Origin of the sequence: Streptomyces sp. NPDC048521, from assembly GCF_043199855.1 — a bacterium.
Taxonomy (GTDB): Bacteria; Actinomycetota; Actinomycetes; order Streptomycetales; family Streptomycetaceae; genus Streptomyces.
In genome coordinates, this window is sequence record NZ_JBICWR010000021.1 from 51,855 (window position 1) to 109,525 (window position 57,671).

Below are 57,671 nucleotides of genomic sequence, written 5' to 3' on the forward strand. Positions count from 1 at the left end.
GCCCCCCCCCCCCCCGGCCGCCGGGGGGGGGGGGGGGGCGGCCCGCCGCGCCCCCCCCCCCCCCCCCCCCCACCGCAGCAACCACTGCACCTTTGCGCGTGACGGGGAGATGTTCTTTGTGCTGGCAATCGGTCTGACCTCCTACGGCCCTCCCGAGGTACTGCACCCGGTGGAGGTGGACGAGCCGCACGCCGCGGCGGGCCAGGTCCGCATCCGGGTGCGTGAGCAGCAGCCGATCGGCCGCCTGGGCACCGCCGAGGAGATCGCCAACGCCGTGCTGTGGCTGTGCAGTCCCACCGCCACGTTCGTCTCGGCGTCGCCCTGCCCATGGACTCGGTTTCACGGCCCACTGACCGCCGGAGGCCTTCCAGGTTCTTGCGCTCGCACCCGCAGGTCGCATGGGAGGCACTGCCAGTACCTGGCATGACGGTGCCTTCCCCGCGCATCCGGGCGGCGGTTCCCTGGAGACGAGCGCCCACGGTGGGCGGCGCATCGGGCCCTGGCCGGTCCCGGCCCCGCCCGGCACCGCTGCTCTCCCACCTGTTCTTGGAGCTGCACCCCATGTCCCTGTCTGCTTCCCCCTCCCGCAGTGGCGGTCTCAGCGCGCCCGAGCGGCGCGGGCACCCGGCGGCGGCGCTGGCCACGGCCCTGCTCGGCTTCTTCGTGATCACGCTCGACGCGCTGGTCGTCAACGTCGCCCTGCCCGCTATCCGCAGCGACCTGGGCGGCGGCATCACGGGCCTGCAGTGGGTCCTGGACGGCTACACCCTGTTGTTCGCAGCGCTGCTGCTGTCGGCCGGCTCCCTGTCGGACCGCATCGGCGCCCGCCGTGCCTTCGGCCTGGGACTGGCCGTGTTCATCGCCGCCTCCACCGCCTGCGGCCTGGCACCCACCCTCCCGGTGCTGATCGCCGCCCGCCTCGTGCAAGGCGCCGGCGCCGCTGCCATGATGGCCTCCAGCCTGGCACTGATCCGCGAGGCGTACACCGACCCCGTCAAGCGCGCACGGGCGGTCGCCCTGTGGGCGGTGGGAGGCGCCGTCGCCTCGGCTGCCGGCCCCGTCGCCGGCGGCGCGGCCAGCCTGATCAGCTGGCGGATGATCTTCTTCATCAACCTGCCGATCGGCCTGGTCGCACTGCTGCTCCTCGCGCGCACCGACCGGTCCCCGCACCGGCCGGCCCCCTTCGACGTGACCGGGCAGGTCACCGCGGTCCTCGCCATGGGCGCACTGACGTTCGGCGCGATCGAGGCCGGCGAGCGAGGCTTCACTGCCCCCATCGTCTGGGGCGCGGCCCTGATCACCCTGGTGGCCGCCGCCGTGTTCGTGCGAGCGCAGGCCCGCGGCCAGGCCCCGATGGTTCCCCTGCCCCTGCTGCGCCACCGCACCGTGGTGATCTCCTGCGCGGCCGGGTTCGCGTTCATGGCCGGCTTCTACGGCATGGTGTTCCTCTTCAGCCTCTACCTGCAGCAGCACCGGGGCCTGTCCCCGCTGGCCACCGGAGCAGCATTCGTGCCGATGACGGTGCTGTCAGCGTTCATCAACCCGCTCTCCGCGCGGGCCGCCGAGCGCTTCGGCCCGCGCGTGCCGATCGGCTGCGGTCTACTGCTGATGGCGGCCGGACTGATCACGCTGGCTCTGGTGCCCGAGGCGACGCCGACCTGGGCGCTGGCGGCGCTGATGCTCCCGGTCGGCCTGGGCGGCCCGCTGGCCATGCCGCCCACCACCGCCCTGCTCGTCAACAGCGTGCCGGCGCAGCAGACCGGCACGGCCGGCGGCATGTTCAACACCTCCCGCCAGCTCGGCGGCGCCTTGGCCGTCGCAGTCTTCGGCGCGCTGCTGGCCGGCCAGAGCCACATGCCGACCGGCGTGCGCACCAGCCTGCTGCTGGCCGCCGCCATCGTCGGCGCCGCGGGCATCGCGGCCTGCCTCCTGCGCCCTGCCGCAGATCACCCGGTCGGCCCCGCCCCGGCTCCCGCCCCCCGGACCACCGGAGCGAAAGGACCCCTGCCGCATCCCGCCCAGCCCCGCACAGCGAAGGAGACCACCCCATGACCCCCTGGAACCCGCACGCACTGGAGCACCTCGCCGCCGCCGACGAACTGCACATCGCTCCCCGCCGCAGCGACGGCTCGCTGCGCAAGCCGACCACCATCTGGGTCGTCACCGACGGCGATCAGGTGTTCGTCCGCTCCTGGCGTGGCACCGACGGCGCCTGGTGGAAGACGGCCCGCACCACCGGCACCGGACACATCAGCGCCGGCGGAATGGATGCCGACGTCTCCTTCACCCCGGTCACCGACCCCGCCGCCAACGACAGCGTGGACGACGCCTACCGCGCCAAGTACGGCCGCTACACCGGTTACGTCGAACCCATGACCGCCGAACAGGCCCGCGCCACCACCCTGCGGCTGACCCCGCAGACCTGACCCCGCCCCCGCCACACGCCCCTTGGATGAACCGGAGACGCCTTTTCATGACCACCCTCGCTCTCATCGGCGCCGGACCCGGACTGGGCGCTGCCGTCGCACGCCGTTTCGGCCGCGAAGGCTTCGCCATCGCGCTCATCTCCCGCAGCCCCGAACACCTGGACGCACTGGCCGCTGACCTGCAGCAGGACAACATCACCGCGCAGGGCTTCGCCGCCGACGTACGCGACGCGAAAGCCCTGAGCGCGGCCCTGGACGCAGCCACCAGCACTCTCGGGCCCATCGAAGTCCTGCAGTACAGCCCCGTCCCGCACAAGGACTTCATGAAGCCTGTCCAGCACACGCGCCCCGAGGATCTGCAAGGCCCTCTGGCCTTCTCGCTGTTCGGGCCCATGACGGCCGTCGAGCAGGTCCTGCCGGACATGCGGCAGGCCGGCCGCGGAACCATCCTCTTCGTCAACGGCGGCAGCGCGGTGCGCCCGCACCCCGAACGGGCCGGCACCTCCATCGCGTTCGCCGCCGAGAGCGCCTACGCCCGCATGCTGCACGACAGTCTCGCCGCCGAAGGCGTGCACGTTGCCCAGCTGATCATCCCTGGCGCCATCGCTCCCGGCGACGAGCACACCGACCCCACCACCCTGGCCGACACCCTGTGGAGGATCCACCAGCAGCGCGGCGACTTCCGCCACTACGCCTCGCCGCTGGACACCTGATGCCCCGCGCCCCCTTCCGCCTGCACCATGCCGCCGTGCCGGCAGCCGCGGCGGCCACGATCCTCACCGCCGTCGGCTGCACCACCACCGGCCCTCAGACGGGTGCGCCCGCCACGACCGCGCAGAGCCAGCAGGCCGCCACCACAACACCACAAGAGAGCACCACCATGGACATCCAGCTCACCACCGACAATGGCACCTACCACGCCACCTTGAACGACAGCGCCGCCGCTCGTGACTTCGCCGCCCTGCTGCCACTGACGCTCACCCTCAACGACTACGCCGGCACGGAGAAGATCAGCGACCTGCCCAAGAAGCTGTCCACCGCAGGATCCCCCTCCGGGACCGCCGCCAAAGCCGGCGACCTCACCCTCTACGCTCCCTGGGGCAACCTGGCCATCTTCTACAAGGACTTCCCCCACTCCGAGGGCCTGGTCAAGCTCGGCGAGTTCACCGACAACATCGACGACTTCGCCCGACCCAACGGCAACTTCAAGGTCACCATCACCGCCGTCGGCTGAGCCGAGCAACCCTCCCACCGCCACCCCATTATTCGGAGGAGGCGCCTCGCAGGAAGAAGTGGTCCCATGGCACGCGTGTTCGTGATCGGCGCAACCGGAGGCGTCGGCAACCGCCTGATCAACCAGCTCATCGCCCGAGGCGACGACGTCCTCGCCCTGCACCGCTCACCCGAGCAGGCACGACGCCTGGCCACCGTCGGCGCGACCCCTGTGCAAGGCGACCTGACACAGCTAGACACCGCCGAACTCGCCGGACACCTGCGCGGCTGCGACACCGCCGTGTTCACCGCGGGCGCCCCGGACCAGGGGCCGGCCGCAGCCGACGCCGTCGACGGCCGCGGACTCGCCCTCGCCGTCGACGCCGCCCTCACCGCCGGTGTACCGCGCTTCGTGCACCTGTCCGCCTTCCCCGACGCCTGGCGCGACCAAAGCCTCGGGGCGGACTTCGAGCACTACATGAAGGTCAAACGCCGCCAGGACGTATACCTGACGGCAACCAGCCTCGACTGGGTGATCATCCGGCCCGGCACCCTCACCAACGCCACAGGCACCGGATCCGTGCGCCTGGGCGCGGCCATCGACTACGACGACGTGTCCCGCGACGACGTCGCCGCCACCCTCGCCGAGGCCGTGCACCAGCCCCGTCTGCACCGCACCATCCTCGAACTCACCCGCGGCACCACCCCCATCGCGCAGGCCGTCGCCGACGCCACGTGAACGCTCCCGCCCACCGGCCACAGCCCGGACCGGGCGCCCCCTCACAAAGAAGACTCCCCGTGCTCGGTCTTGAACTAGTGGTCCTGCTCGGAGCGACCCTGCTGGCCGCCCACCTCGGCGATCCGCCAGGTCCAAGCCGTGCGCACTCGCGTGTTCGATTATCTGTTCGATACCGTGGAGCGTGGGAGGTGAGGACAGTGAGCAACGGCATGACGCAGGCCGCGCAGTCGACGGTGATGCATGTGCGCTGCCCGGAACGGCTGCCGGAGGAGGCCTACCGGCATGTGCTGGAGCTCCTGGCGGATCTCTCCCTGGTGGTCCAGGCCCTGCCGCCGTCCGCGGCTCTGGTGGAACTCAAGGGCGCCCTGCGCTACCACGACGCCGACGCCCGCCACCTCGGTGAGATGCTGCGGGTCAGGTGCGTTTCGCGTCTCGGGATCGACGTCCGGGTCGGTATAGGCCCGACGATCACGATCGCTGCCACCGCCTCCGCCCAGATCGCCGACCCCGGAGGCGTCCTCGCCATCGCTCCCGAGCAGGTCACCGAATGGCTCGGGCCGCTGCCGGTGGAGGCCCTGCACGGCATCGGACCCCGCCAGGCCGCTGTCCTGCGCGACTACGGCATCCACTCGATCGGCCTGCTCGCCGCCGTCTCCCCGTCCACCGTGCAGCGCCTGCTCGGCAAGAAGGCCGGCCGGCTTGCCGCCGACCGTGCCCGCGGCATCGACCCCCGCCCCGTCGTCCCCCGGGCCCTGCCCGTCTCCGCCTCCGTACGACACCGCTTCTCCGACCACACCCTGGACGGCGCCGTCGTCCGGGCCGCACTGCTGGACCTCGTCGTCCGGCTCGGACTGCTGCTGCGCCGCCGCGGCCAGGCAGCCCAGGCCCTCACCCTCACCCTGCGTTTCGCGGGCGGCGCCAGCTGGGAGAAGACCCGCCGACTGCCCGAAGCCTCGGCGCACGACGAAGACCTGCGCACCCTCGCCTACCAGCTGATGGACGCCGCCGGCCTGCAGCGCGCCCGCCTGACCGGGATCATCCTCAAGGGCGAGGACCTCCTCGACGCCGACCAGGTCGCCCAGCAGATCAGCCTGGACCAGGCACGCGAGTCCCGACTGATCGCCGAAGGCGCGATGGACCGCATCCGCCGGAAGTTCGGCCCCGACGCGATCAACCCCGCCGCCGTCGCACCGTTCCACCGCGCTTCATGACCCCTCCGCGCTTCACCTCTCCCTACACGAACGCCATATATCAGACAAAATAGTCATACGCGCGTAATCACCATTCAAAGGCACGCGTGCTCGCTGCGTGCCAGGGGAGGCATGATGAGCCAGCAGCCGGTCCTACTCCCCTACGCCGACCCGTCCTTCCTGGCAGATCCGTTCCCGCTCTACCGACAGCTGCGCAAGGACGGTCCGGTCCGGCGCGTGGTCATGGCCGGCGGCCTGGACGCCTGGATGGTCACACGCTACGAGGACGGGCTCGCCGCCCTGTCCGACCCGAGGCTGAGCAGTGACGTCCGTGACGCCTCCGACCCGCGCCTCATGGCACAGCTGCCCGCTTTCGAGCGTGAATCGATGATGAGCAACATGCTGCGCTCCGACCCGCCCGACCACACCCGCCTGCGCCGTCTGGTCTCGAAGGCGTTCACCGCACGTCGGGTCGCCGAGCTGCGGCCCCGTGTTCAGGAGATCACCGACCGGTTGCTCGACGCGGTGGTGCCGGCCGGCCGGGCCGAACTCGTCGCGGACTTCGCGCTCCCCCTTCCCGTCACCGTCATCAGCGAGCTGCTGGGCGTACCGGTGGACGACCGGCACGACTTCCAGCGGTGGACCGACGCCATGCTCGTGCGCGGCGAGAGCATGCCGGACCCGGTCGTCGTCAACGAGGCGTGGCAGCGGATGCGCGCCTATGTGACGAAGCATCTCGAGGCCAAGCGCGCCCGGCCCGGTGACGATCTTCTCAGCGCGCTGATCAGCGCCCGCGACGAGGAGCAACGGCTGAACGAGGACGAGCTGATCGCCATGGCCTTCCTGCTGCTGGTGGCCGGGTACGTCACGACGGTCAACCTGATCGGCAGCGCTGTCGCCGCGCTCCTGACCCACCCCGACCAGCTGACCCTGCTCCGGGACCATCCAGAGTTGCTGCCGGACGCGATCGAGGAGTTCCTCCGCTACGACGGCCCGGTCAACCCCGGCATCGCCCGGTTCGCGCGCGAAGACGTCGAGATCGCGGGCGTGACCGTCCCCCGCGGGGCAACCGTGCTCATCGCGTCCGCGATCGCCGACCGCGATCCGGAACAGTTCCCCGACCCCGACAGACTGGACATCACCCGGCGCGACAACGGCCACCTGGCCTTCGGGCACGGCATCCACTACTGCCTGGGCGCGCCACTGGCCCGGCTGGAGGGCCAGATCGCCATCGGGACGGTGCTGCGCCGCCTGCCGGATCTCGCCCTGGCCGTGCCGCCGACCGAACTGAGCTGGCGACCCGGCGGTCTCCGGGGCCCGACGCGACTTCCTGTCACCTTCACCGCCTGAACATCCTTGAAACGCCCGATCACTCCGGTCGATTAGGGTTGCCCGATGTTCGAAGGAAACCTGGTGAGACTGCGCGCGCTGCGCTCCGAAGACGCTGAGCACCATGTCCGGTGGCGCAATGACCCGGAGGTGGTGCGCTGGGCCGCAGCAGGTGACCCGTGTTTCGGCCCGGTCACAGCGGAAGCGGTCGGGCTCGGCTTTGACACCATGCTGCGACTGAGCCCGAGGGAGTCGGCCGTGTTCACGGTCGAGGATCTGGCAGGCGGGAAAGTGATAGGCATGGCCGACTACCGGGACCTCGACCCCTACGCCGGAGTGGCCACGCTGGGAATCACCATCGGCGAGCGGGAGTTCTGGGGCCGCGGTCACGGCAGCGACGCGTTGCGGCTGCTCGTGAGCCACTTGTTCGGTGCGTACGGTCTGAGCCGGCTGGAGTTGGACACCTGGAGCGGCAACGAGCGCGCCGTGCGCGCCTTCACCAGGTTGGGCTTCCGCGAGGAAGGCCGCCGCCGGTCGGCTGTGCTGGTGGAGGGGGAGCGTTACGACCGCGTGCTCTTCGGAATGCTTCGCGAAGAGTGGGCGAACCCCGCGTGACGCCGTGAACGCCCCTTCCACGGGCTGAGGCCGGCAAGGACGAGGACGCCCAAGATCGCACGCCGGCGCTCGCGGAACGGGGCGGGCGCGTGGTGTCGTAGGAGACGCGTCCCGCAGGCAGGAAGAACAGAGCGATCAGCGCGCCGCCCCGCACCTCGGCACCCTCGTGGCGGGGCCGCCGCCGACGTCCGGTGGGTGCCGGCCACCGAAGACGGGCAACTCCCGGTCGCCGCCCGGCTCCGACCGGAACCCCGGACCTCCGCCATCAGTGACACTGCATCGCCGACCACGAGGAGGACGGAGGCGCGCGAGGAGGACGGGGGCGCGCATGCCACGGCGGGCTTCAGTGGTCCTAGGCGGTCAGTGCGCGCATGACTGGCTGGCCGCGCATGAACCGCGCTTCACTCGTCAGGCTCCCTTGGGATCGATCCTCCAGGGATCCGGGAGGCGCTCTACCGGCGGACCGCCGAGATCAGTCCGCCGGGCCGCTCCTCGCGCTGCGGCGGGGTGCTGATCGGGCGGCCGTAGGCGGCAGCGCGCTCGCGCAGGGTGTGGCTGTCGGCGTCCCAGCCGTGCCCGGCCAGCCAGCCCACCGGGTCGTCGGGCATCTCCGAGACCCACATGGACGCCGCCGATCCCGGCGCGGCGTCCGCGCCGAAGCGCTCGATCACGCCGCGCGAGCCCAATGTCAGCCCCATCCGACTGCCTGCCGCCGACTGCGTGCTGATCCGGGCCAGCAGCAGCTCCACCGCGTCCTCGGGCAGATAGATCAGTAGTCCTTCGGCGATCCACGCGGTCGGCACGGCCGGGTCGTGCCCCGCGGCGGCCAGCGCGCCCGGCCAGTCCTCACGCAGATCCACCGCGACGGTGATCCGCTCGCAGCGTGCGACGGCCCGCTCCTGACGCAGCACCGAAGCCTTGAAGTCCAGTGGTGCAGCGGTGTCGACCTCGAACAGCCGGGTGCCCTCGGGCCAGTCCATCCGGAAGGCCCGGCTGTCCATGCCGGCGCCGAGCAGCACGACCTGCCGGACCCCGGACGCGGAGGCCTGCTGCAACAGGTCGTCGAGGAACTTCGTCCTGATGACGATGGAGAACGACACGGCCAGCCGGCGGCGTTGCGCGGCCTCGTCATCGGGCAGCGGCGGCGAGGAGGGCCACAGGCCGCCGGCGGTGGCGAAGGCCTGTGCCAGTGGGTCGCGGAACAGCGCGTCCTCCCGCTCGGTCTCCAGCGCCCGCACCCTGGCCACCCCCACCGCCGTGGCCCACACTCCCGACGGCTGCACCCGCTCCCGCTCATCAGTCACCGCGCCAGCCTAGGTGATCGATTCCAGGGGGGCCTGGTGAGGGGAGCCAGGTTCATGCGCGGCCGGCCGGTCATGCGCGCACTGACCGCTCCATGTCAGTGATTTCTGAGATCACTGCCAGCTGTCGGTGCCGGGTGCAAGACTGCCCGGCATGATCGAACCGAACCCGAAAGCGGACCTCCTCCGATATCTGCAAGAGGCGCGTGATGCCCTGCTGTGGAAGCTCGACGGGCTCTCGGAGTACGACATCCGCCGTCCGCTGACGCCCACGGGTACGAACCTGTTGGGGCTGGTCAAGCATGTCGCCGGGGTGGAACTGTCGTACCTCGGCGACACGTTCGGACGGCCGTTCTTCGACGAGGAGCCGCCGTCCTGGTGGTATACCGAGGAGTCAGAACCCAACTCGGACATGTGGGCCACTGCGGACGAGTCACGGGAACAGATCGTTGGGCTGTACCGGCAGGCATGGGAGCACTCCGACAGCACGGTCGCGACGCTGGCGCTCGACGCGACAGGTCACGTCCCCTGGTGGCCGGAGGAACGACGCGAGGTGACACTGCACCACGTCCTGGTGCGCGTCATCTCCGACACTCAGCGGCACGCCGGCCACGCCGACATCGTGCGAGAGCTCATCGACGGATCCGTCGGATATGTGCAAGGCAAGGACAACCTGCCGCCGGGGGACCAGGCATGGTGGGAGGGCCACCGGAGCCGACTGGAGCGTGTGGCGCGGGAAGCCGACGGCTGATCTCACCCAGCGGCCGACCCCGCCGGCTCCGGGGTCGGCCATGCGACGCCGATCAGCCGGCCCGCGTTTGTTCGGCCATGACCCGAAGGCCTGGCGCGGACTCCGCGTGCCGAGCCCACACTCATGGAGTGATCTGGCTCACAGTCTGTCACAGCGCGCAGTCCCGCGGTGTCTTGAGGCGGAATCGCTTCGGACGGAGGAGACAGCGTGACCGAGGAGATCGAGGCGGTCGTGATCGGCAGCGGGTTCGCAGGTGTCAGTTCCCGTCAGCAGTCGGAGCTTGTCTCGACGTCAGCGGCCGGCCCTCCGCGCTGTGTCTGCGTGCAGGCCACGCACGGCGCGTAGGCCGTCGCGGGGTGGACAGCCTGACCAGGCATTCGAGGGAGAAGACCGAGAGATGACCGACCACACCACCGCCCAGACCGCGACCGACACCTTCGTCGCCCACCGCAATCTGCTGTTCACCGTCGCCTACGAGATGCTCGGCTCGGCGGCCGACGCCGAAGACGTCCTCCAGGAGACCTGGCTACGCTGGGTCAAGGCCGACCTGGGACAGGTGAGCGACCAGCGGGCGTACCTGGTGCGGATCACGACACGGCAGGCGCTCAACCGGCTGCGCACCATGAAGCGCCGCAGGGAGGCGTACGTCGGCCAGTGGCTGCCCGAGCCGCTGCTCACCACCCCGGACGTGGCCGAGGACATCGAACTCGCCGAGAGCATGTCGATGGCGATGATGCTCGTCCTGGAAAGCCTTTCCCCGACCGAGCGGGCGGTGTTCGTGCTGCGCGAGGTCTTCGAGGTCGACTACGACGAGATCGCCGAGGCCGTCGGCAAGACTCCGGCGGCCGTGCGGCAGATCGCGCACCGCGCCCGTGGGCACGTCGACGCCCGCCGGCCCCGCCGGACGGCCTCGGCGAGTGAGACCCGGGCGGCACTGGAGTCCTTCCAGCGCGCCCTCGACACCGGGAACCCCCAGGACCTCCTCGACGTACTCGCCCCCGATGTCGTTCTGCTCAGCGACGGCGGCGGCGTCAAACGCGCCGCGCTCAGCCCCGTCGTCGGCGCCGAGAAGATCGTCCGCTTCTGCCTCGGCGGCTCCGCCAAGGTCGAGGCCCCGATCACCTGCGAGCCCACCATGGTCAACGGCAGCCCCGCACTCGCCATTCACAGGGGCGGCGAGTTCGACAGCGTCATGGCCGTCCGTGTCGAGGACGCCCGGATCACCGGCCTGTACTTCGTACGCAACCCCGAGAAGCTGACCCGCGTCACCGCCGAGACCCCGCTCACCCTGCGCTGACGCCAACGGCTCGGAAGCACCCGCCTATCGCCGCACACCACACGAGGGACCACACCATGACCAGACAGACGACGGCCACCGCGCCGCGCGGCCTCACCTTCCTCAGGACCGCGATAGCCCTGCAGACCCTGACCCTCTTCTTCCAGGCGGTCACTGCGGGCATGCTGCTGACCTCGTCCCAGGGCCATCTGATGCACGAGGTCGGAGCGAGGGTGATGTACGCAGCCGCCATGCTGTACGTGCTCGCCGCGATCCTGGCCTGGCGCCCGGGCGGCGGCTCACCCCGCCCCGTCCTGTACGCCACCGGCTTCCTCCTGCTCGCCTCGGCACAGGTCGTGCTGGGCATCGCCCACGTGCCCTCGTTCCATGTCCCCCTGGGCGTGGTGATGTTCGCCCTCAGCACCCTGGCCCTGGCCCAGGCACTGTCCCCGCGCTCGCGGCTGCGCCCCGCCTGACGAACCCCGTGGGCCCGGGCGCGGCTGCGCATGGGGACTCGATCACTGCCGCACGGCGACCCCGGCGATGACCGGTCCGGAGTCACGGGCCCGCGATCTCACGCATGACGTGCTCACCCTGGCCGCTGCCGTATCCCACACCGTGGGCGTCGGCCGGGTCGGGGTCCCCCTGCCCGCACGGTATGAACCTGGCGAGGGCTCTCACTCGTTAGGCAGACGAGAGTCTCTTCTCACCTCTGCGGAAGGCACTGGGAGCGCGATCCGCCGGTGTCCTGACTGTCGCACTTGGGGCGCGTCCCTGACGGCCTGAGGAGCCACGACTCTCGGTCGATCCCTCTCCTGGGCAAATGCCGACAGGAGACGAAAGAGTAGGAAGTGTGGTCACATGCCGGACGAGAACCGCGTGATGGAATTCCTCGAGCGGGTGGTCGCTGACAACGCCGCCGCGTTCGCAGGGGTTTCGACGTCTCTGGGTATCCGCCTCGGACTGTACGAGGCGATGGCGGGTGCGGGGGCGCTCACCTCGGAGGAACTGGCCGAGAAGACGGGACTCGTCGAGCGGTACGTCCGCGAGTGGCTGGCGGCGCAGGTCGCCGGTGCCTACGTACTGCATGACTCCGAGACGAACACATATGTCCTGCCGGACGCTCATGCTGCTGTACTGGCGGATTCCTCTCTGCCGACGTACGTCGGTGGTGGCTTCACCATGCTGAAGGCTCTCTACGGTGCCGAAGAGGCGTTGGCGAGCGCGTACCGCAACGGCGGTGGCGTGAGCTGGCAGGAGTACGGGCCGGAACTGGCGGAGGGCGTTGCCGCCTTCTTCAAGCCCGGATACGAGGCAGTGCTGGTCCAGGAGTGGCTGCCCGCCATGGAGGGTGTCGAGGCGAAGCTTCGGCGCGGTGCCTCGGTAGCCGATGTGGGTTGCGGCTTCGGCCACTCGACCGTGCTCATGGCGAAGGCGTTCCCGGAATCCCGCTTCCATGGCTTCGACTTCCATCCGCCGTCCATCGAGGCGGCCCGGAAGCTGGCCGCGGAGGCCGGTCTCGGTGATCGCGTGACGTTCGAGGTCGCCGCCGCGCATGACTTCCCCGGCGCCGCATACGATCTCGTCACGTTCTTCGACTGCCTCCATGATCTGGGGGACCCCGCCGCAGCGCTCAAGCGCGTCGAAGAAACCCTCGCCGACGACGGAAGCTGTCTCGTCGTCGAGCCGAACGTGTCGGCCGAGCCCGGTGAGAACATCCATCCGATCGGCCGGTCTTTCGCCTCCACCTCGGCTGTTCTCTGTCTGCCGGCGGCGATGGCGCAGGACGGCCCGTACGCGCTGGGCAATCACCCGGGGCAGGACGCTCTCAAGGAGATCGCCGCCGAGGTGGGTCTGAACCACTGGAAGCTCGCCGTCGAGACCCTCACCAACCGCATCTACGACGTCAAGCGCCACTGAGGACTTCTGCTTCAGCCGGTTGAAGCACCGTTCCACCACGTTGCCTCACAGGCCGGCTGCCGGGCCGGCCGCTCGCGGAGGGGGGAGCGCCCGCCGCGGCGGCCGGCGGCAGGACCCCGCCGTTACAGTTCCGGGCCGGGGTCGACGTCCGGGTGGCTGAGACGGGCCAGACCACCGGACGGCACCGGGAGGACCGACGGCCCGGACGACAGCTTCGCGAGCGACCGGTGGGTTCGACGGCCACGCGCGTCCCAGATCTCCAGCCGAACGCTCATCGGGAACGCGTCATTGACCACCAGCGGCGCGCTGTCGTCCGCGTTGGCGATCAATACCTCACGCCACGGCCCCTTCGGCAGGGTCACCGCGTGCGGCGCGTAGCGGGCGACGACGTGACGGTCGCCGTCGTGGGCGGCGACCAGAGGGTAGAGCAGGTCGGGCCGCTCCGGGTGCAGTTCGCCGTGGAGCAGCGTCTGCCGGTACACGCGCCACACCCGCAGCCAGAACGCCAGCGCGTCCGACGGCGCGTCGTCGAGCCGTACGAGGTCCACGGACACCTGCGGGACACCGAACAGCGCGTTGATCAGGTGGTGTGCGACGCGCTCGGCGGAGTCGTCCGCGGCCCACATGATCGGGTCGCTGTGGATCGGCGTGCCGGGCCGGGCCATGCGCAGGTCGATGATGCCGACCCGGTTCTGGGTCGCGCTCAGCGGGCAGTCGCCCACCCGCAGCATGGTGGCGAACCGGCCGACGGCCGGGTGCACGTACGGCTCCCGGAACTCGATCAGCGGCTGGGGACCGGCCTCCCTGACGGCGTCCGTGATCTCCGCGAGCAACCGCACGGTCGCCGCCACGGGGGAGTGGGGTGACGGATCGTCCGGCACCGGCGTGGCGAACCGTTCGAGGAAGTCGAGCTTGACGCCGTCCGCGCCGGTCTTCACCACGAGGTCACGGATGCGCTCCACGAGGTAGCGACGTGTGGCGTCGTCCCGCGGGTCGAGGACCGCGGTGTCGAGGTCGGTCTCCTCGTACCGCGTGGCGAGACCGGCCGCACGAGCCCGTGCGCGGAACCCCAGGAAGGGGGTGCCCACCCACCACATGGTGCGCAGTCCCCGCGCGCGGAGATCGGCGACCATCCCGGCCGGATCGGGGAACTTCTCCGCGGCCGCCTCCCAGTCGCCGCACGAGCCGTAGCCGCGGGCCAGGGACATCGTCTGCCAGCCGTCGTCCACGATGACCACGCCGAAGCCGAGCGCGGCGGCGCGGTCGGCCTGGGCCAGCACTGCCGCGGCCGTGACGTCCTGGTGGGCGAAATACCAGGTGCACAGCACCGCGTCCTCCGCGCCGGGTGCCACCGCCGGCCGGCTCTCCCGTTGAAGCCGGCGCCCGGTGTCCGGTACGGCCTCGGCGAAAGGGCGGCCGGAGACGTCGAGCAGCAGCCGGATCTCCTCGCCGGGCCGCGCGTCCTCCACGGTCACCATGACCGCGAAATCCGCGCTTTCCTCGACCAGTCCGGCGCGCACGGAGGTGCGGTGGCTGCCCGCGTCGAGCGCGTAGACGAGACCGGTCCGGTCCTGGCGCACCAGCAGGGCGCCGAGGGGGATGCCGGCGAGCGCCGTGGTGTCGGCCGGGTCTCCCCAGGACGGCGGGATCGTGGCATGCGGCACGGTGCTGCCCGGACGCCACCAGGTGACCGCGTCCGCCGCCGGGATCAGGACGGTCAGCTCCAGCGCGGCACGGCCGGTGCGGAACGAGACCTCCCACACCCCGTCGGCCACTTCGGTCGCCTGAGCGGTGCCGGTGTCGGTCGCCTGGAGCCGTAGTCCCCGTGCCGCCGCGGTCGCGCCCAGGAACACGGGTTCCTGCGGTGGGGCGTTGTCCCGTCCGGGCACCCAGAAGGACGCCGGTGCCGGGGATGGAGTGTCAGTCATTTGTTTCCAGAGAAGGAGATTCCGCCGATGATGTGGCGTTGTGCGAGGAAGAAGATCAGTACGCAGGGCAGGGTCACGACGACGGTCGTGGCCATGAGCAGTGGTGTGTTGGTGCCGTTCACCGACTGGAATCCGGCGAGTGCCAGCGGCAGCGTCTTCCACTTGTCGTCGGTGATGTAGATCGCGGCCTGGAAGAAGTTGTTCCAGTACGACATGAACTGCAGGACCGCGGTCGCGATCAGCACCGGGCGTGACAGCGGAAGGTAGACCGACCACCAGATGCGGAACCATCCGGCGCCGTCGAGGATCGCGGCGTCCGTCAGCGATTCCGGGAGCCTCAGGTAGAACTGGCGGAACAGGAAGATGAAGAAGGCCGACCCGAAGAAGGTGGGCACGATGATCGGCCACAACGTGTTCATCATGTCGAGGTTCTTGAACAGGATGAACTGCGGAACGATCGTCACCTCCTGCGGCAGCAGAAGAGTCGCCAGCACGATCCCGAACAGCACGTTCGAACCGCGGGCCCGGATCCGCGCGAACGCGAAACCCACCAGCGACGACGAGTAGACGACCGCGACTACCGGCACCAGCGTGCTGAGCAGCGAGTTGCGGAAGTACCGCCAGAACGGGAACGAGTTCAGGCCGCTCGAGAAGTTCGACCACTGCCACTGGACGGGCCACAACGCGATTCCCCCGCTGGAGACACCTTCCGGTGTGCGCAGCGCCGTCGCGATCATCCAGAGGAAGGGGTAGACGAACACGACCGAGCCCACGACGAGGACGGCGAGCGCGGTGTAGCGCGCGGCCGGCGTCCCGTCGTGCCGCGTTCGCCGGTCGCGTGCGGTCCTCCCGGCCCGTGCGCGAGGCATCGTCTTACTTGGCGCGGACACGCCGCCTCCCTTCCTTGGGACGCTGGGATTCGTAGTAGACCCAGAAACTGCTGCCCCGGAAGACGATCGCCGTGAGCACCATGATCATGAGGAAAAGGATCCAGGCGAGGGCCGACGCATAGCCCATCTGGAAGAACTTGAACGCGTTCTGGTACAGGTACACGACGTAGAACAGCAGGGAGTTGGAGGGGCCGCCGCCGTTCTGGGTGATGACGTAGCCCTGGGTGAAGGTCTGCATCGCGTAGATGAGTCCTGTCACCACGTTGAAGAAGATGACCGGGCTGATCTGCGGAATGGTGATGTTCCACAGGACGCGGAGGCGGCCGGCGCCGTCGAGTGCGGCCGCCTCGTAGAGTTCGGACGGTATGTCCTGAAGTCCTGCCAGATAGATGATCATGTTTCCGCCGACGGTCCACAGACTCATGAGGACGACCGCCGACAGCGCCCAGTCAGGGTCGAAGAGCCACTTCGGACCCTCGACACCCAGCGCCCTGAGCACCCCGTTGACCAGACCGTGTTCGGGGTTGAACACCCAGATGAACAGCACGGTCTGGGCGACCCCGCTCACGAGGGAGGGCAGATACCAGATGGTGCGGAACACATGGATGCCGCTGACTTTCACGTTCATCAGCAGCGCCACCGCGAGCGACAGCACCGTCTGCGCCGGGACGCTGAGCACCGCGTACAGCAGAGTGACCTTGACGGCCTGCCCGACGTCCGGGTCGTGCAGCGCCTGCCGGTAGTTGGCGAGCCCGGCGAACTTCGCCGGGCTCAGCAGATCCCAGTGGGTGAACGACAGAATCAGGGAGTAGACCATCGGGCCGCCCGTGAACAGCAGGAAACCGACGATCCAGGGGGAGACGAAAAGCCAGAACGCCGCGGTCGCGCGACCGATCCACCTTCGTCTCACCGCGAGCCACAGGGCGGCCCCGACAAGCCCGAAGACGACGGCCATCATGATGACGAAGGCGACGATGGGCTGGAGCGCTACATCCAGGTGGAACCGTGCGAGGAGGCCCTCCAGGCCCTTCACTATCTCTGACATGTTGAGGATCGGTCCTTCTCGTTGCCGCTCGCGGCCGTCCGCCTAGGGGTTACTTGGTCGCGTCGAGCATCTTCTGGCACTTGTCCTGAAGCTGCGGCAGCACGGTGGCCGGGTCCTCGTGGCCGGTCCCGATCGCGGTGCGGGAGTTCAGAGCGGTCGAGAAGGTGCTCTCGATCTGCACCTTGTTCTTCACGTACGGCGTGGTCACCGCGTGCTCGACGGCGTCGATGAACGCCTGGAGATTGGCCTTGGGCGCGGCGGACTTGAAGGCGGCCAGCGAGTCATCGACCACGGGCACGCCCAACGCGGAGGTCTTGGACGCCAGCAGGTTCTGGGCGGCCGGGTCGGTGCTCATGAACTTCGTGAAGGTCTCGGCGGACTTGGCCTGCGCGGCGCTCGCGCTCTTGGCGATGCCGAGGCCGTCGACCTCCATGGGCTCACCGCGGCCGGGCATGGGGACGAGAGCGAAGCGGGAGGAGTCCAGCGCGGCGAACTTCGCGATGTTCCAGGGGCCGAAGTCGGGCAGCGTCGCGACCTTGCCCTGTGCCAGCCACTGGAACATGTCCTGGCCCTGGGCGGCGATCGAGGTCGGCGCGAAGCCGTCGGGCTTCACCGAGTCGACCACGGTCTTCGCGGCCCGGATTCCCGCCGCGTCGCCCATCGTGCACTTCGTGCCGTCGGCGTTGTAGTAGGAGCCTCCGTCGGCCAACAGCCATCCGTCGTACCACAGGGGTGCGGAGCCGTAGACCTTGGCGGAGCCGGAGCCGCTGGTCATCTTCCTCGCCGCGGCGACGAAGTCCCCGGTGCTCAGCGGCGTCGTGCCCGACGGCACCGGGAGGCCTGCCTTGCGGAAGCCGGCCTTGTCGATGGCCATGACCTTGCTCTTGGCCACGAACGGCACGGCGTAGTCGGTGCCGTCGACGTTGCCCGCCTTGGCGACGGCCGGGGAGTAGTACGCGCTCTTGTCGACGCTGACCGGTTTGAAGACGGTGTAGAAGCTCGGCAGCGAGGTGTTGGAGATCGCGGCCACGGTAGGGGCGTCGCCGCCGGCGATGGACGTCTGGAGCTTCTGCTCGTAGTCGCTCTGGATCCAGTTGGCTTCGACGTGGATGTCGGGGTGGGCCTTCTCGAAGGCGGCGACCATGCTCTTGATCGTCGCGTTCTCCTCGTTGCTGCCCCAATAGGCGAACGAGATGGACGCGGAATCGCCGCCGCTGTCTCCAGGGGTGGCCCCGCTCTCGTTGCTGCACGCGGCGAGGGAGGCCATGCAGCCGACGACTATGGCGGCTGTCACTGCGGTTCTCAACACGGGAAGGTCCTTGTCGTTGCGGGGTGCCGTTGGGGAGGTGTTGCGGTTCATTTCTGCTCAGGAGCTACGGTGGTGTCGCCGTCGGCGGTGACGCGCACCCGTCCGCCGACGGGGACGTCCACCCGGGTGGTGCGGCCGTCCGGCCAGGTGCTGGTCCAGGTGATGCCGCTGCCGGCGGTCACCCACAGTTCGCTCGCCTCGTGTCCCTCGTGGCGGACACCGATGGTCGAGGTGCCGGCGGCGATCTGGTCGACCTCCAGCCAGGCGTCCGCCGGGATGTGCGAGCGGGTGCGCACCTCGCCGTCGCGCGGTCCCACGCTCAGGCCGGTCAGGCCGGTCGCGATGTGGGCGACATGAGTGAACGGGACCTCCGGATAGTCGGCGCGGGATTCCGCCAGGAACCGGATCCACCGAAGGGCCTCCTCGTCACGTCCGTAACGGAGATAGGCCTCGGGCAGGTAGGTGAAGGCTTCGATGTTGTGCGGCGGGCTCTTCTCCAGGCAGGCGCTGAGGAAGTCCAGGTGGGCGGTTGCCCTGTCGTCGGGCCGCATGAGGCCCTTGACCGCCGGGAACCACGTGCTCTCCAGCCCGAATCCGCTGACCGGCCCTTCCTGGGTGAAGCCCGCCGTGTAGTGCTCGTGTTCCGCCAGCCACCAGCGCTCGGCGAACTCGGTTTCCAGAGCCGCCGCCCGTTGGGCGTTCCAGCGCGCGAACTTTGGGTCCAGCGCCGCATCGGCCGCGACGCCCGCGAGCGAGGCGTGGGCCGCCCACTGACTGGCGATGCCGTCGGCCGCGACCAGCAGGTGCGGCGGATGCTCGACCTCGTTGTACGTGGCCGTTCCCTGAAAGATCTTGCCGCTGCCGCGCTCACCGGCGACTCCGGTCCCCAGTGGGTCGTGGGCCTGCACGAACGAGGTCAGAGTGGTGCGGATGAACGCGGAGATCTCCGGCGTCCGCAGGAACCGCTCGTCGCGCGTCCAGCGGTACTGCTCGACGGCCTTCTCCACCAGTTCGAACGGTGCCGGGATCTCGCGGACGAAGTCGTCGTCGTCGTGGTAGTCGATGGCCGCGGGGGTGCCGTCGAACAGGAAGGCCCACAACGGGTACCAGCCGCGCCGCTCGGTGGCGGAGGCGGCGAAGTGCCGGAGCATCGCCAGGTTCTCGGCGTCGAGGCCGAGGAGGTGGCCGCCGAGCATCTGGTGGGCCAGATCCCGTGAGTAGAACATGGGCCGGTCGGTGAGTCCCGCCCAGTAACTCGGCAGGAAGTCCGCGCGCTGTCCGGTCTGTACCCACTCGCGCGCCCGCTGTGACGCCCAAATGAAAGATTCGACAAGATCCGTCATGGACGATCTCGCCTGGAGCATGGTGTTGTGCAGCTTTGGGCCGCTGAAACGTGTGGAGGGCTGCGGAAATAGTGGTCCCTGCGCCATGAAAGGGAGTGTTACACGCACGTCAACTTCAGGTCAATGCATCGATGTTTCAAACCTGCTCAGCGACAAACGTGTGCCCATCATCGCAGGCAGCGAGGGCATGAGAAGTGTTACGGACGTCCGGAGCGTGTCCGAGAGTGCGCCACTGTGGCCTGTGGGGCAGCCGCTCGGCTCGTTCCAGGCCGCTGCTGCGCCAGGTTGCGGAAGGTGTCCTGCCGGCGGATGACGTACTTATGACGGATCCGTCAATCATCCGTCAATGGCGCCCCGGTGATCTTCGAGTCGACATGGCGCAGGGGTCAGGCGGCGTGATGCCGCCGGTGCTGGTCTGGAGCGAGTCCTGGTGGAAGGCGGCAGTGGGCTTCGCAACGCCTCAGGAGCGCGGCGGCGCAGTGGAGCCGCGCACGATCAGCTGCGGGTCGAACAGCAGCTCGCCCGAGGGGACCAGCTTGCGGTTCACCAGGTGCACCATGGCCGTCGACACCGACTGCGCAAGCCGCTCGACGGGCTGGCGCACCGTGGTCAACGGCGGATCGACGAAGTCCATGACCTGCGAGTCGTCGTAGCCGACCACCGACAGGTCCTCCGGGATCGACATCCCCCGGCGCCGGGCGGCCCGGATCGCGCCGAGAGCCATGTAGTCGCTGGCCGCGACGATCGCCGTCACCCCCAGGTCGAGCAGCGTCCCGGCGGCGGACATGCCGCCCTCGACGCTGTAGACCTGTCGGACGACCAGCCGCTGCGGATCGGCGACACCGCGCGCGGTCATCGACTGGACGAACCCGGCCAGCCGGCGCTCGCTCGGCCGGTTCCCCACCGGCCCGACGATCAAGCCGATGTCGCGGTGACCGAGCCCCCACAGATGGTCGACCGCCAGCTCCGCCGCGACGGTGTCATTGGTCGAGAAACTGGGCGAGGGGTGACCCTCGATCGGGCCGTTCACCAGCACGAAGGGGATCTTGCGCTCCGCGAGCAACTGGTAGACGGTCGGGTCGGCACCGATCAGCGTGTTGCTGGCCGACGCGAAGACCGCACCGGCGATGCCCAGGTCCATCGTCGAGGAGATGAAGTCGATCTCCTGGAGCCCGCCCACGGTGGTGGAGGCCACTATGGCCCGGAAGCCCTGCGACGCCAGCGCCGACTCGATCAGCTCGCACAGGTGGCCGAAGAACGGCTGGGCCAGCCCGGGGGTGAGCACCACGACCAGCTGACTCTGCGCCCCGCGCTCGTAGCCCAGCTCGCGGATCGCTTCCTCCACCTGGCGTCGTGTCGCCGCCGCGACGACCCCGCGGCGGTTGATGACGCGACTGACAGTGGCCTCGCTGACGCCCGCTCGCGCCGCGACGTCGCTGATCCCGACCTTGGCCATGACTCCCTCTGCGGTGAACGGCGCCGCCTGGCGTGTTGCGAGTGTACCGGGATCACTCCAGCCATCGAGCTGCCGCCCGCCCCCGCCGGGGCCGGGCGGGGCTGCGCTCAGCCCGCCGACGGCCCGTGGGGGTGGGCCGGCACGACGCCTTCCAGAGGGTGAATTCGGGCTGGCTACACTGACGCGCCAGAACTTTGACCGGACATTAGGGCAACGTCAACTCCATTCGGCTGTCCGGTATGACGTGGGCCCGGCACCCCCGAACAAGGAGTATGCGTGGCGCTTCGCACCATGGTCGATGTCACCGCGTTCGGCGCGGACCCGAGCGGTACCCGCGACAGCGCCGCAGCGGTCGCCGAGGCCCTGCGCACGGCCTGCGCCGTGACGGCGCCGGTGACCGTACGGTTCCCGCCCGGCCGTTACCACTTGTATCCGGAGCGGGCCGAGCGCCGCGACCTGTACGTCTCCAACACCGTGGGCGCCGATCGGCGTCACCTGTCCAAGACCATCGCACTCCTCGTGGAGAACGCCCGCGATCTGGTGATCGACGGCAGGGGCGCCGCCCTGGTGCTGCACGGTGCGCAGACCGCGTTCGCGGCGATCGACTCGGCCGACGTCCGCTTCGAGGGGTTCTCCTTCGACTACGTCTCGCCCCGGGTCGTCGACGCCACGGTGGCCGACGCCGGCACGGACGGCACCACGGCCTGGCGGGAGCTTGCCCTGCCCGCGGACGCCCGCTTCCGGATCGACGGCACGACCGTCACCTGGCTCGGCGAGCCCAGCCCCGCCGACGGCGAGCCGTACTGGAGCGGCACGAACGCGATGGAGTACACGCAGGTGCACGATCCGGTGGCCCGGCGCACCTGGCGGGACCGCAACCCCCTGTTCGACGAAGTGGCCGCCGTCCGTCAACTCCCCGGCCACCGCCTGCGCCTGTCCTACCGCTACGCCGACGCCCCCGAGGACGTCGGGCTCGTCTACCAGATGCGCCCGACAGTGCGTGACCATCCGGGCGCGTTCGTCGGCGGCAGTGAACGGGTGGAGATCCGCGACGTCTCGGCGCACTACCTCCACGGTTTCGGCCTCGTCGGGCAGATGAGCAGGGACTTGACCGTACGCGATGTCCGTTTCCGCGCCGACCCGGCCACCGGCCGCACCTCGGCCGGGTTCGCCGACTTCATCAACCTGTCGTCGATGGCCGGTCATGTGCGGATCGCCGACTGCGTCTTCGACGGGCCGCACGACGACCCGGTCAACGTCCACGGCACGTACCTCGTGGTGGCCGACCGGGTGGCGGACGACATCGTGACGCTGGCCTACCGGCACCCGGAGACGGCCGGCTTCCCCGCGTTCCGGCCCGGTGACACGATCGAGTTCACCGCTCGTGCCACCCTGGACACCGAGGCCGGCTTCACCGCGTGCGTCACCGCCGTCGACGGTCCCCACGACCGGGACGACGCACACGACCGGCGCATCATGACCGTGACCCTGGACCGCCCGTTGCCCCCCGCCGTCACGCCGGAGCACTGGGTCGCCGAGAACGTCACCGCCACGGCGTCGGTGCACATCGTCGGCAACCACTTCGTCAACGTGCCCACCCGCGGAGTCCTGGTGACGACCCGTCGGCCGGTCGTCATCGAGGGCAACCTCTTCGACGGCGTGACCATGGCCGGCGTCTACGTCTCCGCCGACGCCGAGGAGTGGTACGAGTCGGGGCCGGTCGCCGACCTCACGATCCGAGACAACACCTTCCTGCGTCCGTCCACTCCCGCGGTGCTCATCGCGCCGACCAACGCCGTCCTCGACCCCGCTCACCCCGTGCACCGCAACGTGACGATCAGCGGCAACGTCTTCGAGGACGCCCACGCCCCGGTCGTCCGCGCCCGCTCCGTCCGCGGGCTTCGCGTCACCGGCAACCACCTGACGGGCACCGGCGCCGAGGCCTTCACCGAGTCCGGCCTCGTGGCCGCCGAAGGCTGCTCGGACGTGGTCGTGGAAGGAACGTCGGGCACGCTCCGGCCGTGAGCGCATGGGTCGGCGACGCTCACCACCGACCCGGTCACACCGCTGCCGGCCCGCCGAACACATGTGACGCGGACGCCTTGACACTCGACCGCACGGGAGCCCACACTTTCCACCAATTCCCAACACCTGATGAGCGTCCAACATCCCTCAAGCAAGCAGCCTGCGCCGGCGGTTCCGGCGTACCGGGCTCGCCGTCGGCTCCGTGAGGTGACGCGTATCCCCGCGCTCGCTCCTCCCGCGCCCCGCCCGCACAGAAGGTCCCCGTCGTGATGCAGAAAGCCGCCGTCTTCGTGCCCCATTTCCACTGGGACCGGGAGTGGTATGAACCGTTCCAGGTGTTTCGGCACCGGCTGGTCGCCGCCCTCGACACCGTGCTGGAAACGGCCGAGGCCGATCCCGACTTCCGGTTCACCGTCGACGGGCAGATGGCCGCGATCGAGGACTACCTCCAGATGCGGCCGGAGAACCGCGACCGCATCGAGGCCCTGGTCACCGCCGGCCGGCTCGCCATCGGGCCGTGGCTCATCCTGCTCGACGAATTCCTCTGCTCCGGTGAAACCATCGTGCGCAACCTGCAGATGGGTTGGGCGGCCGCGGCGGAGCTCGGAGGCTCGATGCCGATCGGCTACCTCCCCGACATGTTCGGCCATATCGCACAGATGCCGCAGATCCTGGCGCGCGCCGGCATCGAGCACGCGGCCCTGTGGCGCGGTGTGCCCGGCACGGTCGACGGTCATGCCTTCCGCTGGCGCGCCCCCGACGGCTCCGAAGTGCGCACCGAGTTCCTCTTCGACGGCTACGACAACGGCCTCGACGTCCTGCTGGTACCCGACCAGATCGGCCGCGCGCTCGGCGAGTACGCGCAGATCACCGCCGGGCGCTGGGGCGGCGACCCGGTACTGGCGATGGCGGGCACCGACCACAACGCGCCCGACCCGCGTCTGGCCTCCTGGCTGCGGCGCGCCTCCAGCGACGAGCGCCCCATCACCATCGCGACGCTCGACGCATACATCCGCACCCACGTGCGCGACGAGGTGACCACCGTCGTCACCGGTGAGCTGCGCAGCCACGTGCGCGGCAACATCCTCCCGGGCGTGCTCTCCGTACGCCTCGGCCTCAAGCAGCGGATGGCCGTCGCCGAGCGCACCGTCGACCACGCCGAGCGGATGAACGCCCTGTGGTCCCGAGAGGACGACGCGCCGTTCCTCTCCCTGGCCTGGCACAAGATCATCGAGTCGACGGCGCACGACTCGGTCGTCGGCTCCGGCACCGACGAGACCTGCGAACAGGTCGAGGCCCGTCTGGCCGAAGCCGCGCAGACCGCCCGCGCGGTGCGGGACGCGGCCCTCGCCGAGCCCGCCGCCCGGGTGCCGGGCGACGGCCACCTGGTCGCCAACCCGCTGCCCTTCCCCCGTACCACGTTGGTCGAGGTGGACGTCGCGGGACCGTCCCAGGGATCCACGCCGGCGGCGACCGGGGCGGACGGCACGGTCCGTCCGGTGCAGCTGATCTCCGAAGCCCCGACCGTGCTCAGCGATGAACGTATGGACGCCTCGCACCTCGAGCGCGTGCTGCGCCGGATCCATCGCCGCGAACTCTTCGGCCGTCTCATCGACCGCTACGAGCTCACCCCGGGATCGCTCGTCTTCCACCTCGCCGAAGTGCCCACCAGCGGACCGTTCGACCTGCTGATCCTGCGCCGCGAGGTCGCCGACGCCGCCGCGGCACATCCGGGCGAATGGCGGGTGACGACGCTGGAGGAGGCCCGGGCCACCGCACTGGTGCCCGTGACCGTTCCCGCCTCGGGGCTTACGAGCTTCCGGGTCGGACCGAGCGACCGGCCCGCCGCACCCGTCGCGGCGCCCGCGCGCGGAGACGAGACGGCCCGCACACTGTCCAACGGACTGGTCGAGGTCGTGATCGCCGCCGACGGCACCCTGGACGTGACCGGGGCCGACGGCACCGTGCTGCGCGGAGTCGGCCGCCTCGTCGACGGCGGCGACCGCGGCGACAGTTACAACTACGCGCCCCCGGCGCACGACGTGCTCGTGTCGACGCCGGCGAAGACCGCCGTCGAACTGCTCGAGAGCGGCCCGCTGCGTTCGAGGATGCGTGTCACCCGCGTCTACGAGTGGCCCGTCGCCCTGTCCGACGACCGTGACCTGCGCAGCGGCCGAACCCTGCCGACCCCCGTGGAGACGCTGGTGGAGGTGCGCGCGGGTGAGCCCTTCGTACGCCTGACCACATCGTTCCTGAACCAGTCCGCCGACCACCGGCTGCGCTTCCACGTGCCGCTCCCCGAACCGGCGGCCGTCTCCGCGTCCGCCGGCCAGTTCGCCGTCACCGAGCGGGGGCTCACCGCCGAGGGCGGCTGGGGCGAATACCCGATCCCGACCTTCCCCGCGAGTTCGTTCGTCTCGGCCGGTGCCGTCACCGTCCTGCTCGACCACTCCGGCGAGTACGAACTCGTCGACGACGGCCGTGAGCTGGCCCTCACCCTGCTGCGCGCGATCGGCTCGATCAGCGTCAACATCCATCCCCTGCGTGACGAGCCCGCGGCGAGCGAGATTCCCGCACCCGGTGCCCAGGAACTCGGTGCGCGGATCGTGAACCGGTTCGCCGTCCTGCCCTCGGCGACCGGCTGGCAGGGCGCGAACGCGGTCGCCCTCGCCGAGGAGTTCCGCAACGACGTACTCGTCGCCCGGGGCACCGCGCCCGTCGGAGGCCCGCTTCCCCCCGACGCGCCCGGTGTGCGGGTCGAGGGGAACGACGTGCTCGTCTCGAGCATCCGCCGCGTCCTCGATCACGAACGGGGTGCCGGGACCGAGCTGCGGCTCACGGCGATGAGCGACACGGGATCGACCGTGCGCGTGACCGGCGCGTTCACCGAGGCCACCACAGTCGACCTGCTCGGCCGCCCCCTTCGGCGGACACCGGCCGCGGACGGGCTCGAACTCGCCCTCGGGCCCTGGGAGATCCGCACGGTCGTGCTCCGGTAGGCACCCGCGACCGCCACCCGCGCCCCTTCGTCACCAGGAAAGTGTCGTGATCCCGTGCCCTCCACCTCTTCCGCGTACGTCTCGGACACCGCACCGGGCAGCGGCGCACTGCGCCCGGCCCGCTCGTGGCTCCACTCCGACGCGCCCCGTCTCTGCCTGAACGGGCCTTGGCGCTTCCGGCTGTCGCCGACGGCTTCGGTGGCGGAGGATTTCGCGGCCGAGGGCTTCGACGACAAGGGCTGGGACGACATACCGGTGCCCTCCCACTGGGTCCTCCAGGGCGACGGAGCCTACGGCCGGCCGATCTACACCAACGTGCAGTTCCCGTTCCCGATCGACCCGCCCCACGTCCCGGACGAGAACCCCACCGGCGACTACCGCCGCCACTTCTCCCTCCCCGCCGACTGGCCGGACGTCGAGCGCGTCGTGCTCCGGTTCGACGGCGTGGAGTCGCTGTTCAAGGTGTGGGTGAACGGCGTCGAGATCGGCAGTGCCTGCGGCAGCCGGCTCACCCACGAATTCGATGTGACGTCCTCGGTGCGACCGGGCGACAACGTCGTCGCCGTACGGGTGCACCAGTGGTCGGCGGCCAGCTATCTCGAAGACCAGGACCAGTGGTGGCTGCCGGGCATCTTCCGCGACGTCACCCTGCTCGCCCGGCCCGCCGGAGGCATCGAGGACGTCTGGTTGCGGACCGGCTTCGAACACGGGCACGGACGCGTCGACCCGGAGATCACCGCCGACGCGGCGGCGTTCCCGGTCACCCTGCGCATCCCCGAACTCGCTGTCGAGCGGACGTGGGCCACGGCAGCCGACGTGGCCCCGCTCGACGTCGCCGACGTGGAGCCCTGGTCGGCCGAGCGGCCCCGGCTGTACGACGTCACGGTGTCGACGGCGGCGGAGAGCATCACCCTGCGAATCGGCTTCCGCACGGTCGAGATCCGTGGCGACCGATTCCTGGTCAACGGCCGCCGCGTCGTATTCCACGGGATGAACCGCCACGAGACCCACCCCGAGCGCGGCCGGGTCTTCGACGAGGAGCACGCCCGCGAGGACCTCTCCCGCATGAAGCGGTTCAACGTGAACGCGATCCGCACCAGCCACTACCCGCCGCACCCACGCCTTTTGGACCTCGCCGACGAACTCGGGTTCTGGGTCGTCCTCGAATGCGATCTGGAGACGCACGGCTTCGACACGGTCGGCTGGGCCGGCAACCCCAGCGACGAGCCGATGTGGCGCGGGGCGTACCTCGACCGCATCGAGCGCACCGTCGAACGGGACAAGAACCACCCCAGCGTCGTGATGTGGTCCCTCGGCAACGAAGCCGGCACCGGAAGCAACCTGGCCGCGATGTCCGCGTGGGTCCACGCCCGCGACGCCGGACGGCCCGTGCACTACGAAGGCGACCACACCGGCCAGTACACGGACGTCTACTCGCGCATGTACGCCTCCGTGCTCGAGACCGAGCGGATCGGAACCGACGGCTCCCGCTCGACGCTGATGAACTGCACTCCCGCGCAGAGCGCCCGGCAGCGCGGCAAACCGTTCCTGCTCTGCGAGTACGCCCACGCGATGGGCAACGGGCCGGGAGGACTCGACCGGTACGAGGCGCTGGTGCACCGGTATCCGCGGCTGCACGGCGGCTTCGTCTGGGAGTGGCGCGATCACGGCATCCTGACCACGGCCCCGGACGGCACGCCCTACTACGGGTACGGCGGCGACTTCGGGGAGGTCGTCCACGACGCCAACTTCGTGATGGACGGCCTGGTGCTGAGCGACGACGTCCCGACCCCAGGCCTCCACGAGTTCAAGGCCGTCGTACAGCCGGTCCGCTTCACCTTCCATACCGACGAGGTCGCCGTCACGAACCTGCGGCACTCGGCCGACACGTCCGACCTGCGCTTCCTCTGGCGAGTCGAGCACGACGGGACCGTCGTGGCCTCCGGGGATCTCAAGGTGCCGGCGGTCGCGGCGGGTGAGTCGCGGCGCGTGCCGTTGCCGCGGATCCCGGTGGCGCAGGACGCGGAGACGTGGCTCACTCTCGACGCCGTCCTGGCGGCCCCCGCTCCCTGGGCGCCCGCGGGACATGTGATCGCCACGGCACAGACGGACCGCTCGACGCGTCGGCCGGCGCCTGCCGTCCGGCACCGAACCGGCTGGCGGCACAGCGGCGGGACGCTGACGCTCGGGATCGCCGAGTTCGTCGACGGGTCCCTCGTACGCCTGGCCGACCGTGCCGTGGCCGGCCCGCGGCTGGAACTGTTCCGTGCTCCGACCGACAACGACGAAGGCACCTCCGACGACCTCGAGAACAGCGACGCCGGCATCCCCGGCGTCTCCCATGCCGAACTGTGGCGGCGCGACGGTCTCGACCGGCTGACCGCGCGGCGACTGTCCGTCGAACGAACGGCGGACGCCCTGCGAACGATCGACAGGGTCTCCGCGGCGAACTCCGCGTCGTCGGTGACGGTGGAGTCCGTCTGGTCGCTCGAAGACGGCGAACTCGAGCTGCGGGTGGAGATCGAACCGTCGAGCGGCTGGACGACGGTGTGGCCGCGGATCGGGATGCGCATCGACCTGCCCGACGGCGCGGCTCCCGTCGACAGCGCCACATGGTTCGGCCTCGGCCCGCTCGAGTCCTATCCGGACAGTCTCCGCGCGGCGCGCACCGGGCGCTTCACCTCGGCCGTCCGCGACCTATCCGTCGACTACGCACGACCCCAGGAGACCGGACACCGCTCCGGGCTGCGGCAGTTGACGCTGTCGAGTGCGGAGACCGAGGTACTGCGCATCGTGACCATCCCGGACAGGCTGGGCCGCCGCCCCGGCTTCACGCTCAGCCGTCACACCCCGCAACAGATCGCACGAGCCGCTCACCCCTTCGAACTGCCGGTCTCGACGACGAGTTCCCTGATCATCGACGCTGCCCAGCACGGCCTCGGATCGCGGTCCTGCGGACCGGACGTACACCCCGAGTTCGCGCTGCGCCCCGAATCCCGCACGATCAGGCTCCGTATGGCGACGGGGCGGACAGCAGGTGAATCCCCGTGAGGCAGTGGGTCCGGCTCGTCAGAAAGATCCCCACGCCCCACACGGTGATCATCACAGCCTGAGACGTGGCTCATGACCCCGACCCAGAACACCGTCATGTCGTGGCGAGTGCCTCGGTCGGGGTGAGCCGCGCCGCACGGACCGACGGGTACACGCCCGCCAGCATCCCGATGACCACGGCACCGCCCACACCCGCGCCGAGCACCGTGAGCGGGACGACGGGCCGCCAGCCCTCGTAGACGGCGTAACCGGCGGTGGCCAGTACCCCGATCACCGTGCCCGCGACCCCGCCGAGAAGTGACAGCACCACCGACTCGGTGAGGAACTGACCTCTGATCTGGCCCCGGTTCGCGCCGAGCGCGCGCCGCAGGCCGATCTCCTTGCGGCGTTCGAGCACCGAGATGTACATGGTGTTCGCCACGCCGATCCCGCCCACGAGCAGCGCCACCCCGGCGAGGCCGAGGAACAGCGACGAGAAGGCGCTGTTCGTCGCCCGCTTCGCCGCCAGGGCATCCGAAGGGCGGCTGACCTGCACCAGGCCCGGCAGTTCCGGGTACAGCGTGGCCGGGAGCACGGACGAGACCGCCTCGATGGCGTCCTCGTGCGCCTTCACGTAGACCACGGTCGGATGCCCGTCGAACGCGAGGGCCTTCTGCGCCGCCTCCCAGCCGACCAGCACCGAGCGGTCCAGGTCCGGGGCGAGCGGCAGCGGATCAAGGATGCCGATGACCGTGAACCACTTCGTTCCGACGAGGATCTGCGGTGCCTGCCGGCCCGGCACCAGGCTGGTCACACCGAGGCGGGACGCCGCCTCGTAACCGAGGACCGCTGTCGGCAGCCGGTCGGTCGCGGCGTCGAGGAACTTCCCCGCCCGTACACGGCCGTTCACCACCGACAGCAGGCCGTCGCCGCTCGCGAGGACCGTGAGGCCGAGTCCGTCGTTGGGGTCGGTCCGGTCCGAACGGTGCACCAGCTGGTGGGTGTTGGCGACCTCGCTGGTCGCCGTGACCGGTCCGATGCGGGCGGCCATCTTGTCGGCGGACGCGGGCAGCACCACCGGAGGGTTCTGGTCGGGCTGCGGGACCGCCCGGAGCATGTTCGTGCCGAGCGCGGACAACTGGTCGTTCAACGCCCGCTGACTGGACGCCGGAATCCCCGTCACGAGGACGAGGGTTGCGATGCCGATGGAGATGCCCAGCGCGGAGAGCGCGGCACGCAGCCTGCGGGTCCGGATGCCGAGCAGCCCGAGCCGCAGTACGTCGGACGGGCTCTGCCGGGCCGGACGGGCGAACCTCTCGCGGGTTACGGCGCGCACTGGTTCCCTCCGCGGGGTCGGGTTGGCGCCGCTCGCTGGTTCCTTCCGCGGGGTCGGGGCGGCGGCGCTCACCGGTTCTCTCCTGGTGCCGGGCCGGCCGCGGGGTCTGCGGACCGTCCGGACGCGGCGAGCCCGGCCGACGGTGCGGAGCCGGTGCCTCGGTCCGCAGCCGAGCCCCGGCGCGGTCCCGTGTCCCTGACGATCCGCCCGTCGCGCATCTCCACCTGGCGTGGCAGTCGCGCCGCGATGTTCCCGTCGTGCGTGATCACGGCGATGGTGGTGCCCTCTTCGTTCAGTCGGACGAGCAGGTCGAGAACGGCCTGGCCGTTGGCGGAATCCAATGCGCCCGTCGGCTCGTCGGCGAGCACCAGAGCCGGCTCGCCCACCAGCGCGCGGGCGATCGCGACGCGCTGCCGTTCGCCACCGGACAGCTGGTGCGGCAGATGTCCGACCCGGTGGCCGAGTCCCACCCGTCGCAGCGCGGCGAGTGCGAGCGGGATGCGCCGCCTGCGCGGCACCCCCGCGTACAGCAGGCTGGTGGCGACGTTCTCCGCCGCGGTCAGCCCGTCCGTCAGGTGGAACTGTTGGAAGACGAAGCCGAGCCAGCGTCCGCGCAGTGCGGACAGCCGCCGGTCGCTCAGGGACGCCGCGTCCTGCCCGGCGATCTCCACGGTGCCGCGGGTGGGCAGGTCGAGCGTTCCCATGATGTTCAGCAACGTGGACTTGCCAGAGCCGGAAGGGCCGACGATGGCGAGCAGCTCGCCCTCGTGGATGGTCAGGGACACGTCGTCGAGCGCCGTCACGCCGCCGGGGAACGCCTTGGTCGCGTTCGTGAGCCGCAGCACGGGGGACGGCTCGGCGGCCGCGGTACGGAGGGACGGCGTGTCGTCGCCCACGCCGACGGGCAACGTGTCCTTACCCTCGGACACGTGCAGTGTGTCGTCGCATCCGGAGACGGGCGGTGTGCCGTCATCCCCCGGTACGGGCAGCATGTCGTCGCCCGGGCGAAGGACGAGCGTGTCGTCGTGGGCGGGCGACGGGGCCGACGCGGTGCGCGCACCGGAGCCGTGGCCCACGCCCTCGCGGTGCTTGCCGTGGTGTCGTCTCACGACGCCGTCACCACCCGCTGGCCCTCCTCGATCCCGGCGCCCGAGACCTCGACCTGCCCCTTGGCGAACAACCCCGTCTTCACGGCGACCAGCTGCCCGCCTGGGCGCTGGAGCGCGTAGCCGCCCTCCTGGAGCGCGAGCAGCGCGCCCACCGGCACCGTGAGGACGTTCTTGCGCGTCTCCGTCGTGAAGGTCACCCGCACAGATGCCGCGTCCAGCTTGCTGACCGAGGCGCTGTCCTCCGGCACCACGGTGACCTGCAACGACGGCGAGGTGTCGCTGTCGGACGCGTCGGATTCGTCACCCGGGCCGCCCTGCACCGTCGTACCGACCGAGGCCACCTTGCCGGGTATCTGCGTGGTGTCGGGAAGGGTGATGACGACCTTGTCGCCCTGGTGGACCTGGGCTGCGTCACCGGGGTTGACCGTCACCGACACCGACTTCCGCAGGGACGTCACCGACAGGACGTCCTCCGTCGCCGTCTCGCCGAGCTGGGCCTTCACCGCGCCCACGCGGACCGCGCCGGGCAGCACGACCACCTGGCCCACCGAGAGTGTCCCGGTCTGCTGCCGGCCCGTGTCGCGCTGCCAGCGCTTCAGCGCGTCGAGGAGAGAGGACGTCAGGACGGCCCCGGGGGCTTTGCCCGTGCCGGTGGACGACTGCGTGTTGCGCGGCTCGGGGCCGATGTCGTAGCCGAGGGCCTTCAGGTTCTCCGCGAGGACGGTCACGTCGGCGCCGCTCGCCCCCGCCTTCACGGCCGCCTGGTCCAGCGTGCGGAAGACCGGGGTGTCACCGTAGAAGACCGTGACCGGCTGGTCGTCCACCCAGTACAGGGGCTTGCCCCGGGTCACCGTCGATCCGCTCGTCGGCAGCTTAGTGATCAGGCCCTTGCCCGCACCCTTGACCGTGAGCGCCGCGCCGTAACCGAGCGTTCCCGGCAGGTCCTTGCTGTCGGACAGATCGGTGCGCCGGATGACCGTGGTCTGCGCGGACGGCACCCCGGCGGGCTTGGCGTGGCCGGCGTCCCCGTGCCGCTTCAGGGCAGCCCCTCCGTAGACCCCGCCCGCGACGACGGCGAGGACGGCGACGGCGACCGCGATCCGGCTGCCGGTCCGTCTGCCACCGTCACCGACCGCGATCCGGCTGCGGTCCTGTGTGCCACCGTCGGAGGACGCGTGTGCGGCCGCCTCAGTTCTTGCCCTTGCCACCGAACGCCTCCAAGCGGCAGTCGTGGTCGATCTTTTCGGTGGGGAGAGAGCCGCCGTCCTTCGGGACGTCCTTGTCATAGGTCCAGCCGTCAGGACTCCCGTCGGAGGCGAAGACCTCGTGGACCTTCATGCCCTTCGACTTCAGGCAGCCGATGTAGGCGCGGTAGTCGTCCGCGTAGTGCGGGTTGGTCTCGGGGCGCTCCTCGACCGGCTGGAGCGGCATCTTGTACAGGCACGCGTGGTACTGCGCCTTGTACTGGTCCGCGACCTTCGGGTCGTCCACCGGAGGCGCCTGCCTGCCGGGACGATCGACCCGCGCGGTGTTCATCGGGACGCCGTGGGCTTGCAGGCACGCCCAGTACGCGTTCCAGAGCCCGTTGATCTCCTCCTGGGAGCTGTCGAGGCGCAACTGTGGACGCTTGGCCTCGATGGCGGCGGTGGAGGACTGCGCGGAAGAGGTCGCCCCGGACTTCCCGCCGCCGGACGAGGGGGTCGCCAACGACGCGATGCCGCTGTCCGACGCCTTCTGCCCGCTGTCGGTACCGCCTCCGTCTCCGCCGCCGCAGGCCGTGAGAGCGACGCCCGCCGTCAGCAGGGCAGTGGTCAGGAGGGCGGCCCGGACACGGCGCGTCCGACGCGGGGCGCGCGCCGTGCCGGGGGTGCCGGCGGCGGGGTGCGGCCGGTTGGTCTCGTTGTTCATGACGGCAGAGGCTGCCGAGCGAATGTCAGAGGATTGTCAGGAAGCGATGGCCCTGTCGTGTCCTCGTCCGCGGGGTGCTCGAGCACGTCGTGGGTGTTCCTAGACTCCTCACATGTGTGCGCATGTTGTCGTCGCTGAGGATGACGCCAAGCAGGCCGAGCTGATCCGCCGCTACCTGGAACACGAGAGCCACAGTGTGATCCTCGTCCAGGACGGGCGGGCCGCGCTCGACCAGATCCGCCGTCGCCTGCCCGATCTGCTGGTGCTCGACGTGATGATGCCCAGGCTGGACGGGCTCGACGTCTGCCGGACCATCCGGTCGGAGGCCGAGCTCGAAGGGCTGCCGGTGCTGATGCTGACAGCCCGGTCCACCAAGGACGACCTGCTGCTCGGTCTGGACCTGGGCGCGGACGACTACCTGACCAAACCGTTCAGTCCACGTGAGCTGATGGCCCGCATCCGGTCGCTGCTACGGCGCAGCGGGCGCACCCAGGCGGCGTCCGGCGCGGCAGGCGCAGCGCCGGGCGGCAACCTGCTGACCGCGGGCCCGGTGACCGTCGACCCGGCCCGGCACGAGGTGTGGGCGCACGGTACGCAGATCTCCTGCACCCCGGGTGAGTTCCGGCTGCTGGAGGTGCTCGCGGGCCGGCCGGGGCAGGTGTTCACCCGATCGCAGATCCTGGAGCGGCTGCACGGCTTCGACCGGTACGTCACCACGCGGACGGTCGATGTGCACGTCATGAACCTGCGGAAGAAGATCGAGCAGAACCCGCGCCGGCCGATGTGCCTGGTGACCGTGTACGGGGTCGGCTACAAGCTCTCCGACGACATACGCCCGTCCCGGCCCGAGGACGTGCGCCATGAGCCGTGACGTCCGGCGCGACCACCCGTCCACGCGCTCGGGTCTCGCCGTGCCCTTGGGACGCAGCCTGCTCCTGCGACTGCTCGCCGTGGCGGCCCTGGTGTCGGTGTGCTCGATCGCGGCCACCGCGTGGGTGGTCGTGCGGACGACGGCCGTGGCGATCCGCCAGGAGCAGGGCAAGGACCTCGCCGACGACACGAAGACGTACGACGTGCTGATCGGCTACGCGGCGCGGCACCGGAACTGGGACCAAGTGGGACCCACCGTGGCCGAACTGGGACGGACGACCGGACACCGGATCGTCCTGCGGGACGGCGACCGGACGCTGGCGGACTCCGCTCCGGCGCCCGGCCACCCGTACGTGGCCTCTCCCAAGCCGACCGCCGTCATCGACCCGCTGTCGGTCGATCCACAACGGCTGCCGGCCGCGGCGCGGGACGGCGGGATCGACCCACGTGTCGTCGGCCCGTACCGGCTGTCGGACAGCGACAGGACGAGACTGCTGGGTACGGCTCGGGATGTCGTCGCGTGTCTGCGGGCGGCGGGCGCCGAGGCGCGGGTGGTGGTCGGCCCCAGCGGCCGGCCCACCGTTCGGACGGCGGCAGGACAGCGCGTCGACCCCCGGTGCGAGGAGTCGGTGCTGAACGACCCGATGCCCTCCGAGCGCAAGGCCCTCGACACCCTCGACAATCTGGTCGACAACTGCCTGGCGCGGCGGGGGCTCAGCGGGGTGAACGTGCTGCTCGACGGGTCCTGGCAGGTGGCACGCGCGGAGTCCCGTACGTCCACGGCCCCCGCGCCCGAGAAGGACGTGCGGGACTGTGTGGCGAGCGGGCGTGCGGAGCAACTGCAGCCGTACGTGGCGCCCGCCGCTCAGCTCTACGTCAGCAGCCCCGGCGACCGTACCGCCACCACCTTCCTCGACCTGTCGGCGCCCAACAAGCTGCGGATCGCGTGGGGCGCGGCGCTCGTGCTGCTGGTGACGGTCGCGGTCACGGCCTTCGCGGGCATCCGGCTCGTCCGGCCACTGCGCAGGCTCACCCTGGCCGCACAGCGGATGGAGGCCGGGGACGTCTCGGCACGGGTCGAGGTGACGGGCGGCGACGAGATCGCCCGGCTGTCGGCCGCGTTCAACGCGATGTCACGGCGCCGCGAGCAGCTGGAGTCGGCCCGCAAGGCGATGGTGAGCGATGTGGCGCACGAGCTGCGCACGCCGCTGAGCAACATCCGCGGCTGGCTGGAGGCGGTCGAGGACGGCATCGTCCCGCCGGACGAGAAGCTGGTGGCCTCGGTACTGGAGGAGGCGGTGCTGCTCCAGCACGTCATCGACGACCTGCGGGACCTCTCGGCGGCCGACGCGGGAGAACTGCCGCTCACCACTGAGACGTTGAGTGTGGCCGACGTCCTCGCCCAGACGGCTCAGGGCCACGGACCGCGTGCCGAGGCCGCGGGGGTGCGGCTCGTGGTGGCGGCCGACCCCGACCTGACGGTGCCGGCGGACCCCGTACGGCTCCGGCAGGCGGTCGGCAACCTCGTGTCGAACGCCATCCGCCACACACCGCCCGGCGGCACCGTGCGCCTGAAGGCGGCCGGTGACCCGCCTGTCCCCGGCCAGGCCGGGACGGCAGCGGGGGCCGCCGGCACGGCGGGCGTCCGGATCGAGGTCTCCGACACGGGCTCGGGGATCGCGCCCGAGGACCTGCCGCACGTCTTCGACCGTTTCTGGCGGGCCGAGAAGTCCCGCTCACGCCAGACCGGTGGCAGCGGGCTCGGCCTGTCGATCGTGCGCAAGCTGATCGAGGCGCACGGCGGCACGGTGGAGGCCCACAGCACCCCGGGCACCGGCTCCACGTTCACCCTGCGCCTGCCCGGGCTCCCCTCCCCACCGCGCTGAACGGCGGCCGTGGACGGTGCGGCACTCCGGCGTCCGTGTCGATGGGACGGCTCACGGTGTTACGTCGCCGACTCCCGGGGCACCTCCAGCGGACCGGACATGCCCTGGGCGTGGCCGTCGGCTGTCCAGCGTTCCTCGAGATTGCCCAACTTCCACACGAGCAGGGCGAGAAGCCACACGCCGACGAAGAGCCCGACGATGACATAGCCGACCGAGTTGAGGTCCACGCCGGTGATCCAGTCCCAGAAGAAGCCGTGCAGGCCGGCCTTGACGGCGAGCAGTCCGAGCAGCTCCACGGTGCCGACCAGCAGGGCGACCGCCACCGAGAGCCCGGTGATGGTCAGGTTGTAGTAGACCTTGCGGACCGGCTTGCCGAACGCCCAGTCGTAGGCGAAGTTCATGACCGAGCCGTCGATGGTGTCGAGCAGGGTCATCCCGGCGGCGAACAGCACCGGCAGACAGAGAATGGCGTACCACGGCAATCCCGAGGCGGCGCCGGTGCCGGCCAGGACCAGCAGGGCGATCTCGGTGGCGGTGTCGAATCCGAGGCCGAAGAGCAGCCCCAGGGGATACATCTGCCAGGGCTTGGTGAGCGACTTCATCAGCCTTGCGAGCAGCCGGTTGAGGAAGCCTCGTCTGTCGAGTTGTTCCTGCAGCTCCGTCTCGTCGTACCGGCCGGATCGCATGGCCCGGAAGACGCGCCATATTCCGGTCAGGGCACCGAGGTTGAGGACGGCGATCAGATAGAGGAAGGCCCCCGAGACCAGGGTGCCCATCCAGCTCGTGAGGTTGTGCAGGGTGGAGTCGTCGTCCTGCAGAGGACCGGCCAGACTTCGGATGCCGAACGCCAGCAGCAGCGACAGGGCGAAGACGACACTGGAATGACCGAGCGAGAACCAGAAGCCGACGGTCAGCGGCCGGCGCTCGGCGTTCATCAGCTTCCGCGTCGTGTTGTCGATGGCCGCGATGTGATCGGCGTCGAAGGCGTGCCGCATCCCCAGGACGTAGGCGGTCACGCCGACGCCCACGCCGAAGCCCTTCTGGCCCAGGCTGAAGTGCTGGGGAGCGACGACGGTCACGAGGATGCCCCAGCCGATGACGTGCAACGCGGCGATGAACGCGAAGACGGCACCCAGCCGGGACCACTCGGCGGCGGTGACGGAACGCCGGACGAAGGACGGCTTGTCGAAGTCCAGGGGCGGTTTCCGCACGGGTGCGGGCATGGTCGGCTCCTTCCGATGGGGGTGCGGCCGGCTGCGGAACGCGAGCGGCCACGAGAAAAGCCGTGCGGACCTGTTCAGGCCCGCACGGCTCGTTCCGTCAGACCGTTCACGCCGCCGGCGGGACGTACGGGAAGGTCGCCGTGGGCTTGGCGGTGACCGACTCCTTGCCGATGCCGAGCGTCACCGGGGTGTTGCCGGCGAGGGAGAACATCACGTCGGGCGCGTTGTCGGTGAGCGTCCGGCCGTTCCACCGCGCGAAGCCGTACGACGCCGGCGTACCGACCACGTAAGGGAGGACGTTGGGCAGGATCCGGTCCGCGACCGTCCTGGCGTAGGCCTCGGGGTCCTCCGCCGTGCCGTAGGCCCGGACCACGCCGGCCACCGACTCGATGAGCGCCTTGCCGTACAGTTCGACGTCCTCGGCCGGCACGTTCTCGTTGAGACGGTCGCCGAGCGTCTCGTTGTACTGGGTGAACAGCGGGTGGATCATCGGCAGGCCCGCGCGGTTGATCGGACGCCAGCCGCCGGCGTCGGTGGCCAGGAAGGCCACGGCCCACACATCGATCTTGTGATCGTGTCCCGCGATCGGCAGCAGTTCCTCGTCGGCGACCTCCAGGACGATGGAGTGGACGGTGTGCCCCGCGAAGAGGTTCGTCGCCTCGGCGGCGTTCCAGCCGGACAGGTCGACCTTCGTGCCGTCCTGGAAGGCGTGGCCGACGGCGTGCAGGACGTCGGGCTCGATCCAGAAGGGGTCGCCCGCCTTGCCGACCCAGGCCCGGCTGCCGCCGGGAAGCTCCAGCGTCTCACCCGTACGGCCTTCGCCGAGCAGTGTGCCCTCGGCGAAGTCGCTGCGGGCGTCGGGGCCCGCCAGCCGGCGCACCTGGTAGGTCTGGACACCGCTCGTGTCGGCCTCGCCGAAGGTGAAGCGGTACGTCACGTCCTCGACCGCGTCGCCGTTGGAGTCGATCTTGAACTCGTACTTGCCCTCCGGGTGCAGACCCCGGGGGATGTCCTCGCCGGCGAGCGAATGGCTGTGGTCGGTGACGAAGACGGTGCCCTGCTCACCTCGGAAGACATAGAGGTCCGTGATGTCCAGACGAGGGTCCTGGCGGGCTATGGGGGAGTCGAGGTGGTGGGACATGTCGTCTCTCGCTTTCGCTTCGAAGCCGGACCCGCGGTTGCCGCGGCCAGCGGGTTCGTCCGCCGGCGCACTCGGCGCGAGCCGCGCGTTGTGGTCCTCAGTCTGGTGAGAGGGCGCGGAACAATCTGTCTAGACGTCTCCAAGGAGACGTGAGCGCCGTCCACATGGAGGCCGTGGGGTTAACCCCACGGCCCCCGGCGACCCGCCGGAACCCGCCGTCACCAGGGCCCTCAGACCGACTGGTCCACTTCCCGCCGACAGAGGCGAGCCAAGGCCACCCCCACTGATTCCTGTTCACTGCGGAGGGCGGGGCACACAGGGCGCGTGGCGCGAGTGCCGGGACCACAACCGGGGGTGGTCGGGCGGCCGGACGATCGAGTCCGCGTCCGATGGTGCCGTCCCGATCTGCGCGTTCCCCCAGGTGGGACGGGGTGATCCGGCTTGCGGAGGGCTCCCGGGGACCGCCACCGTCAGATGACGTATGGGAAAGCGTACGGTCCGGCGAGCATGATGGGGACCGCAGCGGATGCGTGTGACGCGTTCAGCCTTGGCAACGGGAAGTGAATTGATGGCACAGCTGGAAACCGCGCGCTACGAAAAGCAGGCCGTTCGTGGCCGGACGGACGCGAACGCGGTCCTCGGAACCCGCATGAGCACCCGCGTTGCCCCACTTGCCGGCGCACTGGTGAAGGTGTGTGTCGGTACGTGACACCGCCCCTCACGCTGACTTCCGGGGCTGTCCTCGTGGGGATAAGCCGGTGGCGTCCTCGGGCCCTTTGCGCGTTCGGGTGGGACGCCGTTCGCATTTCATGACCGAGCGGCTGTGAATCGTCGGTCGATGTCCAGTCCGCGCGGTGCCGCACAGCCTGACGCGGCGGCGATCCGGCTCGGTCCTAGGAGGTAACAGATGAGAAGGTGCCACCTGACCGTCGAGATCACACATTGGGTCGTGCGACGGCTGTCCGTGCCCATCAGATGCGAGTTCTCGTTCCATCCCAGGGATCCGTATGCCGTCACCCTGATCTTCGATGCCGAGGGTGAGCAGCCGGTGCGCTGGGTCTTTTCCCGGGAACTGCTGAACGAAGGCCTCACCGCCAGGGTGGGACAGGGTGATGTCGCGGTGTGGCCGGAGCACGGCTCGGACGGTGCGTCGACGATGTGGCTCCAAGTGGGAAACGCACGGCACAATGCACTCTTCGAGATCCCGGCCCTGCCGGTCGCCCAGTGGCTGGCGAGCACGTACGCCCTGGTGCCGCGGGGGCAGGAGACAGCGGACGTGGACTGGGACGGGTTGACTCTCCTGACTGAATGAGGTGTCCGTATTCGCGGTAACGCTTTAATTGATGCCAGAACCAACTTGTCGGGAGTGGTGCCGCCGAGGCCCGTCCTTGTGGACCGCTTGCCAAGTAGTGACACCAGGCAACAGCCAGGCAATGAGTCAAGGCGTAGTATCAGCAGCAGCGCCTGAGTACACGCCCCCTCAGTAACCGCTGTGCACGAGCCTTCACTCGAGAGCCGAACCAAGGAGGGTCCACGGCATGCCCGACCCGCAGACGAGTACGACGGAGCTGGTGACGCAATACAGCTCCCAGCTGGCGAGCGATCTCGAACGCAACGTCCAGGAACAGGACCGCATTCGGAGCGAGATCGACGAGCTTCAGGGCCGTCTGCTGGCTCTGCAGCATGATCATTCCGTACTCGCGACCATGCAGCAGGCCCTGGAGAGCGGTATTCCGATGCAGCAGGCTCCGGCGTCCACGGGCCGGCGGAGCGCGGGAACCGAGTATGACTACGGGCTGCCCGGCGGTTCGGCGGGCCCCAGGAGGCGGCAGAACAAGCCGACCCTGGTGGCCCTGATCCGCGCCTACCTCGCACAGCAGTCGGAGCCGTCCTCCGCGGCCGAGATCGCGGCCGCCCTCAGCGAGGCCCACCCGGACCGGATCATCAAGACCACCGTGGTGCGTACCACCCTGGAAGGACTCGTCGCCCGCAGCGCCGCCCAGCGCCTCAAGCAGGGCCACTCCGTGTTCTACACCGCCCTCGAGCCGACCGACAAGAAGAAGACGGCGAGGGAGGGCCGGGAGAAGCAGGCCGCCGCCTCCGCAGGCCGTGCGTCCTCGAAGGACTGAGATCCTCGCCCAGCCGTGGGAACCGCACTCCTCGTCGCCCAGGGACGCCGGCGCGGTTCCCACGGTTTCCCTGCTTTCGTGCGGCCGAGCTCGCCGCCAAGCGACCTCCGCGTCGTACAGGTGTCGACCAGCCCGCACCAGAACACCCAGCAAGACATGTGATCCACATGACCGGGGACGCATGCCACAGCGGAGTAGGTGCCTGACTTCCGCACCGACCGATGTGTGCTCCCAGGCCCCATCGACTGCCATGCCCACTGTGGCTGGAGGCCGACCGCGCATCGCGTCACGTCAGCCCGAGGGGCACGCTCCCGTTCGCTTCTGCGCCCGATCGGCCGCGCACGAGGGCGACTTGACCACGAGATGACCTCACTTGGGGACGGTGTTTGCCGTTCGGCACTGTGAAGGTGTACCCAGTGCGTACACCCGTCCCGAACCGGCTTGTGGCCACTGGGTGATCGATTAGGGTCGTTGCCGGAAGCAGACCTGTCAGGTCCCCGCGGCCCGGAACCACCCCTCCCTCCGGCGGTCGCGGAAAGCCGAGGTCCCTGCCACCCCCCGACCGGGAAGACATCGGGTTTCCCACGCGGCCCCGGGACGTGGCACGGGCAGCCGGTCGCCCCAGTGGGCAGGTGCCGTCGAGTGTTCCTCCCTCGCCGAGCGTGTCCCGGCTTCCACGGCCCTGCCCGACGAGTTCTGGTGAAGCGATGACGGACAACGCAGTACATGACGTGCGGATCGACGAGGACGCGGCGCCGGCCGCGGCGGACCACACCGCTCTGCGCGCCGCGGTGCGCGGACCGGTCCTGGTGCCGGGCGACATCGCGTACGCGGATGAGTGCCGCCTCTTCAACACGCTGCGGGTCCTGGCTCCGGCCGTCGTCGTCGGCGCCACGAGCACGGACGACGTCGCCGCCGCGGTGCGGTACGCGAGTGGCCGCCGGATGGCGGTCGCGGTCCGCAACGAGGGTCACCAGGTGGTGCTGCCCCAGCAGGACGACACGTTGCTGATCAGCACCCGCCGGATGCGCGAGGTGTCCGTCGACCCCGCGCGGCGCACGGTCCGCGTGGGAGCGGGCGCCACCTGGAGCGACGTACTGGTCGAGACCGACCGCCTCGGGCTCGCCCCCGTGGCCGGCTCGGCGCCGCATGTCGGTGTCGTCGGCTACACGCTGGGCGGCGGGCTGAGCCCGCTGCTCGGCCGCGGCCTGGGCTATGCCGCCGACCACGTCCGCCGGCTGGAGGTGGTCACGGCCGACGGAGCGGTCCGGCAGGTCACCTACGGAAGCGACCCGGACCTGTGGTGGGCACTGCTGGGCGCCAAGGGCAACTTCGGCGTCGTCACACACATGGAGTTCGACGTCTTCCCGGTGGCGCGGTTCTACGGCGGCGGCCTGTGGTTCCGTGGTGCCGAGATGCGCCCGGTGCTGCAGGCCTGGCGGGCGCTGCTCCCCACGCTCGGCGAGGACACCACCACGTCCTTCTCCGTCCAGCGGCTCCCCGACGTCGCCGCGCTGCCGCAGTCGTTGCGCGGGGCCTTCGTGCTGCACATACGGCTGGGGCACCTCGGCACGGCGCGGGAGGGAGCGCGGCTGGCCGCACCGCTGCGGGCCGTCGCCACGCCGGTCTACGACACCCTGGCGGAGCGTCCCTTCCGCGAGATCGGCGAGATACACCTCGATCCCGTCCACGGCATGCCGTTCGTGGAAACCGGTTTCGGCCTGCGCGAGTTCTCCGACGACACCCTGGAGAGGTTCCTGGACCTCACCGGCCCCGGCTCCGGCTGCCCGATGAAGAGTGTGGAGGTCCGGGCGCTCGGCGGAGCCCTGGACCGGGAACCGGCCCGGCCCAACGCCGTGCCGTCGCGCGGGATGCCGTTCATGACGTTCGCGGTGGGCGGCGGCCCGGCCGACCGAATGGGTGCGATGCGCGAGTTCGTCGGCGCCTACACCCACGGACTGACGCCGTGGCGCGACCCGCGCAACGTCATCAACTTCGTCTCACCGGACGAGGCCCTGAGCGAGGCCGCCGTCCGCACCCTCTACGGCGAGCAGCGGTACACCCGGCTCGCCGCCCTCAAACGCGTCCACGACCCGGCCAACCTGTTCAGGGTCAACCACAACATCCGGCCGGACGTGTAGACGAACCACCGTCCCCCAGCACCCCGTGCGGGGACCACGCGCCGCCCGGCGCGCCCCACCCCCTACGCACCACTCCTCCTCGCAGAGGCGAGGAGGCGAAAGGAACCGAAGTGGCCGAGCTGTTCTACGACGCTGACGCCGACCTGTCCATCATCCAGGGCCGCAAGGTCGCGGTCATCGGCTACGGCAGCCAGGGCCACGCCCACGCGCTGTCGCTGCGTGACTCCGGTGTCGATGTCCGTGTCGGTCTGCACGAGGGCTCGAAGTCCAAGGCCAAGGCCGAGGAGCAGGGTCTGCGCGTGGTGAGCCCGGCCGAGGCCGCCGCCGAGGCCGACGTCATCATGATCCTCATCCCGGACCCGATCCAGGCCCAGGTGTACGAGGAGTCCATCGCGCCGAACCTGAACGACGGCGACGCGCTGTTCTTCGGCCACGGCTTCAACATACGTTTCGGTTTCGTCCAGGCCCCGGCCGGTGTGGACGTGTGCATGGTCGCGCCGAAGGGTCCGGGCCACCTGGTGCGCCGTCAGTACGAGGAGGGACGTGGTGTGCCCTGTCTCGTCGCCGTCGAGCAGGACCCCTCCGGAGGTGCCCTGGCACTGGCGCTGTCGTACGCCAAGGCCATCGGCGGCACCCGCGCCGGCGTCATCAGGACGACGTTCACCGAGGAGACCGAGACGGACCTGTTCGGCGAGCAGGCGGTGCTGTGCGGTGGCACGACCGCGCTGGTCAAGGCCGGTTTCGAGACGCTGACCGAGGCCGGTTACCAGCCGGAGATCGCCTACTTCGAGTGCCTGCACGAGCTCAAGCTGATCGTGGACCTCATGTACGAGGGCGGCCTGGAGAAGATGCGCTGGTCGATCTCCGAGACCGCCGAGTGGGGCGACTACGTCACCGGCCCGCGCATCGTCACCGACGCCACCAAGGCCGAGATGAAGCAGATCCTCGCCGAGATCCAGGACGGCTCCTTCGCCAGGAACTGGATGGACGAGTACCACGGCGGCCTGAAGAGGTACGACGAGTACAAGCAACAGGACTCCGAGCACCTGCTGGAGACCACCGGCAAGCAGCTGCGCAAGCTCATGAGCTGGGTGGCGGACGCCGATGTCTGAGCACCTCGCCGCGGGCCGGCCGACAGCCCCCCACGCGCCCTCCCCCCGTGACCCGGGCTTCGCCGCACTCCTCCTCGACAGCCATCTGCGGGTGGTCGGCACCGGGTTGTGCCCGCGCGCATGGTCCGACGACGCGGGGGCGGCAGCCTGGTTGCAGGACCACGCACCCTTCGGACTGCTCGCGCACGACACGTCCCCGGACCCGCTCTTCGTCTACGCCAACCACATCGCGCAGCACTGCTTCGGTTACACCTGGGAGGAGTTCATCGGTCTGCCGTCCCGGCTGTCGGCGGCTCCCGACGCCCAGCACGACCGGAACAGCTTCGTCGAGGCGGTCAGCCGGCGGGGATTCGCGGACGGTTACCGCGGTCGGCGCGTCCGCAAGGACGGCAGCCACTTCTGGATCGAGGACGTGACCATGTGGGACCTGGTGGACGCCGACGGCAACCTGCACGGGCAGGCCGCCGTCTTCCGGGCCTGGACCGAGGAGTGCGCACAGGTATGACGGACGGCGAGAACGCGATGAGTGAGTCGACCGAGGGACCGGCGGCCCAGCGTGGCGCCGCCGGGGGACACACGGAGTCGGTGGACGTCTTCTTCGACGACCTCGATGCCTTCGGCATGGTGTACCACGGCAGGTTCGCCGCGCTCCTGGAGCGGGCGATCACCGTGGGCTTCACCCGGCTGGGGCTGACGCTGGGACACCCTGACCTCAATGTCGTGGTGCGGGAGCTGCTCCTCGTCTTCGAGCGGCCGCTGAAGGGGATCGGTTCGGTGGACGTGACGTTCGAGCTGGAGAAGCTCGGCCGCACGAGCGCCGCGTTCGCCTTCCGGTTCCGCTCCGGCGACGTCACGCACGCGCACGGCCGGCGGGTGATCGTCAAGGTCGATCCGCGCACCGGCGCGCCGGAAGCCTGGACGCCGAGCACGCGTGAACTCCTGGAGCGCCTGCTGCTGACCACGCGGTGAGACCGGTCGGGACCGTCCGCCACGGACGGTCCCGACCGTGGCGTCACACCGCCACCGGCGCGGGCACCCGGCCTGGGGCCGCCAGCCGGTGTGTGGCGTACACCAGCAGGGACAGGCTGGTCGCGGCGAGCACGCCGTAGGCGATGTCACTGTCCAGGCTGTCCCACAGGGTGTGCAGGGTGACCGCGACCGCGTAGACGAACACGAACAGCCCCGCCGAGCGGCGGCGCCACCCGTGGGCTGTGGCGGACCACAGGGCCGCGGCCGTCAGGCCCGTCCACGCCATGTGCGCGGCGGGGCTCAGCAGCCCGCGCCACACCAGGAGGTCGTCCACCGCGGACAGATCGCCGTTGGAGTTGACGAGTTCGACGAAGGCGTAGCCCATCGTCTCGAAGACGGCGAACCCGGCGCCGGAGGCGACACCGATCAGCAGCCCGTCACCGGGGTGCCGGTCGCGCAGGATCAGGAGCAGCAGGGCCGGGACGATGAGTTTCGCCGCCTCCTCGATCACTCCGACGGCGACCATCGGCAGGACGTCCAACAGCCGCAGCGTCCGGTACTCCAGGAATCCGGCCGTGGTCACCCCGATCGCGCCGCCCGCCAGGGCGGTCACCGCGACGACCCCCATGCCGGCGCCGAAGTCGAGCCGGCGGCCGGCCACGAAGGCGACGAAGGCCGACGGCACCAGCGCCGCTCCGAAGAAGATCAGAGCGGGGATCAGGTTGGGGTTCTGCGTGGAGATCAGGGCCGAATGGATCAGCCAGAACAGCAACAGGCCGACCAGCAGGACGGCGACCCAGCCCCAGCGGCGGCCGACGCGGGACAGCCCGCTCTGGTCGGACCGGACCGATCGGTGTGTGAGCGACACGGGCACGACTTCCTCCCCGAAACATGGATGAGCCGACACTGCCCGGTCGCGCGACGACCCGCATCACACGTTCATGCCAACATGGCGCCCGCAGCGGCAGCGCGGTGCCTCGCGCTGGGTCCTATGACGACGTGCCCTGTGGCTCGGAAAGGGGGACCGGCGGAAGAGGTGAACGGAGAGCCGCACCGTTGTCCGCTCCGCCGGTCCCGGAACCGCTTGAGCGTACCGGCCTGTGCATAGACGCCCCCACACGCAGTGCCTACCCAAGTGGATCAGGTGGATCGGCTCCGACCAGCCTTTCTGGAGCCTTCCACCGATCGTCGAGCATACGGCCGGGTGATCGTTCTGTAGAGGGACGCGGTAGGTACACCCAGGGGCTGGTGAGGAGGATCGAGGGGGCGACAGTCGCTCAGTCCACCGGCTCCAGCACCAGCACGGGGATCACCCGCCTGGTCCTGGAGCGGTAGTCGTCGTAGGAGGGCCAGGCCCGGACCGCCCGGTCCCACCACTCCTGCCGTTCCGACCCCGTCGCCTCGCGCGCCCGGTAGGGCCTGCTCTCCGTACCGTCCCAGACCACGACGTCGGGGTTGGCCACGAGGTTGTGGTACCAGGCGGGGTGGGTCGGCGCGCCGCCCTTGGACGCGACAGCGGCATACCGGCCCTCGTGTTCCACGCGGATCACGGGTGTCTGCCGGGAGCGCCCCGACTTCGCTCCCCGCGTGGTGAGGATGACCAACTGAGCGTGTGTGCCGTTGTAGTCCACGGCGATGCTGTCCGTCGTACCCGACTCGATCGCGGTCCCGACCAGCCGCGCCTGGTCGTGAACCCATACCTCGTCCGGCATGACACTCAGGTCCATGTCCGCGGTGGGCTGCTCGGGTTCCGTGCGCTCCGTCATGGTTACCGCCTTACGAAAGCTGATGGGCATGACCGGCCGATGCCCGTACCGATCAGTGAGCGGTTCACGGTACCGGAGCAGTGACATCACACGGCGACGATATGACACGCATCAACAGTCAATATGACAAGGGTTGGTGCTCCAGTAGACTCATGTCGCTGTCAACCGGCCTCCCATGCATCACAACGCCGCGACGCAGAACCCCTTTTGCTGACATTCCATAAGTAGGTAGTGCTATGCCCCACACATCCACCGACCGCGCCGACGTCCGAGACATGCTGGTGGTGCACGAGGCCTTCCGGCAGAGCTATGCCCGTCTCCCGGGACTGGTCAAGGACGTCAGTCCCGGTGACGTCGAGCGGGCCGAGGTCGTCGCCGAACACGCCCGGCTCATCGAGGAGTTCCTCCACCTCCATCACAAGGGGGAGGACGAGCTGCTGTGGCCCAAGCTCCTGGAGCGTGCTGGTGATCGGCTCGGTGACGCGGTGGCCCTCCTGGAGAGCCAGCACGAGGAGATCGCCGCGCTGCTCGCCGAGTCGGCGCAGCGGCTGGCGATCTGGCGCGCGCAACCCGCGAAGGAGTCGGGTGAGAGGCTCGCCGACTCCCTGGAGCGCCTGGGGAGTCTGCTGACCGAGCACCTCGGCATCGAGGAGAAGGAAGTTCTGCCGATCGTCCCGGAGTACGTGACGGCCAAGGAGTGGCACCAGCTCGGCGACCACGCGATCAACGCGCTGCCCAAGAGCAAGCTGCCCATCGTCTTCGGCATGCTCGCCTCGTACGCCGATCCGGACGTCGTCAAGCTCATGCTGTCGACGGCCCCACTGGTGCCCCGGCTGATCATGCCCGTGGTGGGTCCGAAGGCCTACGCCCGGCATGCCCGCAAGGTGTATGGGGCGGCTGCCTGAGCCGGCCGGGCCGGGACATCAAGCGCCCGGCCCGCGCCGCTGCGCCGTTCCTCCCGAACCGCGCCGCGGCGGCTGTCCGGCGGTGGCCGCCGCGGCGTATCACCGCAGGAGGGTTTGGTGACCGCTGATGCCCGCATACGGGCGGACCTCCGTCAGGTCGCCTCGCCGCGCCCCACGCGGACCGATGCCGCCCGCAACTACGACGCGATCGTGGCCGCGGCGCGCGAGGAGTTCGTCGAGCAGGGGATCGACGCGTCGTTGAAGGCGGTCGCACGGCGGGCGGGGGTGGGCATCGCCACCCTCTACCGCAACTTCCCGACCCGGGCCGCGTTGCTGGAGGCCGTCTACATCGACGACGTCGTGGACACGGTCAGCGCCCTGTGCCGGACGGCCGAGTCCGGCGCGGCCACCCGCGACGAGCCGGACGAACCGTCCCGGGAGGCGTGGCGGAGACTGGGGGACTGGCTGGACCGGTTCGCCCGGACCGTCGCGGACGACCCGGTGCTGTGCGAGATGTTCACCGCCGGATCGCCCGCCCTGTCGCCGTGCTGGGAGGCGCTGGGGGAGGCCGTCGCCGGACTGCTGGCGAGGTCCGGGACGACCCTGCCCCTCAGGTGCGGGAGCAACGTCGACGAGATCCTGCGCGCCGTCGTGTCCGTCGCGGTGTCTCCGTTCCTGACCGACGTCCAGCGCCGGCGGGTCCTCGCCGTCCTCCTGGACGGTGTGGGAGCGGACCGCACCTGAGCGGGCGCGAGGGGGTACCCGTCCCGGCCCCTCAGCGTGCCGGGGCGGTCGCGGGCGCCTGGGCGGTCGCGGGTGCCTGGGCGAGGAACAGGGTGCCGAGGAAGCTCCCGCGCAGCGTACGCACGGCGACGGTCGCCCAGGCGGTCAGCAGCAGGACGTACAGGGCCACGGCCGCCCCGTCGAAGGCGTCCGAGTGGAGGCGCAGCGCCAGGGCGCACGTGCCGGTGACGCAGGTGCCCACGGGGAAGGTGAAGCTCCACCAGGTCAGTGCGAACGGCAGGCGGTTGCGCAGGGTGCGGAGCGTGAGCCCGGTGGCCAGGGCCAGCCACATCATCGCGAAGCCCCAGGTGGGCAAGCCGTAGACGACGCCGAAGACCGCGGCGCCGGCGGCGTACGGCTCCGGCAGGGCGAGGTGGGCCACCGACCCGAGCGCGTTCGCCGCTGTCACCGACTGCCCCAGCGGACCGAGCACGATCCACAGCGTCGGCACCATCGCCGCGGGCCCGAGCTTGTGCCGGACCAGCCGGCTCCACACCTGGGTGATGATGACGATGCTCGAGAACAGGCTGATGCCGAACATGGCGTAGCAGGCCAGCAGCAGGGTCAACCGCTCCTGGCCCGGGGCGAGATGCGGCACCAGCGCCGCCCCGGTGGCCGCGGACACCATGGGCGGGACCACCGGCATCAGCCAGCCGCCGAACGCGGAGTCCTCACCGACCTCGTGCTCGGTCATGGCCAGGTAGGGGATCCACACACAGGTGACCAGGCCGAGCAGGGTGCCGCCGGTCCACAGGACGGCGTCGACGCGTACGGCGGCCGTCGGACCGATCCAGTTCCGGCCCAGGGTGAGGGTGCCCGCGCCGACCGTCATGAGCGCCATGGCGGGAGCGCCCCAGAAGTGGCCCATGACCGGGTGGTGCGCATGACCGCGGGCGATCTCCGGATGCCGGGTCCAGTGCAGGGCCCAGGCCGCCGTGAGGGCGACCAGCAGCGCCGAGGCGAGGGCCCAGACGGCCGTGGCGAACAGGCGGAGGCCGGTCACCTGGACGGGGAGGACGGCGGCGGCGTTGGCGACGATGCCGGTCCCCATGATCGAGGCGTACCAGTTCGGACCGAGGTTGCGGAACACGTCGGCCGGCCGGTCCAGGTCACGCAGGAACCGCCCGGCCGGGCGCCGCCCGCTCTGTGTGTGAGGCGTGGGTGCAACCGAAGTAGTCATGCATCCAGCCTCGACCTCGACACATGACTCCGGTAGTCACCCTGTTCGTATCACCTCATAAGGTCGGCTTATGAGAAGGAGTGGGACGCTCGAGTGAGGAGTTGATGTCACTATCGCTCGGATGTGTGATGTCCCGCCCACAGGCCCACGGCAGCATGAGGTCTCGTAGCGACCGCCTCGACGGCGGTACGTGCGGCGGACAGCTGGGTGAGGAGACCTCATATGACGAAGTCCCATGAAGTGCCCTGTTCTGCGGCGCCATGACCCTCACCGGTCCCGCCGTCCCGAAGGCACACCGGGTCGCCGGAGGCGCCGCGCGGCTGCCCTGGAGCGGGTGATGACGGCCGTCCGCCTAGTCGCCGCCGCTGCCCGGCCTGCCGGTCAGGCGGGTGAGCCATTCGGTGAGCAGCAGGTGCTCGCCCGGGGAGAAGGGCTGCGGGCCGTCCTCCTCGTCGAGCAGGGCCTTGAGCGCCACGGCGTGCCGGGCACCACGATCGGCGCGCGACTCGGCCGTAGCGGTGTCCTGCTCGTCCGCGATCAGGGCCGCGAGGACGGCGTCCCGCGTGTTCTCCGACAGGCCCTCGTGCTCGGGGAGCAGCCCGGCGGCGCTCGCGCTGATCAGCGTCACGGTCACGCCGATGCCCGCCGCGTGGATCATCGCGGCCGCGGCCTCGACGCTCATCCGCAGCCGGCCCGCCTCGGCGACCCGGGTGACGAGCTGCACCAGGATGTCGTACGCCTCGCCCATGACCGTGGCGCCCTCGCCCGGCCGGGGGTCGGTGTACAGGAGCCGGTAGAGGGCCGGGTTGGCCAGCCCGAAGGCCACGTGCAGGTCCCAGCCGTGCCGCAGTTGTTCGACCGCGTCACCGGAGGCCAGATTGGCCTGCTTCTCGGCGAGGTAGGAGGCGAAGCCCCGCTGCGCGACCTCGTCGAGGAGCCCCTGCATGTCACCGAACTGCCGGTAGATGGTCTGGGCCTGTACGCCCGCGGCCGCGCTGACGGAGCGGGTGGAGACCGCCTCCCGTCCGCCTTCGGCCAGCAGGTTCGCCGCTGCCCGCAATATCCGCTCGCGCGGCTGCGCGATCGTCTCGGTTGCTGTCATGCAATCAATGATAACCGTTGACCGTGATCGATGCTGTTGTTATCGTCGATGTATCAAATATGTGATCGCCGATCGCGCCCCTTGGTGGGCTACGGCTCGGAGGTCACAGCCAAGGAGGAAAGTCGTGTCCCCTGCATCCCAGAACACCCAGGCGCAGACGGTTCTCGTCACCGGCGCCGGCACCGGGATGGGTGCCCTCTCGTCCGTCTCGCTCGCTCAGGCCGGGCACCGCGTCTTCGCCTCGATGCGTGACCCGGAGGGCCGGAACGCGGAGAAGGCCCAGGCGCTGCTCGCGCAGACCAAGGACGCGCCCGGCGAGCTGTCCGTGGTCGAACTGGACGTGCTGTCCGAGGAGTCCGCCTCGGCCGCCGTCGAACAGGTCGTGCGGCAGGCCGACGGCCTCGATGTCGTCGTCCACAACGCCGCCCACCTGCTGGTCGGTGTGACCGAGGCGTTCAGCCCGGAGGAGGTGCTGCGCGCCTTCGACGTCAACGCCGTCGGTGCCCTCCGGGTCAACCGGGCCGTTCTTCCGGTGATGCGCCGCCAGGAGTCGGGCCTGTTGCTGTGGATCGGCTCGGGCACGACCCGCGCCATCCCGCCCTTCCTCGCCCCGTACTCCGCCGCCAAGGCCGCCTTCGACGCCTTCGCCGAGTCGACCGCCTGGGACGTCGCCGCCTACGGCATCGAGACCACGATCCTCATGCCCGGCGTCTTCACCCACGGCACCGCGCACTTCGCCAACGCCGCCTTCCCCGCCGACACCGAGCGCACGGCCGCGTACGACAAGATCGCCCCGTTCCTCGACTCGATGGGCGAGGACACCGAGAGGATGATGGTCGACGGTGTGAGTGCCGACCCGCAGATCGTCGCCGACGAGGTCGTCCGGGTCGTCGGACTGCCCGTGGGCCGGCGGCCGCGCCGGACCGTCGCCGACGGCTCCGACTACGGCGCGGAGATCATCAACGGCGCCGCCGAGGAGCTGCGGCTGCGCCTGGCCCGCCGCATGGGCGTCACCGGCCTGCTCGACCGCCTGTGAACCGGACCGTCCCGCCACCCCCGCGGTACGGATCCACTCTGTCCGTCCACACAAACACGCACCATCCCCCGCACAAGGAGAACCGTCATGACTGTGACGCGGCGCAAGCTGGGCCTGTCGGGCCCTGAGGTTTCCACCATCGGCCTGGGCGCCATGGGCATGTCCGACCTGTACGGTCCGGCGGACGACGCGGAGAGCATCGCGACCCTGCACACGGCGATCGACACGGGCATGAACCTCATCGACACCGGTGACTTCTACGGCTCGGGCGCGAACGAGATGCTCATCGCGCGTGCCCTGCGCGAACGGCGGCGTGAGGACGTCGTCCTGAGCGTCAAGTTCGGCTCGCGTCGCGCTCCCGACGGCAGTTTCCAACCGGTCCCCTACGACGTGTCGCCGGAGGCCGTGAAGGACCGACTCGCCTACTCGCTGCGGCGCCTGGAGACCGACTACATCGACATCTACCGCCCGGCCCGCCTCAACCCGCAGATCCCGGTGGAGGAGACCGTCGGCGCGCTGGAGGAGATGCGCCAGGCCGGTTACATCCGGCACATCGGGCTGTCGGAGCTGGGCGCCGACACCATCCGGCGCGCCGCCGCCGTGGCCCCGATCAGCGACCTGCAGATCGAGTACTCGCTGCTCTCGCGCGGCCCGGAGGAGTCGATCATCCCGACGCTGCGGGAGCTGGGCATCGGCCTGACCGCGTACGGAGTGCTCTCCCGTGGTCTGCTGAGCGGCCACTGGTCGCCCTCGCGCGAGCTGAGCGGGAACGACTTCCGCGCCCACTCGCCGCGCTTCCAGGGCGAGAACCTGGAGGCCAACCTGCGCCTGGTCCAGGCGCTGGGCCGGGTGGCCGAGCGCCTCGGGGCCACCACCAGCCAGGTGGCGATCGCCTGGGTGGCCGCCCAGGGCGAGGACATCGTGCCGCTGGTGGGCGCCCGGCGCCGGGAGCGGCTGGCGGAGTCGCTGGGCGCCGCCGGTCTCACCCTCGACGCGGAGACGCTGGCGGAGATCGAGCAGGCGGTGCCCGCGGGCGCGGCGGCCGGTGAGCGGTACGCGGCCCCGCTGATGGCGACGCTCGACAGCGAGCGCTGACCGCCGTACTCGCACCATCGGAACCCCTGCGGAGCGGTGGTCGTCCCCCGGCCCGTGCGGAGCGGGGGGCGACCACCGCCCCGTACCTGTTCCCGGGCGCAAGTGATGTCATGTGGAGCAGACACGAGTCGTGTGGGCCGGCTTCAGTCACTCATCGACCCCACCTGAGTCAGCTGACGTGCCCCATGTGAGGAGCCCTGCCGTGGACCTGGATGCTGGTGGGATTCCGCTCGGTGGCGGACCCGGACGTCAGTGCGCGCGGCGAGTGCGAGAAGGCCGCCGACCACATGTGTTTCGGCCGTCGCGGCGGCCCACATCCCGATGAACGGAGGACCCGTGCAGGTCACAGCGGAACACCTGGTCGACGTCCACGCCCACTTCGTGACACCCGCCTACGTCGAGGCGGCCCAGGCGGCCGGACATCTGAAACCCGACGGCATGCGGGGCTACCCGGCCTGGTCCGCGGCCGAGCACCTGGAGCTGATGGACTCCGCCGGGATACGCACCAGCGTGCTGTCGATCTCGTCCCCGGGCACCCACTTCGGTGACGACCGCGCCGCGCGGGCACTGACGCGCGAGGTCAACGAGTTCGCGGCCGACGTACTGCGCGCGCACCCCGGGCGCTTCGGGCACTTCGCGTCCCTCCCCCTGCCCGACGTGGACGGCGCGCTGGCCGAGGCCGCTCATGCCCTGGACGTCCTCGGCAGCCACGGGGTGGCCCTGGAGACGAACGCCGCGGGCGTCTATCCGGGCGACGCGCGCCTGGAACCCCTCTGGCAGGAACTCGACAGCCGGGCGGCCGTCGTGTTCGTCCACCCCACCTCGCCGCCCTGCCACGAGCACGTCTCGCCGGACCGGCCCCGCCCGATGCTCGAGTTCCTCTTCGACTCCACGCGCGCCGTCTCCGACCTCGTCTTCTCCGGAGTCCTCCGGCGTCACCCACGCATCCAGTGGATCTTCACCCACGGGGGCGGCGCGCTGCCGCTGCTCGCCGACCGCATGGAGCTGTTCCGCACGGTGTTCGGCGTCGGGTCCGCCGACGGTCCCACCGTGCAGGAACAGCTGCGCACCCTCTGGTTCGACATGGCCGGCACCCCCTTCCCGCACCAGGTTCCGGCCCTGACGCGGACCTTCGGCTACGACCGGCTGCTCTACGGCAGCGACTACTGCTGGACCCCGGCCGCCGGAACCCTCGCCCAGGTCGCCTCCGTCGACGCCGCACCCCAGCCCGAGGTCGGCACCTGGCGCGAGCTGACCACCCGAAACGCGGCCCGGCTGCTGCCGTGGGTGGCGGACGCGTGACGGCCCCGCGTGCGGCGCGGCCGGTCACCTCACGAACTCGCGTGCCGTCGCCATCATCGCGCGGGCCGCGGCCCCCGGCGTCCGCTCGCTCGGCGAGGCCAGCGACAGCGGCCACTCCAGGTCGGCGTCGAGCACGGTCAGGGTGGCGACGTCCTCGGCCCCGCCCAGGACGAACCGGGGCAGCAGCGCCACGCCGAGACCGTTGCGGACGAAGTCGACGCCGGTGCCGATGTCGGTGATCTCGATGGCGACCCGGCGGGCGACGGAGGCGGCGGCGAAGGCGCGGTCGGCCACCGTCCGGTTGCCGTATCCCACCGGGGAGTCGACGAAGTCCAGTCCGGCCAGTTCGGTGATCGACACGGTGCGCCGGCCGGCCAGCGGATGACCGGCCGGCACGACGAGGTCGAGCACCGACGTGGTCAGGTCGGTCAGGGTGATCCCGGCCGGGCGCGGTCCGGGCAGAGAGACGAAGGCGAGGTCGAGGCGCCGCTCCAGGAGGGCGTCGATCAGGCCCTGCGAGCCGGAGGGCGCGGCGCTGGTCTGGAGCACGACACCGGGGTGACGGCGGTGGAACTCGCCGAGCAGCGCCGGCAGATCGAGCAGCCGGATCGAGGTCAAGGTCCCCAGACGCAAGGTGCCCCGCAGTCCGCCGCGGACCTCGGCGACGGCGTCGGCGGCCGCACGGGCGGCGTCGAGCGTGACGCGCGCCCGCGGCAGCAGGGCGGCCCCGGCGTCCGTGAGCAGCACCCGCTTGGAGTTGCGGTCGAGCAGCGGGGTGCCCAGTTCGCGTTCGAGGCCCTTGATCGTGGCTGAGACCGCGGACTGGACGATGTGCAGCCGGGCCGCGGCCCGGGTGAAGTTCGCTTCCTCGGCCACGGCGACGAAGCACTCGAGCTGGCGCAGTTCCATGCGTCAAGTATCTCTCAAACAGATGATCACGGTCTCCAGCTTTCGTTGGACGAGATGGATGCTGAGCGCCATTCTGTTAAGCGTTCAAGCAATTGCGACTACCAGGACTCGGAAGGCCCACCATGGCTCACTCCACGGCAGCACCGCAGCAACCCACCGCGGCATCCGGCGGCGGAGCCGGATCCGGGAGGCGACGCGCCGACGCCCGGCGGCACGGAGTCGGCTTCTCGCTCACCGCCTTCGCCTTCCTGACCGCGATGGCCTTCTCCACGGTCCCCACGCCGCTGTACCCGCTGTACATGGCGAAGGACGGCTTCTCCACCTTCATGGTCACGGTCGTCTTCGCCGTCTACGCGGTCGGCGTGATGATCAGCCTGGTGCTGGCCGGACACGTTTCGGACTGGATCGGCCGCAAGAAGATCCTCATCCCGGCCGTCGGACTGGAACTGGTCGCCGCGCTGCTCTTCCTCACCAGCACGTCCCTGCCGGTGCTGCTCCTCGCCCGGCTCGTGACCGGCCTCGGTGTCGGCATGGTCACCGCCACCGCCACCGCGCACCTGCACGAACTGCACACCGCGCACCGGCCCGGAGCCTCCGCTCAGCGCTTCGAGCTGGTGTCGACCGCGGCCAACATCGGAGGGATCGGCGTCGGCCCGCTCGTCACCGGCTTCCTGGCCCAGTGGGTCACCTCACCGCTGCGCACGCCCTACATCGTCTTCGCCGGACTGCTGCTCGCCGCCATCGTCGCGATCGCCGCCACCCCGGAGACGGTCGAGGAGCGGTTCCCCAGGCCCGCCTATCGGCCCCAGCGGATCACGGTCGACCACGGGGACAGCGCCGGGTACCTCGCCGCGGCGGCCGCCGGCTTCGCGTCCTTCGCCGTCTTCGGCCTGTTCACCTCCGTCGCACCGGGCTTCGTCGCAGGCGCCCTGCACCACCCCTCCAGGGCCCTGGCCGGGCTGATCGTCTTCGCCGTGTTCGGTTCCGCGGCCGCTGCGCAGAGCCTCACCACCCGGCTGGCCACCGCCGCCAAGCGCCGACTCGGCCTGCTCGGCCAGGCGGTCGGCGTCGTGACGCTCGTCATCGGCATGCACACCGCCAACCTGGCCGCCTTCCTCGTCGGCGGGATCGTCGCCGGGATCGGTGCGGGCATGCTGTTCAAGGCGGCCCTGGGCACCGTCATAGCGCTGGCCGTCCCGGACAAGCGCAGCGAAGCCCTGGCCGGACTGTTCCTGATCGCCTACCTCGGCCTGACCCTGCCCGCCGTCGGCATCGGCATAGCCACTCTCTCCGTCTCCGCCACCACCGTCATGACCTGGTTCGCCGGTCTGCTGCTGATCCTGCTGGCCGGCGTGGCCGCCCTGGCCCGACGCGGCTCGACCACCGATTGACCGCCCACCAGTACGGCTCGTGAGTACGGCCCCCGAGTACGGCCCCGGAGTTTGACCCGCGGAACCTGTTCCGCGACACCTTCGACCTCGCCCCGGTGCTCGTCACCTCAGGGGCTGAGCCGCATCCGACCCGGCTGATCGGAACATGGCCATGACGCACCCGAGCTCCGGACACCGTGCCGCACCCGGCCCCGACGAGCCGAGCGTCCGACTACCCGTACCGCCTCTCCGCCGCGCACGCGCATCGCCTCACCGTGCGGCCGTCGGCGGAGGCAGTCGCAGGCCCGCGAGGTCCGGTGGGATGGGCGTGTCGGGGCGGAAGAACGGTGCGGACGGTCCGTCCTGCGCCGTGGCGGGCGCGTCGGTGAGGCGGAACCGGTCCCTGAGCCGGCCATAGAAGTCGGTGGGATGCAGGCGGATGAGCCGTACGCGGTCCGGGGCGCGGAAGACGCCGATCCAGTCCCCGGGGTCGAGCACCCCGCGCAGCTGGCCGTCGACGCTGACCGCGGCCTGTCCGGAGTGCGGCAGGACCCGCAGGGCGACGGGTTCGTCGGGCGCGACCACGATGCTGCGGTCGAAGGTCATGTGCGGCGCGATGGGCGTGAAGACGACCGCGTCCATGTGGGGGGAGAGGACGGGGCCGCCGGCGGCGAAGCTGTAGGCGGTGGATCCGGTGGGTGTGGCGACGGCCAGCGCGTCGGCCGAGTAGGACGCCAGCAGCCGGCCGGCAAGGTAGACGCCGACGCTCACCTGGCGGTCACGGGACAGCTTCTCCAGGACGACGTCGTTGAGGGCGTTGACGTCCAGGGGGATTCCCCACCCGTCTCCCTCGGTTGTCTCGGGCCGGACCTGCGGGGCGGGCAGTGCCGGGCCGCGTCCGTAGAGCAGCAGGGCCTCCAGCTGCGGCGGGATCTCCAGCGGCCGGGACGCGCGCATGGTGAGGGTCATGCGCTCCTCGACGGCGGCGTGCCCCTGAAGCACCGCGTCGAGGGCGGCCCTGACCTCGTGCACGGGGACCTCGGTGAGGAAGCCGACCTTGCCCAGGTCGACGCCGAGCACCCGGGCGCCGCTCTTGACGGCGATCCGCGCGCCGCGCAGAAAGGTGCCGTCGCCCCCGAGGGCGACGACGAGGTCCGGGTGGCCCGCGGCCGCGGCCTCCTCGCGGCCGCTCCGGCGGTGGTGGTCCTCGGCCCACACATCGATGTCGGTGCACGGGATGCCGTGGGCCTCGCTCCAGCCGTGCACGGTCCGCGCCGCCTCGCGGGCGGCGGCCCGCCCCTGGTGGACGACGAGACCGATGCGGTGTACGGGCATGGTGTCCCTCCGGAAGCGCTTCCGAAACAGTGAGTATCCGATCGCAGGCCGCGACAGCGGGTCCGCGACCTCATGGATGGTGAGTCTGCGGCCTTACGGATGGTGTGAGGTCGCAGAACAACCTTGACATCACTTCCTGCGCGATGTCCCGCCGGTGCGTGGGGATTGCCCCACGCACCGGCTTGTGCGGGCTCGATGTTCCCGCACGGCACGGACTGAGAAGCTGGGCGAACCGGCCGGCGAGCCGCGACCCGTCCGCCCTCGGCCGCATCGCCGTTCC

General features: G+C 70.4%; 50 protein-coding genes. 31 read left to right on the top strand and 19 right to left on the bottom strand.

Going from position 1 to position 57,671, the window contains the following annotated elements:
- Positions 1-109: 109 nt before the first annotated feature.
- The 9 genes from ACGFRF_RS34855 (at position 110) to ACGFRF_RS34895 (ending at position 7,511) form a co-directional block, all read left to right on the top strand.
- Positions 110-427: an SDR family oxidoreductase gene (locus tag ACGFRF_RS34855; protein WP_393746943.1), complete on the top strand. Its 318-nt coding sequence runs from the start codon at positions 110-112 to the stop codon at positions 425-427.
- Between the two features lie 134 nt (positions 428-561).
- Positions 562-2,052 carry an MFS transporter gene (locus tag ACGFRF_RS34860; RefSeq protein ID WP_393746945.1) on the top strand — a complete coding sequence of 497 codons (1,491 nt, stop codon included), beginning with the start codon at positions 562-564 and terminating at the stop codon, positions 2,050-2,052.
- A complete protein-coding gene (locus tag ACGFRF_RS34865; protein WP_393746947.1) occupies positions 2,049-2,426 on the top strand; it encodes a DUF2255 family protein in 378 nt (125 codons plus the stop codon). The genes ACGFRF_RS34860 and ACGFRF_RS34865 overlap by 4 nt, the downstream gene beginning before the upstream one ends.
- 47 nt (positions 2,427-2,473) lie before the next feature.
- Entirely contained in the window at positions 2,474-3,139 is a 666-nt protein-coding gene (locus ACGFRF_RS34870) for an SDR family NAD(P)-dependent oxidoreductase (protein WP_393746949.1), read from the top strand.
- A 35-nt stretch (positions 3,140-3,174) separates the two neighbouring features.
- Complete coding sequence (locus tag ACGFRF_RS34875; RefSeq protein ID WP_393746951.1) at positions 3,175-3,660, top strand: cyclophilin-like fold protein; 486 nt, start codon at positions 3,175-3,177, stop codon at positions 3,658-3,660.
- A gap of 66 nt (positions 3,661-3,726) precedes the next feature.
- Complete coding sequence (locus ACGFRF_RS34880; protein ID WP_393746953.1) at positions 3,727-4,377, top strand: SDR family oxidoreductase; 651 nt, start codon at positions 3,727-3,729, stop codon at positions 4,375-4,377.
- A 209-nt stretch (positions 4,378-4,586) separates the two neighbouring features.
- Positions 4,587-5,588: a hypothetical protein gene (locus ACGFRF_RS34885; protein ID WP_393747096.1), complete on the top strand. Its 1,002-nt coding sequence runs from the start codon at positions 4,587-4,589 to the stop codon at positions 5,586-5,588.
- Positions 5,589-5,702: 114 nt separating this feature from the next.
- Positions 5,703-6,917: a cytochrome P450 gene (locus tag ACGFRF_RS34890; RefSeq protein WP_393746955.1), complete on the top strand. Its 1,215-nt coding sequence runs from the start codon at positions 5,703-5,705 to the stop codon at positions 6,915-6,917.
- 45 nt (positions 6,918-6,962) lie between these two features.
- Entirely contained in the window at positions 6,963-7,511 is a 549-nt protein-coding gene (locus ACGFRF_RS34895; protein WP_393746957.1) for a GNAT family N-acetyltransferase, read from the top strand.
- Between the two features lie 452 nt (positions 7,512-7,963).
- On the opposite strand, the gene ACGFRF_RS34900 is transcribed toward ACGFRF_RS34895, so the two are convergent.
- Positions 7,964-8,779 (bottom strand): class I SAM-dependent methyltransferase, encoded by an 816-nt coding sequence (locus ACGFRF_RS34900; RefSeq protein ID WP_393747098.1) that lies wholly within the window; start codon positions 8,777-8,779, stop codon positions 7,964-7,966.
- A gap of 187 nt (positions 8,780-8,966) precedes the next feature.
- Here ACGFRF_RS34900 and ACGFRF_RS34905 point away from each other — a divergent pair, with 187 nt between their 5' ends.
- The 5 genes from ACGFRF_RS34905 (at position 8,967) to ACGFRF_RS34925 (ending at position 12,759) form a co-directional block, all read left to right on the top strand.
- Positions 8,967-9,563, top strand: a complete 597-nt coding sequence (locus ACGFRF_RS34905; RefSeq protein WP_393746959.1) for a DinB family protein — start codon at positions 8,967-8,969, stop codon at positions 9,561-9,563.
- 207 nt (positions 9,564-9,770) lie between these two features.
- Complete coding sequence (locus ACGFRF_RS34910) at positions 9,771-9,908, top strand: hypothetical protein (RefSeq protein WP_393746961.1); 138 nt, start codon at positions 9,771-9,773, stop codon at positions 9,906-9,908.
- Between the two features lie 52 nt (positions 9,909-9,960).
- Positions 9,961-10,860, top strand: coding sequence for an RNA polymerase sigma-70 factor (locus tag ACGFRF_RS34915; RefSeq protein WP_393746963.1), 900 nt, complete (start codon positions 9,961-9,963; stop codon positions 10,858-10,860).
- Between the two features lie 56 nt (positions 10,861-10,916).
- Positions 10,917-11,315: a hypothetical protein gene (locus tag ACGFRF_RS34920; protein ID WP_393746965.1), complete on the top strand. Its 399-nt coding sequence runs from the start codon at positions 10,917-10,919 to the stop codon at positions 11,313-11,315.
- 385 nt (positions 11,316-11,700) lie between these two features.
- The gene (locus ACGFRF_RS34925; protein ID WP_393746967.1) at positions 11,701-12,759 is read left to right on the top strand and encodes a class I SAM-dependent methyltransferase; all 1,059 of its coding nucleotides are present in this window, start codon (positions 11,701-11,703) and stop codon (positions 12,757-12,759) included.
- Between the two features lie 122 nt (positions 12,760-12,881).
- On the opposite strand, the gene ACGFRF_RS34930 is transcribed toward ACGFRF_RS34925, so the two are convergent.
- The 6 genes from ACGFRF_RS34930 to ACGFRF_RS34955 form a co-directional block, all read right to left on the bottom strand.
- Positions 12,882-14,687, bottom strand: coding sequence for a TIM-barrel domain-containing protein (locus tag ACGFRF_RS34930; RefSeq protein ID WP_393746969.1), 1,806 nt, complete (start codon positions 14,685-14,687; stop codon positions 12,882-12,884).
- Positions 14,684-15,577, bottom strand: coding sequence for a carbohydrate ABC transporter permease (locus ACGFRF_RS34935; protein ID WP_393746971.1), 894 nt, complete (start codon positions 15,575-15,577; stop codon positions 14,684-14,686). Before ACGFRF_RS34935 ends, ACGFRF_RS34930 begins: the two co-directional genes overlap by 4 nt.
- A complete protein-coding gene (locus tag ACGFRF_RS34940; protein ID WP_393746973.1) occupies positions 15,561-16,622 on the bottom strand; it encodes a carbohydrate ABC transporter permease in 1,062 nt (353 codons plus the stop codon). The genes ACGFRF_RS34935 and ACGFRF_RS34940 overlap by 17 nt, the downstream gene beginning before the upstream one ends.
- Before the next feature lie 49 nt (positions 16,623-16,671).
- Positions 16,672-17,916 (bottom strand): extracellular solute-binding protein, encoded by a 1,245-nt coding sequence (locus ACGFRF_RS34945; protein WP_393746975.1) that lies wholly within the window; start codon positions 17,914-17,916, stop codon positions 16,672-16,674.
- Positions 17,917-17,978: 62 nt separating this feature from the next.
- A complete protein-coding gene (locus ACGFRF_RS34950; protein WP_393746977.1) occupies positions 17,979-19,274 on the bottom strand; it encodes a hypothetical protein in 1,296 nt (431 codons plus the stop codon).
- 460 nt (positions 19,275-19,734) lie between these two features.
- Entirely contained in the window at positions 19,735-20,730 is a 996-nt protein-coding gene (locus tag ACGFRF_RS34955; protein WP_393746979.1) for a LacI family DNA-binding transcriptional regulator, read from the bottom strand.
- Positions 20,731-21,006: 276 nt separating this feature from the next.
- Here ACGFRF_RS34955 and ACGFRF_RS34960 point away from each other — a divergent pair, with 276 nt between their 5' ends.
- The 3 genes from ACGFRF_RS34960 to ACGFRF_RS34970 all read left to right on the top strand — a co-directional run bounded on the left by ACGFRF_RS34960 (position 21,007) and on the right by ACGFRF_RS34970 (position 28,805).
- A complete protein-coding gene (locus ACGFRF_RS34960) occupies positions 21,007-22,755 on the top strand; it encodes a right-handed parallel beta-helix repeat-containing protein (RefSeq protein WP_393746981.1) in 1,749 nt (582 codons plus the stop codon).
- A gap of 269 nt (positions 22,756-23,024) precedes the next feature.
- A complete protein-coding gene (locus tag ACGFRF_RS34965) occupies positions 23,025-25,754 on the top strand; it encodes an alpha-mannosidase (protein WP_393747100.1) in 2,730 nt (909 codons plus the stop codon).
- 54 nt (positions 25,755-25,808) lie between these two features.
- A complete protein-coding gene (locus ACGFRF_RS34970) occupies positions 25,809-28,805 on the top strand; it encodes a glycoside hydrolase family 2 TIM barrel-domain containing protein (RefSeq protein ID WP_393746983.1) in 2,997 nt (998 codons plus the stop codon).
- Between the two features lie 94 nt (positions 28,806-28,899).
- Here the strand turns inward: ACGFRF_RS34970 and ACGFRF_RS34975 are convergent, their stop codons facing one another.
- The 4 genes from ACGFRF_RS34975 to ACGFRF_RS34990 form a co-directional block, all read right to left on the bottom strand.
- Positions 28,900-30,120, bottom strand: a complete 1,221-nt coding sequence (locus ACGFRF_RS34975; RefSeq protein WP_393746984.1) for an ABC transporter permease — start codon at positions 30,118-30,120, stop codon at positions 28,900-28,902.
- A gap of 68 nt (positions 30,121-30,188) precedes the next feature.
- A complete protein-coding gene (locus ACGFRF_RS34980; protein ID WP_393747102.1) occupies positions 30,189-31,049 on the bottom strand; it encodes an ABC transporter ATP-binding protein in 861 nt (286 codons plus the stop codon).
- Positions 31,050-31,225: 176 nt separating this feature from the next.
- On the bottom strand, positions 31,226-32,437 hold the full coding sequence (locus tag ACGFRF_RS34985) for a hypothetical protein (protein ID WP_393746986.1): 1,212 nt from the start codon (positions 32,435-32,437) through the stop codon (positions 31,226-31,228).
- A complete protein-coding gene (locus ACGFRF_RS34990; RefSeq protein WP_393746987.1) occupies positions 32,418-33,137 on the bottom strand; it encodes a hypothetical protein in 720 nt (239 codons plus the stop codon). The genes ACGFRF_RS34985 and ACGFRF_RS34990 overlap by 20 nt, the downstream gene beginning before the upstream one ends.
- Before the next feature lie 112 nt (positions 33,138-33,249).
- Here ACGFRF_RS34990 and ACGFRF_RS34995 point away from each other — a divergent pair, with 112 nt between their 5' ends.
- On the top strand, positions 33,250-34,008 hold the full coding sequence (locus ACGFRF_RS34995; RefSeq protein WP_393746989.1) for a response regulator transcription factor: 759 nt from the start codon (positions 33,250-33,252) through the stop codon (positions 34,006-34,008).
- Positions 33,998-35,893 carry a sensor histidine kinase gene (locus tag ACGFRF_RS35000; RefSeq protein ID WP_393746991.1) on the top strand — a complete coding sequence of 632 codons (1,896 nt, stop codon included), beginning with the start codon at positions 33,998-34,000 and terminating at the stop codon, positions 35,891-35,893. Before ACGFRF_RS34995 ends, ACGFRF_RS35000 begins: the two co-directional genes overlap by 11 nt.
- A 59-nt stretch (positions 35,894-35,952) precedes the next feature.
- Here ACGFRF_RS35000 and ACGFRF_RS35005 read toward each other — a convergent pair whose 3' ends face one another.
- Positions 35,953-37,116: a HoxN/HupN/NixA family nickel/cobalt transporter gene (locus tag ACGFRF_RS35005; RefSeq protein WP_393746993.1), complete on the bottom strand. Its 1,164-nt coding sequence runs from the start codon at positions 37,114-37,116 to the stop codon at positions 35,953-35,955.
- Between the two features lie 106 nt (positions 37,117-37,222).
- Positions 37,223-38,257, bottom strand: a complete 1,035-nt coding sequence (locus tag ACGFRF_RS35010) for a DUF4331 family protein (RefSeq protein ID WP_393746995.1) — start codon at positions 38,255-38,257, stop codon at positions 37,223-37,225.
- Positions 38,258-39,206: 949 nt separating this feature from the next.
- Between ACGFRF_RS35010 and ACGFRF_RS35015 the strand changes: the two genes are divergently transcribed.
- The 6 genes from ACGFRF_RS35015 (at position 39,207) to ACGFRF_RS35040 (ending at position 44,608) form a co-directional block, all read left to right on the top strand.
- Complete coding sequence (locus ACGFRF_RS35015) at positions 39,207-39,569, top strand: SsgA family sporulation/cell division regulator (protein WP_393746997.1); 363 nt, start codon at positions 39,207-39,209, stop codon at positions 39,567-39,569.
- Between the two features lie 226 nt (positions 39,570-39,795).
- Positions 39,796-40,386, top strand: a complete 591-nt coding sequence (locus ACGFRF_RS35020; RefSeq protein WP_393746999.1) for a hypothetical protein — start codon at positions 39,796-39,798, stop codon at positions 40,384-40,386.
- A gap of 707 nt (positions 40,387-41,093) precedes the next feature.
- The gene (locus ACGFRF_RS35025) at positions 41,094-42,527 is read left to right on the top strand and encodes an FAD-binding oxidoreductase (protein ID WP_393747001.1); all 1,434 of its coding nucleotides are present in this window, start codon (positions 41,094-41,096) and stop codon (positions 42,525-42,527) included.
- Positions 42,528-42,637: 110 nt separating this feature from the next.
- A complete protein-coding gene (gene ilvC, locus ACGFRF_RS35030) occupies positions 42,638-43,639 on the top strand; it encodes a ketol-acid reductoisomerase (protein ID WP_393747003.1) in 1,002 nt (333 codons plus the stop codon).
- Positions 43,632-44,144, top strand: coding sequence for an MEKHLA domain-containing protein (locus ACGFRF_RS35035; RefSeq protein WP_393747005.1), 513 nt, complete (start codon positions 43,632-43,634; stop codon positions 44,142-44,144). The genes ilvC and ACGFRF_RS35035 overlap by 8 nt, the downstream gene beginning before the upstream one ends.
- Positions 44,141-44,608 (top strand): acyl-CoA thioesterase, encoded by a 468-nt coding sequence (locus ACGFRF_RS35040; RefSeq protein ID WP_393747007.1) that lies wholly within the window; start codon positions 44,141-44,143, stop codon positions 44,606-44,608. The genes ACGFRF_RS35035 and ACGFRF_RS35040 overlap by 4 nt, the downstream gene beginning before the upstream one ends.
- Before the next feature lie 43 nt (positions 44,609-44,651).
- Here ACGFRF_RS35040 and ACGFRF_RS35045 read toward each other — a convergent pair whose 3' ends face one another.
- A complete protein-coding gene (locus ACGFRF_RS35045; protein WP_393747009.1) occupies positions 44,652-45,476 on the bottom strand; it encodes a PrsW family intramembrane metalloprotease in 825 nt (274 codons plus the stop codon).
- A gap of 409 nt (positions 45,477-45,885) precedes the next feature.
- Entirely contained in the window at positions 45,886-46,374 is a 489-nt protein-coding gene (locus ACGFRF_RS35050; RefSeq protein ID WP_393747011.1) for a nitroreductase family deazaflavin-dependent oxidoreductase, read from the bottom strand.
- A 236-nt stretch (positions 46,375-46,610) separates the two neighbouring features.
- Between ACGFRF_RS35050 and ACGFRF_RS35055 the strand changes: the two genes are divergently transcribed.
- Complete coding sequence (locus ACGFRF_RS35055; RefSeq protein WP_393747013.1) at positions 46,611-47,279, top strand: hemerythrin domain-containing protein; 669 nt, start codon at positions 46,611-46,613, stop codon at positions 47,277-47,279.
- Between the two features lie 117 nt (positions 47,280-47,396).
- A complete protein-coding gene (locus tag ACGFRF_RS35060; RefSeq protein ID WP_393747015.1) occupies positions 47,397-48,023 on the top strand; it encodes a TetR/AcrR family transcriptional regulator in 627 nt (208 codons plus the stop codon).
- A 31-nt stretch (positions 48,024-48,054) separates the two neighbouring features.
- On the opposite strand, the gene ACGFRF_RS35065 is transcribed toward ACGFRF_RS35060, so the two are convergent.
- Both ACGFRF_RS35065 and ACGFRF_RS35070 read right to left on the bottom strand, forming a co-directional pair.
- Positions 48,055-49,242, bottom strand: a complete 1,188-nt coding sequence (locus ACGFRF_RS35065) for a TDT family transporter (protein WP_393747017.1) — start codon at positions 49,240-49,242, stop codon at positions 48,055-48,057.
- A 352-nt stretch (positions 49,243-49,594) separates the two neighbouring features.
- Entirely contained in the window at positions 49,595-50,344 is a 750-nt protein-coding gene (locus ACGFRF_RS35070) for a TetR/AcrR family transcriptional regulator (RefSeq protein ID WP_393747019.1), read from the bottom strand.
- Positions 50,345-50,468: 124 nt separating this feature from the next.
- On the opposite strand from ACGFRF_RS35070, the gene ACGFRF_RS35075 reads away from it, so the two are divergent.
- The 3 genes from ACGFRF_RS35075 to ACGFRF_RS35085 all read left to right on the top strand — a co-directional run bounded on the left by ACGFRF_RS35075 (position 50,469) and on the right by ACGFRF_RS35085 (position 53,777).
- The gene (locus tag ACGFRF_RS35075) at positions 50,469-51,380 is read left to right on the top strand and encodes an SDR family NAD(P)-dependent oxidoreductase (RefSeq protein ID WP_393747021.1); all 912 of its coding nucleotides are present in this window, start codon (positions 50,469-50,471) and stop codon (positions 51,378-51,380) included.
- Positions 51,381-51,467: 87 nt separating this feature from the next.
- A complete protein-coding gene (locus ACGFRF_RS35080; RefSeq protein ID WP_393747023.1) occupies positions 51,468-52,475 on the top strand; it encodes an aldo/keto reductase in 1,008 nt (335 codons plus the stop codon).
- Positions 52,476-52,796: 321 nt separating this feature from the next.
- On the top strand, positions 52,797-53,777 hold the full coding sequence (locus tag ACGFRF_RS35085; RefSeq protein WP_393747025.1) for an amidohydrolase family protein: 981 nt from the start codon (positions 52,797-52,799) through the stop codon (positions 53,775-53,777).
- A 24-nt stretch (positions 53,778-53,801) separates the two neighbouring features.
- On the opposite strand, the gene ACGFRF_RS35090 is transcribed toward ACGFRF_RS35085, so the two are convergent.
- Positions 53,802-54,686 carry a LysR family transcriptional regulator gene (locus ACGFRF_RS35090; RefSeq protein WP_393747027.1) on the bottom strand — a complete coding sequence of 295 codons (885 nt, stop codon included), beginning with the start codon at positions 54,684-54,686 and terminating at the stop codon, positions 53,802-53,804.
- A 122-nt stretch (positions 54,687-54,808) separates the two neighbouring features.
- Here ACGFRF_RS35090 and ACGFRF_RS35095 point away from each other — a divergent pair, with 122 nt between their 5' ends.
- Positions 54,809-56,077 carry an MFS transporter gene (locus ACGFRF_RS35095; RefSeq protein ID WP_393747029.1) on the top strand — a complete coding sequence of 423 codons (1,269 nt, stop codon included), beginning with the start codon at positions 54,809-54,811 and terminating at the stop codon, positions 56,075-56,077.
- A 249-nt stretch (positions 56,078-56,326) separates the two neighbouring features.
- On the opposite strand, the gene ACGFRF_RS35100 is transcribed toward ACGFRF_RS35095, so the two are convergent.
- A complete protein-coding gene (locus ACGFRF_RS35100) occupies positions 56,327-57,391 on the bottom strand; it encodes an NAD(+)/NADH kinase (RefSeq protein ID WP_393747031.1) in 1,065 nt (354 codons plus the stop codon).
- Positions 57,392-57,671 lie beyond the last annotated feature (280 nt).

Coding starts and splice junctions, on each gene's coding strand:
- ACGFRF_RS34855 (WP_393746943.1), top strand. CDS start 110: ATGTTCTTTGTGCTGGCAATCGGTCTGACCTCCTACGGCCCTCCCGAG.
- ACGFRF_RS34860 (WP_393746945.1), top strand. CDS start 562: ATGTCCCTGTCTGCTTCCCCCTCCCGCAGTGGCGGTCTCAGCGCGCCC.
- ACGFRF_RS34865 (WP_393746947.1), top strand. CDS start 2,049: ATGACCCCCTGGAACCCGCACGCACTGGAGCACCTCGCCGCCGCCGAC.
- ACGFRF_RS34870 (WP_393746949.1), top strand. CDS start 2,474: ATGACCACCCTCGCTCTCATCGGCGCCGGACCCGGACTGGGCGCTGCC.
- ACGFRF_RS34880 (WP_393746953.1), top strand. CDS start 3,727: ATGGCACGCGTGTTCGTGATCGGCGCAACCGGAGGCGTCGGCAACCGC.
- ACGFRF_RS34885 (WP_393747096.1), top strand. CDS start 4,587: ATGACGCAGGCCGCGCAGTCGACGGTGATGCATGTGCGCTGCCCGGAA.
- ACGFRF_RS34890 (WP_393746955.1), top strand. CDS start 5,703: ATGAGCCAGCAGCCGGTCCTACTCCCCTACGCCGACCCGTCCTTCCTG.
- ACGFRF_RS34895 (WP_393746957.1), top strand. CDS start 6,963: ATGTTCGAAGGAAACCTGGTGAGACTGCGCGCGCTGCGCTCCGAAGAC.
- ACGFRF_RS34905 (WP_393746959.1), top strand. CDS start 8,967: ATGATCGAACCGAACCCGAAAGCGGACCTCCTCCGATATCTGCAAGAG.
- ACGFRF_RS34915 (WP_393746963.1), top strand. CDS start 9,961: ATGACCGACCACACCACCGCCCAGACCGCGACCGACACCTTCGTCGCC.
- ACGFRF_RS34920 (WP_393746965.1), top strand. CDS start 10,917: ATGACCAGACAGACGACGGCCACCGCGCCGCGCGGCCTCACCTTCCTC.
- ACGFRF_RS34925 (WP_393746967.1), top strand. CDS start 11,701: ATGCCGGACGAGAACCGCGTGATGGAATTCCTCGAGCGGGTGGTCGCT.
- ACGFRF_RS34930 (WP_393746969.1), bottom strand. CDS start 14,687: ATGACTGACACTCCATCCCCGGCACCGGCGTCCTTCTGGGTGCCCGGA.
- ACGFRF_RS34940 (WP_393746973.1), bottom strand. CDS start 16,622: ATGTCAGAGATAGTGAAGGGCCTGGAGGGCCTCCTCGCACGGTTCCAC.
- ACGFRF_RS34950 (WP_393746977.1), bottom strand. CDS start 19,274: ATGACGGATCTTGTCGAATCTTTCATTTGGGCGTCACAGCGGGCGCGC.
- ACGFRF_RS34955 (WP_393746979.1), bottom strand. CDS start 20,730: ATGGCCAAGGTCGGGATCAGCGACGTCGCGGCGCGAGCGGGCGTCAGC.
- ACGFRF_RS34965 (WP_393747100.1), top strand. CDS start 23,025: ATGCAGAAAGCCGCCGTCTTCGTGCCCCATTTCCACTGGGACCGGGAG.
- ACGFRF_RS34990 (WP_393746987.1), bottom strand. CDS start 33,137: ATGAACAACGAGACCAACCGGCCGCACCCCGCCGCCGGCACCCCCGGC.
- ACGFRF_RS34995 (WP_393746989.1), top strand. CDS start 33,250: ATGTGTGCGCATGTTGTCGTCGCTGAGGATGACGCCAAGCAGGCCGAG.
- ACGFRF_RS35000 (WP_393746991.1), top strand. CDS start 33,998: ATGAGCCGTGACGTCCGGCGCGACCACCCGTCCACGCGCTCGGGTCTC.
- ACGFRF_RS35005 (WP_393746993.1), bottom strand. CDS start 37,116: ATGCCCGCACCCGTGCGGAAACCGCCCCTGGACTTCGACAAGCCGTCC.
- ACGFRF_RS35010 (WP_393746995.1), bottom strand. CDS start 38,257: ATGTCCCACCACCTCGACTCCCCCATAGCCCGCCAGGACCCTCGTCTG.
- ACGFRF_RS35020 (WP_393746999.1), top strand. CDS start 39,796: ATGCCCGACCCGCAGACGAGTACGACGGAGCTGGTGACGCAATACAGC.
- ACGFRF_RS35025 (WP_393747001.1), top strand. CDS start 41,094: ATGACGGACAACGCAGTACATGACGTGCGGATCGACGAGGACGCGGCG.
- ACGFRF_RS35035 (WP_393747005.1), top strand. CDS start 43,632: ATGTCTGAGCACCTCGCCGCGGGCCGGCCGACAGCCCCCCACGCGCCC.
- ACGFRF_RS35040 (WP_393747007.1), top strand. CDS start 44,141: ATGACGGACGGCGAGAACGCGATGAGTGAGTCGACCGAGGGACCGGCG.
- ACGFRF_RS35050 (WP_393747011.1), bottom strand. CDS start 46,374: ATGACGGAGCGCACGGAACCCGAGCAGCCCACCGCGGACATGGACCTG.
- ACGFRF_RS35055 (WP_393747013.1), top strand. CDS start 46,611: ATGCCCCACACATCCACCGACCGCGCCGACGTCCGAGACATGCTGGTG.
- ACGFRF_RS35065 (WP_393747017.1), bottom strand. CDS start 49,242: ATGACTACTTCGGTTGCACCCACGCCTCACACACAGAGCGGGCGGCGC.
- ACGFRF_RS35070 (WP_393747019.1), bottom strand. CDS start 50,344: ATGACAGCAACCGAGACGATCGCGCAGCCGCGCGAGCGGATATTGCGG.
- ACGFRF_RS35080 (WP_393747023.1), top strand. CDS start 51,468: ATGACTGTGACGCGGCGCAAGCTGGGCCTGTCGGGCCCTGAGGTTTCC.
- ACGFRF_RS35085 (WP_393747025.1), top strand. CDS start 52,797: ATGAACGGAGGACCCGTGCAGGTCACAGCGGAACACCTGGTCGACGTC.
- ACGFRF_RS35090 (WP_393747027.1), bottom strand. CDS start 54,686: ATGGAACTGCGCCAGCTCGAGTGCTTCGTCGCCGTGGCCGAGGAAGCG.
- ACGFRF_RS35095 (WP_393747029.1), top strand. CDS start 54,809: ATGGCTCACTCCACGGCAGCACCGCAGCAACCCACCGCGGCATCCGGC.
- ACGFRF_RS35100 (WP_393747031.1), bottom strand. CDS start 57,391: ATGCCCGTACACCGCATCGGTCTCGTCGTCCACCAGGGGCGGGCCGCC.